General features: G+C 52.0%; 37 protein-coding genes, 1 tRNA gene and 1 riboswitch (2 of these 39 running past the window's edge). Of the genes, 13 read left to right on the top strand and 25 right to left on the bottom strand.

Features of this window, described 5'->3' with window-relative positions:
• The 3 genes in view from JWZ98_RS17405 to JWZ98_RS17415 are tightly spaced (at most 36 nt apart) and all read right to left on the bottom strand, a layout consistent with a single transcriptional unit that may run on beyond the window.
• A protein-coding gene (locus JWZ98_RS17405; protein ID WP_205451186.1) for an efflux RND transporter periplasmic adaptor subunit crosses the window boundary here: on the bottom strand, positions 1 to 1,206 show its 5' portion. 543 nt of this gene lie to the left of the window's left edge; 1,206 of the gene's 1,749 nt are visible here — the first part of the coding sequence; the start codon lies at positions 1,204 to 1,206; its stop codon lies off the left edge, out of view.
• A complete protein-coding gene (locus JWZ98_RS17410) occupies positions 1,203 to 2,054 on the bottom strand; it encodes an HDOD domain-containing protein (protein ID WP_205451187.1) in 852 nt (283 codons plus the stop codon). Before JWZ98_RS17410 ends, JWZ98_RS17405 begins: the two co-directional genes overlap by 4 nt.
• 36 nt (positions 2,055 to 2,090) lie before the next feature.
• Positions 2,091 to 2,957, bottom strand: coding sequence for an HDOD domain-containing protein (locus tag JWZ98_RS17415; RefSeq protein WP_205451188.1), 867 nt, complete (start codon positions 2,955 to 2,957; stop codon positions 2,091 to 2,093).
• Positions 2,958 to 3,326: 369 nt separating this feature from the next.
• Here JWZ98_RS17415 and JWZ98_RS17420 point away from each other — a divergent pair, with 369 nt between their 5' ends.
• From JWZ98_RS17420 to JWZ98_RS17430, 3 genes are all read left to right on the top strand, one after another.
• Positions 3,327 to 13,298 (top strand): cadherin-like domain-containing protein, encoded by a 9,972-nt coding sequence (locus JWZ98_RS17420; protein WP_205451189.1) that lies wholly within the window; start codon positions 3,327 to 3,329, stop codon positions 13,296 to 13,298.
• Positions 13,299 to 13,359: 61 nt separating this feature from the next.
• Positions 13,360 to 14,979, top strand: coding sequence for a sensor domain-containing diguanylate cyclase (locus JWZ98_RS17425; protein WP_205451190.1), 1,620 nt, complete (start codon positions 13,360 to 13,362; stop codon positions 14,977 to 14,979).
• Positions 14,980 to 15,047: 68 nt separating this feature from the next.
• Complete coding sequence (locus JWZ98_RS17430) at positions 15,048 to 16,106, top strand: IS256 family transposase (protein ID WP_346015179.1); 1,059 nt, start codon at positions 15,048 to 15,050, stop codon at positions 16,104 to 16,106.
• A 243-nt stretch (positions 16,107 to 16,349) separates the two neighbouring features.
• Here JWZ98_RS17430 and JWZ98_RS23445 read toward each other — a convergent pair whose 3' ends face one another.
• From JWZ98_RS23445 to JWZ98_RS17450, 5 genes are all read right to left on the bottom strand, one after another.
• On the bottom strand, positions 16,350 to 16,472 hold the full coding sequence (locus JWZ98_RS23445; protein ID WP_275899131.1) for a hypothetical protein: 123 nt from the start codon (positions 16,470 to 16,472) through the stop codon (positions 16,350 to 16,352).
• 401 nt (positions 16,473 to 16,873) lie between these two features.
• Positions 16,874 to 19,660, bottom strand: coding sequence for an iron-containing redox enzyme family protein (locus JWZ98_RS17435; RefSeq protein WP_240348061.1), 2,787 nt, complete (start codon positions 19,658 to 19,660; stop codon positions 16,874 to 16,876).
• Between the two features lie 436 nt (positions 19,661 to 20,096).
• Entirely contained in the window at positions 20,097 to 21,056 is a 960-nt protein-coding gene (locus JWZ98_RS17440; RefSeq protein WP_205451192.1) for a hypothetical protein, read from the bottom strand.
• Between the two features lie 533 nt (positions 21,057 to 21,589).
• The gene (locus JWZ98_RS17445; protein WP_205451193.1) at positions 21,590 to 23,191 is read right to left on the bottom strand and encodes a 2Fe-2S iron-sulfur cluster-binding protein; all 1,602 of its coding nucleotides are present in this window, start codon (positions 23,189 to 23,191) and stop codon (positions 21,590 to 21,592) included.
• Entirely contained in the window at positions 23,181 to 25,904 is a 2,724-nt protein-coding gene (locus JWZ98_RS17450; protein ID WP_205451194.1) for a molybdopterin cofactor-binding domain-containing protein, read from the bottom strand. Before JWZ98_RS17450 ends, JWZ98_RS17445 begins: the two co-directional genes overlap by 11 nt.
• A 233-nt stretch (positions 25,905 to 26,137) precedes the next feature.
• Between JWZ98_RS17450 and JWZ98_RS17455 the strand changes: the two genes are divergently transcribed.
• The 5 genes from JWZ98_RS17455 (at position 26,138) to JWZ98_RS17475 (ending at position 31,160) form a co-directional block, all read left to right on the top strand.
• On the top strand, positions 26,138 to 26,494 hold the full coding sequence (locus JWZ98_RS17455) for a hypothetical protein (RefSeq protein ID WP_205451195.1): 357 nt from the start codon (positions 26,138 to 26,140) through the stop codon (positions 26,492 to 26,494).
• Positions 26,495 to 26,626: 132 nt separating this feature from the next.
• Entirely contained in the window at positions 26,627 to 27,436 is an 810-nt protein-coding gene (gene traN, locus JWZ98_RS23260) for a conjugal transfer protein TraN (RefSeq protein ID WP_240348062.1), read from the top strand.
• Positions 27,437 to 27,704: 268 nt separating this feature from the next.
• Positions 27,705 to 28,343, top strand: a complete 639-nt coding sequence (locus JWZ98_RS17465) for a hypothetical protein (protein ID WP_205451196.1) — start codon at positions 27,705 to 27,707, stop codon at positions 28,341 to 28,343.
• Positions 28,344 to 28,433: 90 nt separating this feature from the next.
• The gene (locus JWZ98_RS17470; protein WP_205451197.1) at positions 28,434 to 29,519 is read left to right on the top strand and encodes a Fic family protein; all 1,086 of its coding nucleotides are present in this window, start codon (positions 28,434 to 28,436) and stop codon (positions 29,517 to 29,519) included.
• 9 nt (positions 29,520 to 29,528) lie between these two features.
• Positions 29,529 to 31,160 (top strand): tyrosine-type recombinase/integrase, encoded by a 1,632-nt coding sequence (locus JWZ98_RS17475; protein ID WP_240348067.1) that lies wholly within the window; start codon positions 29,529 to 29,531, stop codon positions 31,158 to 31,160.
• A gap of 89 nt (positions 31,161 to 31,249) precedes the next feature.
• Here JWZ98_RS17475 and JWZ98_RS17480 read toward each other — a convergent pair.
• The 4 genes from JWZ98_RS17480 to JWZ98_RS17495 form a co-directional block, all read right to left on the bottom strand.
• Positions 31,250 to 31,325, bottom strand: a tRNA-Lys gene (locus JWZ98_RS17480).
• A gap of 102 nt (positions 31,326 to 31,427) precedes the next feature.
• Positions 31,428 to 31,976, bottom strand: a complete 549-nt coding sequence (locus tag JWZ98_RS17485) for a response regulator transcription factor (protein WP_026603562.1) — start codon at positions 31,974 to 31,976, stop codon at positions 31,428 to 31,430.
• On the bottom strand, positions 31,954 to 33,327 hold the full coding sequence (locus JWZ98_RS17490; protein WP_205451198.1) for an ATP-binding protein: 1,374 nt from the start codon (positions 33,325 to 33,327) through the stop codon (positions 31,954 to 31,956). The genes JWZ98_RS17485 and JWZ98_RS17490 overlap by 23 nt, the downstream gene beginning before the upstream one ends.
• Positions 33,328 to 33,593: 266 nt before the next feature.
• On the bottom strand, positions 33,594 to 33,869 hold the full coding sequence (locus tag JWZ98_RS17495; protein WP_020483075.1) for a hypothetical protein: 276 nt from the start codon (positions 33,867 to 33,869) through the stop codon (positions 33,594 to 33,596).
• Positions 33,870 to 34,247: 378 nt separating this feature from the next.
• A riboswitch (cyclic di-GMP riboswitch) is annotated at positions 34,248 to 34,332 on the top strand.
• A 100-nt stretch (positions 34,333 to 34,432) separates the two neighbouring features.
• On the opposite strand from JWZ98_RS17495, the gene JWZ98_RS23265 reads away from it, so the two are divergent.
• Positions 34,433 to 35,545 (top strand): hypothetical protein, encoded by a 1,113-nt coding sequence (locus JWZ98_RS23265; protein ID WP_240348069.1) that lies wholly within the window; start codon positions 34,433 to 34,435, stop codon positions 35,543 to 35,545.
• Between the two features lie 99 nt (positions 35,546 to 35,644).
• Positions 35,645 to 36,415, top strand: a complete 771-nt coding sequence (locus JWZ98_RS17505) for a hypothetical protein (protein WP_205451199.1) — start codon at positions 35,645 to 35,647, stop codon at positions 36,413 to 36,415.
• A gap of 144 nt (positions 36,416 to 36,559) precedes the next feature.
• Here JWZ98_RS17505 and JWZ98_RS23270 read toward each other — a convergent pair whose 3' ends face one another.
• The 8 genes from JWZ98_RS23270 to JWZ98_RS17545 form a co-directional block, all read right to left on the bottom strand.
• Entirely contained in the window at positions 36,560 to 38,212 is a 1,653-nt protein-coding gene (locus JWZ98_RS23270; protein WP_240348071.1) for a sulfotransferase, read from the bottom strand.
• A gap of 41 nt (positions 38,213 to 38,253) precedes the next feature.
• Positions 38,254 to 39,621 carry a DNA repair protein RadA gene (gene radA, locus JWZ98_RS17515; RefSeq protein WP_205451200.1) on the bottom strand — a complete coding sequence of 456 codons (1,368 nt, stop codon included), beginning with the start codon at positions 39,619 to 39,621 and terminating at the stop codon, positions 38,254 to 38,256.
• A gap of 116 nt (positions 39,622 to 39,737) precedes the next feature.
• Positions 39,738 to 40,139 (bottom strand): type II toxin-antitoxin system VapC family toxin, encoded by a 402-nt coding sequence (locus tag JWZ98_RS17520; protein WP_205451201.1) that lies wholly within the window; start codon positions 40,137 to 40,139, stop codon positions 39,738 to 39,740.
• Complete coding sequence (locus JWZ98_RS17525) at positions 40,136 to 40,378, bottom strand: Arc family DNA-binding protein (protein ID WP_205451202.1); 243 nt, start codon at positions 40,376 to 40,378, stop codon at positions 40,136 to 40,138. Before JWZ98_RS17525 ends, JWZ98_RS17520 begins: the two co-directional genes overlap by 4 nt.
• A 66-nt stretch (positions 40,379 to 40,444) precedes the next feature.
• Entirely contained in the window at positions 40,445 to 42,037 is a 1,593-nt protein-coding gene (locus JWZ98_RS17530; RefSeq protein ID WP_205451203.1) for a phospholipase D-like domain-containing protein, read from the bottom strand.
• 128 nt (positions 42,038 to 42,165) lie between these two features.
• The gene (locus tag JWZ98_RS17535) at positions 42,166 to 43,662 is read right to left on the bottom strand and encodes an endonuclease/exonuclease/phosphatase family protein (RefSeq protein ID WP_205451204.1); all 1,497 of its coding nucleotides are present in this window, start codon (positions 43,660 to 43,662) and stop codon (positions 42,166 to 42,168) included.
• Positions 43,663 to 43,710: 48 nt separating this feature from the next.
• Positions 43,711 to 45,300, bottom strand: a complete 1,590-nt coding sequence (locus tag JWZ98_RS17540; protein ID WP_205451205.1) for a 1,4-alpha-glucan branching protein domain-containing protein — start codon at positions 45,298 to 45,300, stop codon at positions 43,711 to 43,713.
• 7 nt (positions 45,301 to 45,307) lie between these two features.
• Entirely contained in the window at positions 45,308 to 45,994 is a 687-nt protein-coding gene (locus JWZ98_RS17545; RefSeq protein ID WP_205451206.1) for a DUF4912 domain-containing protein, read from the bottom strand.
• A 184-nt stretch (positions 45,995 to 46,178) separates the two neighbouring features.
• Here JWZ98_RS17545 and glgX point away from each other — a divergent pair, with 184 nt between their 5' ends.
• Positions 46,179 to 48,377 carry a glycogen debranching protein GlgX gene (gene glgX, locus JWZ98_RS17550; RefSeq protein WP_205451207.1) on the top strand — a complete coding sequence of 733 codons (2,199 nt, stop codon included), beginning with the start codon at positions 46,179 to 46,181 and terminating at the stop codon, positions 48,375 to 48,377.
• Between the two features lie 60 nt (positions 48,378 to 48,437).
• Here glgX and JWZ98_RS17555 read toward each other — a convergent pair whose 3' ends face one another.
• From JWZ98_RS17555 to JWZ98_RS17565, 3 genes are read right to left on the bottom strand one after another with little or no spacing between them, the layout of a single operon-like run.
• On the bottom strand, positions 48,438 to 48,950 hold the full coding sequence (locus JWZ98_RS17555; protein WP_205451208.1) for a hypothetical protein: 513 nt from the start codon (positions 48,948 to 48,950) through the stop codon (positions 48,438 to 48,440).
• Positions 48,947 to 49,582 (bottom strand): hypothetical protein, encoded by a 636-nt coding sequence (locus tag JWZ98_RS17560; protein WP_033158411.1) that lies wholly within the window; start codon positions 49,580 to 49,582, stop codon positions 48,947 to 48,949. Before JWZ98_RS17560 ends, JWZ98_RS17555 begins: the two co-directional genes overlap by 4 nt.
• Positions 49,579 to 51,387, bottom strand: a complete 1,809-nt coding sequence (locus JWZ98_RS17565; protein ID WP_205451209.1) for a vWA domain-containing protein — start codon at positions 51,385 to 51,387, stop codon at positions 49,579 to 49,581. The genes JWZ98_RS17560 and JWZ98_RS17565 overlap by 4 nt, the downstream gene beginning before the upstream one ends.
• A 136-nt stretch (positions 51,388 to 51,523) precedes the next feature.
• On the opposite strand from JWZ98_RS17565, the gene JWZ98_RS17570 reads away from it, so the two are divergent.
• Positions 51,524 to 52,696: a phosphoglycerate kinase gene (locus JWZ98_RS17570; protein WP_205451210.1), complete on the top strand. Its 1,173-nt coding sequence runs from the start codon at positions 51,524 to 51,526 to the stop codon at positions 52,694 to 52,696.
• A 310-nt stretch (positions 52,697 to 53,006) separates the two neighbouring features.
• A complete protein-coding gene (locus JWZ98_RS17575; protein WP_205451211.1) occupies positions 53,007 to 53,771 on the top strand; it encodes a hypothetical protein in 765 nt (254 codons plus the stop codon).
• A gap of 194 nt (positions 53,772 to 53,965) precedes the next feature.
• On the opposite strand, the gene JWZ98_RS17580 is transcribed toward JWZ98_RS17575, so the two are convergent.
• On the bottom strand, positions 53,966 to 57,067 hold the full coding sequence (locus tag JWZ98_RS17580) for an efflux RND transporter permease subunit (protein ID WP_205451212.1): 3,102 nt from the start codon (positions 57,065 to 57,067) through the stop codon (positions 53,966 to 53,968).
• On the bottom strand, positions 57,064 to 57,671 hold the 3' portion of the coding sequence (locus JWZ98_RS17585; RefSeq protein WP_033158406.1) for an efflux RND transporter periplasmic adaptor subunit. Its footprint extends 505 nt past the window's final position; the window shows 608 of its 1,113 coding nt (coding positions 506–1,113); its start codon lies off the right edge, out of view; its stop codon occupies positions 57,064 to 57,066. The genes JWZ98_RS17580 and JWZ98_RS17585 overlap by 4 nt, the downstream gene beginning before the upstream one ends.

The following is a 57,671-nucleotide window of genomic DNA, read 5'->3' on the forward strand; positions in this document are numbered from 1 at the left end:
TTTTTGCAGCTGTCCGTCCAGCTTGCTCAATTCCAGCTGTAATTCCGCATCGTCCAGGCTAGCCATTAGTTCGCCTCGCCGCACCGTATCACCGGCCCGTACCGCCGCCGATTGCAAAAATCCGGATATGGGCGCAGCGACTACCCGCTGAATTTTGCCTTCCAACACCGCGTTGGCGGTCACCCGAAAATCAGCGCGCCACACGGAGGTGACCAACAAGAACAACACCAAGCCCAGGGCGGTCAATTTCACTTTGAAGTGTTTGACGCCCATCAGTTCGGCCAGCCGCTGTTTAAGCTTGATGCCGATTTTTACCGACAACGCTTGTTCGTCGAGTTTTTTTAAAGTCAGATACGGGGAGATCAGTGCCAGGGCTTGTTGGCAAAGTAGTACGGTTTCCTTGGCAAAGGATTGTTCTTCGCTGCGTAACAGGGTAACCGCGCCGATAAACTCACCGCCATGCAACATCGGCACGGTCAGCAATGAACCATAGCCATACTTGCGGACGATTTCCTGATGGGCGCGCTGGATGCTGACCGATTTGACGTCAGGAACTACCACCACGCTATCCTGTTCGATGGCTTCGTCCATCGCATCGGCGATTTTTTGCAAAAGATTGGCTTGCTGGTCAAATTGCGCGTTGTTGGAAATCGCCACTACCGTGCTGTAATTGTCTTTAAATTCGCCGATGGCAACCCGATCGCAACTCAGCATGCGCGTCAATTCCGTGCCCAGGCTAATCAAAACCTCGCGGTAACTATTTTGCTCGAAACAAGCAGCCAGCAAACCGACTACCGAACTGTAAAAATCGTCGTTTTGCTGCAAACGGCCTTGCGCCAAACGCCACCACTCCACGCTCTGCTCCAGCGTGGCAAAAACAGCCGCGCGCCGATCAGCAACAGCATGCTCCAGTTTGAGCGCAATCACGCCTAATAGTACCGAACCGTCAAATACCGGCAGACCGAAGAAGTCATATTGCCGTTGATCCGGTTTTGCCACATTAGGCATGTAACTGGGTTGATTTTTATCCAGTGTGAGTTTGCAAATAGCCGATAACTCGGCGGTATCGGCGAGGTTCTCCGGCCATTTCGCCAACAGCCGCAGCGTTTTGCCATCCGCATCAGTTACCATCAATGCCGCAGCCTCAGTTTGCGGCACAATGCGGCAGACTATCTCCAACCACTGTTGGGCAAATCTAACGCTCATAGCGGAAAACCTCCGGAAAAAGCATTACTCTGAACCACACTCTGCGGGCACAACATCAGAAATATGTCATCGAGATGGTTGGCTATTTCCTGACTGACCAAGTCTTTCAAATTACTGGGGATGGCGGCAAATTGTTGCTGGCTATCCTTTAAGCCACTCAGCGCTTGGTTAAATTGTTCCGGCTCCGCAAACACTTGCTGCGCCAGATAAACCAGATAGGTTTCGTTGCGATAATGCGGATCGGTAAGTTCAGGATGCAGTTGGTGACCAATGATGTGCGAATATACCTCGGGTAAATGCCATAAACGCATCAACTCCGAGCCCAACTGACAATAATCAAAGCCAAACAACAGCCGTTCCTGCTCGTCAATCGGCAAGCCCTGCTCCCGGCTGGCCAGCAATGCGTCCAGCGCCTGTTCCGGGGCTTTGACAAACATCGCCGCGTGACCGATTTCCAATAACAGACCCAGCGCAAAAAAACGATGTCCGGCGGGTAGGCCGGCCAGTTTAGCCAGCGTACGGCAGGCGATTCCGCATTCGATGCCATGCAACCAGAACTCCTTTAAGTCCATCACCGCGTCGGGAATATTGCAAAACGTGCGCATGCACAGGCTACTCAACAGCAAATCATGCAACTGAATGGTACCAATCAAGCTGATTGCATCGTAGAGATCGTAGGCTTTGCGGTTAAAACCAAAGAAGCGGCTGTTGGCCATGCGGATGATGCGGACGGTCAGCATGGCATCGGTTTGCAGCACCGCGACATAATCGCGGATTCTGGCATCCGGCTTTTCTAATAACAGCCTGATTTTCAGATACACCTCAGGCATCGAAATTTTTTCGGCCAAATCGCAAAGGAATTTTTGTTCAGCTCTCATAGCGGCTTAATTGAACATGAGCTTTTCCATCTCAGTCGCGGCTTTTAAAGCTTGTTCGACAGTCTCTGCCAACTGTTCGGCATTGAGTTGCAAAATTTCCCAAATGTCCGCGGATACGCTTTCCTCGATTGCGCGCATATGCCCTGATATGTATTTTTCGGCGCAGGCCCGCACCAGATGCAGTAGTGCGGTTTCCCTGCGCTGATCCGGGGCAAGGTCAGGGGTGGGCTGATAATGCACAATGTCTTGAAAATGCGCCGGCAAACACCATTGCGCCATCAGTTTGGCACCGATCTCGCCGTAATGCATACCCAGCAGTTTTTGTTCAGCGATGTGCAGTAATTCCTGGTTATTCCGGGACAGTTCCATCGCGCGTTTCGCCAACTCAGGGTGCTTTGCGTAAAGCACCAGATGCCCTATTTCATACAACAAACCAATCACAAACAGGCGTTCGCTCTTGGGGAATTTTAGCTGGCTTGCCAACAACCGGGTCAACACCGCCGAGAACAAGCTGAACCGCCAAAAGGTTTTCAGCGGCATGATCTCATTGGGCAATTTTAACGAGGCAATCGCCGAGGTAGCGAGCACCAAGTCATGTAACTGCCCGATGCCCAACATATTGACGGCGCGACTCAAGCTGTCGATCTTTCCCGGAAAACCAAAGAAAGCGCTGTTGGCAACTCTTAACACGGCGACGGTTAAGTTGGGATCGCTGGCCACAACTTCGACAAAGTGCTCGATATCCGAATGGGGATCGTCGATCAAATTTCTAACTTTCTGATATACCTCGGGCAAAGAAACCAAACCTTTGATTTCTTGCAAGGTGTGTTCGATCAAATCTGCTTGCGAATCGATCTCGGCAGGATCAAGCAAGGGCGTCCCTCCAAATTAGACAGTGTTTAAATCAAGCGGAAGTATAGAACGGAAACCTGAGCTGTAGTAGGGAAACTACCGGTATTCCGTTCGGGCTGAGGTCGTCGAAACCCAAGCGGGTATGCTCTTCGAGGGGTGGTGGTATTTAAGAGCGGGGTTAATAAAAGCCACAAGCGCTCCATTTTTTCCATATACCCTCCGACACTTAACCACTGCACATTTTGAGCAGGCTAATCTGTGTTCTATTACGGATTATTTGCTGCAATCACAGAATAATTAAAGCGAAGTCGCTAAACTCTAGCAACATCTAAGGCATCCGATGCCAACGGCGTTCCATGCTCATCGGTCAAACTGCAACTTTCAACGCCCATGAATTCAACGTCACATCTCAAGCACTACCACTCGAAACCGATTCTGGAAGAGTTGGAATCTCGACAGCTGTTCTCCGGCGGCATCGAGGGGCTTTTGACCGAACAGCTCATGGATCCCAACGCAACCTACACCAATGCCACGCCGCCCGCCGACACCCAACAGCCCCCCGCGCAAACCAGCGCCAGCGAGACCAGCCGCAATGAAATCGTGTTTGTCGATACCCGCGTCCAGGGCTACGAATCGCTATTAAACGACATCAAAAGCAGCGACGTTTCCAACCGTAATCTGGAAATCATTACGCTGGACAGTAGCACCGACGGCATTCAACAAATCACGCAGATTCTGGCCGAGCGCGACAATCTGGACGCGGTGCATATCATCTCGCACGGCAGCGACGGCAGCCTGGATTTAGGCAACAGTCAACTCAATTTCGATACCTTGATTCAAAACCAGACCGACATCAGCGCCTGGGGAGATGCCTTCAATACCGACGGCGATATTCTGATTTACGGCTGTAATGTTGCAGAAACCCAGTTCGGGCAGAGTTTTGTCGAGTATCTGTCCGGGATCACCAATATCGACGTCGCGGCGTCGGAAGATACCACCGGCAGTGCAGATTTGGGAGGGGACTGGCTACTTGAATACCAAACCGGCGACGTCGAAACCGACGTTGTAGTCAGCGCGGCGGGTCAAAGCGAATGGACTGGCTTGATGGCGGTGACTGCCAATGGCACAGTGACATCCACCAGCAGCACCAGCACCAACCAACTGACGTGGTCGCATACGGTCAGTGCCGGCTTCGACCGGGTACTATTTGTCGAGATTGCCATTGATGACGGCAGCGCTGGGGTCAACAGCGTTAAATACGGTACCGCCGATCTCACCCGCGTAGGGCGCACAGCAGCCAATCACGCTGTCGAAATTTGGGCGTTGGTCAACCCCACAGAGGGAACCGATAACGTCGTTATATCATTTACCGGAAATACAGAAGCTGCTGCGGGTGCATCGACCTTTAACGGTGTTAACCAATCGACGCCCTACGGTACTTACGCTGGCAACACCGGCACCACCGGTTTGTTGGGAGGATCAGGCACGGTGAATGTCGCCAGTGCGACTGGCGATTTGGTTATCGACGTGCAGTATTGGAAAGCTATTTCAGCTGATACTACGGGTACCGGGCAAACTTCGCAATGGAGCAGCTCTCCCCTATTGTCTACGGCAAAGGCAGGCTCTTCCGTGGCGGAAGGCGCGAGCTCAGTAACGATGAGCGGTTCAGCGTTACTTGCTGCCGATTGGTCGATAGGTGCGGTATCTATCAAAGCAAGTATAAACACCGCGCCTGTGAATACAGTACCCGCAGCACAAACGACGAATGAGGACACGGCCAAAGTGTTCTCATCGGCCAATGGCAATGCGATTACGATAACCGACGCTGATGCCGGCGGCGCAAACAACGAAATCACTCTGACGGCCACCAACGGCACGCTGACCTTGGGCGGCACCACCGGCTTGACCTTTATAGCCGGTGACGGCACCGCCGACAACACGATGAGGTTTCGTGGCACTGCCAGCGCCATCAACACGGCGCTGAATGGCTTGAGTTTCACGCCCACTGCCGAATACAGCGGCGGCGCGACGCTGACATTAGCCACCAAAGACTCGGTACTCCTGAGTTTGGATATCGATACCGGCCTCTTGGGCCGTTACGCTTTCGATAACACTAGCGCACTGGAGACCGATAGCAGTCCGGCGGCCGGTTCCACGGCCTCGGTCGTCAATGGCACGTCCGTCAATGACACTACCCGCGGCAATGTGCTGAGCTTGGCTGGCGACGGTTATGTGCAAACTACGGGGCTTTATGGCCAGCCATCCAGTGTCACCCTGGCGGCCTGGGTAAACTTGGCGTCCGCCGACACGGGGGGTGCAGAAGTCATTTCGCTGGGCGACAACGTGATATTACGCCTGGATGCCGGCGGCAAAATCAAAGGTAGTTATGTCGATAGCGGCACGTTCAGATTTACCGAAACGGCTACGACATTGGCCGGTACCGGCTGGCACCACGTTGCATACACCATCGACAGCGTCGCCCATACCCAAGCGGTTTATATAGACGGCGTTGCCGTGGCCTCTACCGCTTACACCACATCCATCGCTTACAATCAGGGAACCAATAGTTTTATCGGCAAGCACGGAAACGGTGGTACTACCTACGATTTCAATGGCAAGATCGACGAAGCACGGATTTATAACCGCGCTTTAACTGGGGCGGAAATTGCCGCACTCGCCGGAGACCTGACCTTAACAGACACCGATACGGTGGTTATCACAGTAACGGCAGTCAACGATGCGCCGCTCATTTCCGCCATCGAAGCCACGACCCTGGCTTACACCGAAAACGGCGTTGCGACAGCGATTTCCTCAGGCCTGGTACTTACTGACGTCGATAACGCTAATCTGAGCAGCGCCACGGCGCAGATCAGCGGCAACTACGCCAGCGGGCAGGACGTACTGGCGTTTACCGATCAAAACGGCATCACCGGCGTTTGGAATGCGAGCACCGGCACGCTGACCTTAACCGGCACGGCCACCGTCGCCCAGTATCAAACCGCGCTGCGTTCTGTTACTTATCAAAACACCAGCGATGCTCCGTCCACCGCCAGCCGCACCGTGAGTTTTAGTGTGACCGACGGCACGACTGCAAGTAACGTCGGGACTCGGAGCATCACAGTCGCGGCAGTCAATGACGCCCCGGTCAATACGCTACCCGCCAACAGTTACACCGCCGTCAATACCAGCAAAACCTTCTCCAGCGGCAATGGCAATGCTCTGCAAATTACCGATGCCGATGCAGCCTCCAGCAGTGTGCGAGTGACACTAAGCATCAGCCACGGTACATTGACGCTGGCCAGTACTACGGGGCTAACCTTGGCCAGCGGTGCCAATGGCAGCGGCAGCATGACCTATTCCGGCACGGTGGCGGCGCTTAACACCGCATTGAATAATGGCCTGACCTTTACGCCCGATAGCAATTACCGTGGCTTGGCGCAACTGACCATGACCACCAGCGATCAAGGCAATACCGGTTCGGGTGGCACTTTAATCGATACCGATATTCTGGATGTGCACGTCGGCGCCATCGTTGTCACCAACACCTCGGACATCATCAGCGCCTCGGCTAATACCAGTTCGATCAGCGCATTGATCGCCAGCGATGGCGGCGATGGCATCTCGCTGCGGGAGGCGATTGCCGCCGCCAACAATACCGCCGGCACGGATTACATTTACTTCGGCATCAGCAGTTCGTCGGTGCATACCATCAATCTGACGGCACCCTTGACGATTACGAGTCAAGTCGTGCTGGATGCGACCAGCGACGACAGCTTCAGCGCCAACAAACCCGCAATTGTTTTGAACGGCGCCGGTAGTATTCAAGATGGCATACAACTCCACGGCGGCAGCGATGGCAGCACCATCCGCGGCCTGGTGATTCAAAACTTTACCGGCAGCGGCATCACTATCGCCGGCAGTAACGGCAACACCATTGCCGGTAACTGGATAGGCCTTAACGCTACAGGCACCGGCGCCGCCGCCAACGCTGTGGGTGTCAGCATCTGGAATTCCGCCAATAACATCATCGGCGGCAGCTCGGCGGCGGATCGCAACGTGATCTCCGGCAATACCATTCTTGGTATCGGCTTGAATACCGACAACGGCTCGACCACAGGCAACGTAATCAAGGGTAACTACATCGGCACCGATGCCTCCGGTGCGAATGCAGTCGGCAATGCCAATCAGGGTGTTTGGGTTAGTGCCGCCGGTAACAGCATAGGCGGAACGGTCGCCGGCGAAGGCAACGTCATCAGCGGTACCACCAACTGGGTGGGGATTCAGTTGGAAGCACCTGCCAGCAACACCCTTGTCGCTGGCAACCTGATCGGTCTCAACGCCACCGGCACCGCCGCGCTGGCCAATGCCGGCGGCGGTATTTATGTGCAGTCGGCTAACAACACCATCGGCGGCACAACAGTCGCAGCACGTAACGTCATTTCCGGCAACAACGCCTCTGGAATTACGCTGACCGGTAGCTCGGCAACCGGCAACGTCATTGCCGGTAACTATATTGGTACCGATATTTCCGGCATGATCGACTTGGGCAATGCCAATTCCGGTATTACTATCGAATCGTCCGGAAACACCATTGGCGGCACGGCAAGCGGCGCCGGCAACCTGATCTCGGGTAACAGTTACTCCGGCGTTTTTATCAATGGCGAAAGCGCCGACAACAATATTGTCCAAGGCAACATCATCGGTACCGATGTGTCCGGCAATGCCAGTTTGGCAAACAGTTGGGACGGGATTTCCGTGATCGGCGGCGCTGACAACACCATAATCGGCGGCACCACGGCAGCTGCCCGCAACATCATTGCCGGCAACACTGAAGCAGGCATCTATATCAGCGATAGCGGCACCACCGGTACTACCGTCCAAGGCAACTACATTGGGGTTGGCGCGGATGGCGTTACGGCGTTGGGCAACGGTATGCAAGGGGTTGCTATTGAAAATTCCGCCACCAGCAGTTTGATCGGCGGCACGGCGGCCGGCGCCGGCAACATCATTGCCAACAACGATGTAGGCATAACGGTTGTGGGCACTAGCTCCAGCAACGTGTTTCTAGAGAACAGTATTTACGGCAACACCCGGCTTGGCATCGATCTGGCCGACGATGGCGCCACCGCCAACGACGCCGGCGATGTCGATAGCGGCCCGAATAGCCTATTGAACACGATGGTGTTAACCCGGGCGGTCGTGAATGGCACGAATCTGACCTTTAGCGGCACCTACAACGGCGCGGCTAACAGCTATTACCGCATCGAAGTTTTTTCGGATACCACGGCCAGCGGCGAGGGACGAACCTTTCTGAATGCGTTGAACATAGCGGTCGGCAGTTCAGGCAGCACCAGCATGTCATTTAACTTTTCCGATGCCCGCTTGGCGACTGGCCAGTACATCACCGTCACGGCGACCCGCACCGATTCCAGTTACTCGACCTTTTACGAAACCTCGGAATTTTCCAATACGATTGTCACGGCAACGCCGGACAGCGCGCCGGTCGGTCAAGACCACGCCATCACGGTTACCGAGGATACGGCTTACACCTTTAGCACCGCCGATTTTCCATTCACCGACGCCGATAGCAACAATCTCAGCCAGGTCTGGATCGAATCCCTGCCCGGCGCAGGCACCCTGTATTTAAACGGCGTTGCCGTACAGGAACTGGACGCGATTAGTGCTGCCAACATTCAATCCGGAAAATTAACCTACACACCGGCTGCCAATGGCACGGACGCAACCAGCTTTTTATTCAGTATCGTCGATAGCGGCAGTATCTATGGCGGCGGCCAAACCCTGGATAGTACGGCCAATACACTGACCATCAATATCAGCGCCGTTAATGATGCGCCGGTCCTGTCGGCCACAGAAGGCGCGACGCTGGCTTACACCGAAAATGGCAGCGCCAGGGCGATAACCGCGACGCTGGCATTGAGTGATGCCGACAACACCAACCTAAGCGGGGCAACAGTACAAATCACCGGCAACTACGCCAGCGGGCAGGACGTACTGGCATTCACCAACCAAAACGGTATCACCGGCAGTTGGGATAGTAGCACCGGCACACTGACCTTATCCGGCACTGCCACCGTTTCTCAATATCAAACCGCGCTGCGTTCTGTTACCTATCAAAACACCAGCGATGCGCCGTCCACCGCCAGCCGCACCGTGAGCTTCAGCGTGACCGACGGCACCACGGCAAGTAACACCGGAACGCGCAGTATCTCGGTCGCGGCGGTCAATGACGCGCCGGTGTTGAGTTTTGCCACCGGTAGCGTCAGTTATCCGGAAAATGCCGGCGCCGTGATATTGGCACCCACTGCGACCGTGACCGATGTTGACTCGACAGATTTTAACGGCGGCCAGTTGGTAGTTTCGTTTAGCGCCAACGGCCAAGCAGTAGATCGTCTGGCGATCCGTAACCAAGGTACGGCCAGTGGACAAATCGGCGTGTCGGGTAGCAATGTCAGCTACGGTGGGGTCGTAATGGGTACTTTCACCGGCGGTACCGACGGCACGACACCTTTGGTCATCAGCTTTAACAGCAACGCCAGCGTGGCCGCAGCACAGGCCTTGGGGCGTAACATTACTTATCAGAATGTCTCGGACGCCCCGTCAAATTTGGTGCGTACCTTGCAAGGGTATCTGACTGATGGCGATGGCGGCACCAGCAATGTGGTGTCCGGCACACTCAGTATTATTGCCAGCAACGACGCGCCGGTTGTGACCAGTGCCAGTCTGACCTTGAGCGAGGGCCAAACCGTCACCCTTTCGGCGGCGAACTTCGGCGTAACCGATCCGGATAACAACAGTTTCACCTACACGGTCAGCAATGTGTCCGGCGGTATTTTCCAGCTTACGACCAACCCCGGCTTCAACATCAACAGTTTTACCAGCACGCAACTGTCTAACAATCAAGTGCAATTTGTTGACGATGGCAATGAAGTCGCGCCTAGTTTTAGCGTTACCGTAAGTGATGGCTCGGCGAATTCGAATACTCTGGCAGCAACAATCAACTATACCGCCGCCAACGAAGCGCCAACGGACATTGCCGCGACCCGCTATCTCTCTGAGCAGAGCTATTTGACAAAATCGATGTATGACTTAACCCTCGATACCGGACATAGTGGCTACGGCATTGTCCTGGACGGGGTCAGCTACGCCCGTGGCTTGGGAACTCATCCCGCCGCTAGCGGCAATGGCTACGGTTATGTCGACTATGCGGTCAATGGCGCCACCTCATTCAAGGCCACAATCGGCATCAACGATTACCAAACCGGCTCGTATGGCAAGGTGCAGTTTTATGTATATGTCGATGGTGTACAGACTTATAGCAGCCCTATTCTAAACTCCACCAGCACACCTATCGACCTGAACATCGACGTGACCGGAGCCAGTACGTTAAGGCTTGCTATCGACAACGCCAATAACGGCAACGCTTTTGATCATGGTGTTTGGGCCAATGCGCGCCTGGAAGGCGGCACTGTTGCCTTGGCAAGTATCGCCGAGAATACCGCCATTGGCACGGTCGTAGGCTCGGTTGTGGGGATTGATAACGATCTGCGGGAAAATTGGAGTTATGCGCTGATCAATGATGCAGGCGGACGCTTTGCGATAAACGCCAACACCGGCCAAATCACCGTCGCTAACGACAGTCTACTTAATTATGAAGCCGCGACCAGCCACGACATCATCATTCGTGCGACCGACACAGGCGGGCTCAGCGTCGATAAAACATTTACCATCTCGCTGGCTGATGTTAACGAGGTGCCGGTCATCAGCAGTGCGTCGCTGACCTTGAATGAAGGCGATACCGTTACTTTGTCATCGGCCAACTTTGGCGTCAGCGATCCCGACAATACCAGCTTCACCTACACGGTCAGTAGCGTCAGCGGCGGTTACTTCCAATTGAGCAGCGCGGCGGGTAACTCGATCACGCAATTCACCAGTGCCGATTTGAGTGGCGGTCTGGTGCAGTTCGTCGATGATGGCAACGAAGTGGCACCGAGTTTTAGTGTGACCGTTAATGACGGTGCGTTGAATTCCAACACGTTGGCCGCAACGATCCATTATACGGCCGTAAACGACAACACCCCGGCGATCAGCTCCGGCAGCAGCGCCAGCGTCAATGAGAACAGTCCGATCAACACCGTGGTCTACACCGCCACCGGCAGCGATGCCGACGGCAACCCGCTGACCTGGAGTCTGAGCGGCGCCGATGCCGCCTTATTGAACATCGACGCCAATAGCGGCGCAGTCACCCTCAACGCCTTCGCCGATTACGAAAGCAAGTCCAGCTACAGTTTCGATGTCGTCGCCAGCGACGGCACCTTGAGCAGTAGTCAGGCCGTGACCTTGGCGGTCGTCAATCTCAACGACAATCCGCTCTCGGCGGTCAGTGACAACAATGCCACCGCCAACAGTGTCGCCGAGAACACCGCCAACGGCACGGTGGTGGGCATCACGGCGTTAGCGAGCGATGCCGACACGGGGGCGACGATCAGCTACAGCCTGACGGACAACGCCGGCGGCCGTTTTGCCATCGACAGCAGCACCGGCGTGGTCACGGTTGCCGATGGCGGTCTGCTCGATTACGAGTCTGCCACCAACCACAGCATCACCCTGCTGGCGACCAGTTCCGACGGCTCGACTAACAGCCAAAGCTTTACAATCAATATAACCAACCTCAACGACAATGCCCCTGTGCTTAGTGCAACCAATTTGACCCAGAGCGAAGGTCAGACGGTGACTCTGAGCGCCGCAGATTTTGTCGTCAGCGATGCGGACAGTAGTGATTTCACTTTTACCATCAGCGCGCTGACCGGGGGTTACTTTCAACTAACAACGGCCCCCGGCATTGCTATCACCAGCTTCACCGGCGCGCAACTCGCCGCCAATCAAGTGCAATTTGTCGACGACGCTAACGAGGCTCCGCCAAACTTCAACGCTACAGCCAGCGATGGCACGCTTCATTCCAATACGCTGGCCGCGACCATCAACTACAGCTCGCTCAACGATGTGCCAGTCCTGACCAGTGCCAGCCTAACGTTGGATGAAGGCGAGACCGTCACCCTTTCGGCCGCCAACTTCGGCGTCACGGACCCCGACAACGCCAGCGTCACCTATGCGCTCAGCAGCGTGAGTGGCGGGTATTTCCAACTCACCACCAATCCCGGTGTCAGCGTCACCAGTTTCAACAGCACCCAGCTGGCCGCCGGCCAGGTGCAGTTTGTCGATGACGGCAATGAAGTGGCGCCGCGTTTTGATGTCACGGTCAGCGACGGTAGCCTCAGTTCCAATACCTTATCCGCGACGATCTACTACACCGGTATCAATGATGCACCGATCATCAATAATCCGGGCTTGACGGTAAGCGAGGGGGAAACGGTCACGCTCAGCACGGCCCATTTTGGGATAACCGATCCGGATAGTGACAGTTTTACTTACACGGTCGGCGATGTAACGGGGGGGTATTTCCAATTGGCATCCCGTGCAGGATTACCGATCACCGGCTTTACCAGCGCCCAGCTGACCGCCAACCAAGTGCAATTCATCGACGACGGCAACAATGAATCGGCGCCGAGTTTTAGCCTCTCCGTCAACGACGGATTAGCGGGCTCCACTACAGTGGCCGCCACCATTAACTATGTTACATCTACCGATAGTACGGATACTTTTAGTGACATCATCACTTATAACCAAAAAAATGGTTTGAATGATAAAAATCAGGGAGACGACGCTCAAACGAATATCTCACCAAGTCAACACGCTCCGGCCCAGCAATTTGCCACTGTTGTCGATTTAAAAGCCTATACAGATCAATCAGTCCAGGAATTAAGCCAAGATAAGCAGGCAACAGACAATCGATTTATCTTAGAATCCAACGCATGGATTGATAATGGAAATAGCCCACGCTTATCCGGACTGATGGACACTAATAAAAACGAAGAACCACGCAGGAACGAAACTAGCCGAAAATACCACTTTGAATCCAGAATTCCATCGGTCGATGAATACAGAATTGATAGCCAGACGACTTTAAGCGAGCAAGAAGAAGTGGAGTTTTGGAACAGATTGGAAAACATTCACAAGCAAATGAGCGACCCTACGGTCGTAGAGGACGCCAATCCGGTAAACATTAAAATCATCCTGGGGACCAGCGCCGGTCTGACTGCCGGATTTGTCAGCTGGATCTTGCGAGCTGGGTCGTTAATGGCCAGCTTTATGTCCACGGTGCCCTTACTGAAACGCTTTGATCCATTGCCCATAATGAGGTCAGTCAAAAAATCAAGGCTGGCAAAAGACCATGAAGCCAAACAGCTTGACTCAGTATCCTCCGGCTCTGAAGACACCCCGTGATGATCAGAAACTGTTTGCTTGAGTTTCGGTTTAATATTCCGGCATCGCATCATTTAAGATCATGGACGCCCTAAAAAAAGCGGTTGGAGTTTTATTGCCGGCAATGCGCATCAGCGTGGCTTTAGTAATGCTGAGTATCTGCTTACTGTTTGCAGCGGAAATGTTGGGTTTCATGCCGGATAGATCCAAGTTTATGCTGGAGTCGCGCAAACAAATCAGCGAAGCGCTAGCCATTCAATTTTCCACCATCGCCTCCGATCAAGACCCACACCGCATTGAGCGAATGCTCAATGCCTTAATCAAGAGAAACCCGGACATTCTCTCCGCCGGCATCCGCTTGCAAAACAATCAATTAATTTTTCAAGTCAACGATCACGTTAAAGAATGGGCCGATTACGATAGCCAAAAATCCACGTCCACGCATTTGGTGGTGCCTATTTTTCGCGACTCGGAAAAATGGGGGGATATTGAATTTAAATTCGCGCCAATAGCTGGAGAATCGGCCTCAGATTTTCTTGAACACCCCAGTTTTAAAATGGCGATATTCTTTTTGGTTGTCGGCTTTTTTATTTACTTGGCGTTCATGCTCAGAACCTTGAAAGTACTCGACCCCAGCGCCGTGATTCCCGCCCGGGTCAACGCGGCTTTCGATACGCTGGCCGAGGGTGTCATCATCATTGATGAGCATGAGCAAATTGTCTTGGCCAATAATGCCTTTCTGAAAAAGATCACCAGCCCTATGGCCGCTTTACTAGGAAAAAAGGCCTCGCAACTAAAATGGAAAAGCGCGGACGATTCAACCACCGACGTCTACCTGCCCTGGCAAACTGTTTTAAAAACCGGCAAAAGTTCGATTGGCGCGCATCTGAAACTGACTAGTCCTGACAATGACACATTTAAATTTGTGATCAACGCATCGCCCATTCTTGCTGGCAACGACGCCCCTCAAGGCGTGTTGATCACGCTGGATGACATCACCGAAATAGAAGAACGCAATACCAAGTTGCAAACCATGGTCAGCAAGTTGGAGGAAAGTCAGGCGCAAGTTAAAGAACAAAACAAGGAATTGCACTTTCTGGCCACCAGGGACTCTCTGACCGGCTGTTTGAATCGGCGGGCATTTAACGAACTGTTTGAAAAAGCGTTTGCCGATGCCGTGCAAAACAATTTGGAGCTATGCTGCATTATGGTCGACATCGACCATTTCAAACGGGTTAACGATAATTACGGTCATGCCACCGGTGACGTCATCATCAAATTGCTCGCCGAAATCTTAACCACCAACACCCGCAAAATTGATTTGGTTGGCCGCTACGGTGGCGAAGAATTTTGCCTCGTGCTACCGGGTTTAAGCGTAGACGAAGCCATTACGGTGGCGGAGCGTATTCGCTTGCGCATCAAATCCGAATCGGTCTCCCGTTACGAAACCGGCCCCTGGGTCACCGCCAGTTTGGGTGTCGCCAGCATCCTAGACCAACCGGAAGACCCGAGCGAACTGAATAAATTTGCCGATGAAGCGTTATATGTTGCCAAGGAATCGGGCCGAAACCGCGTCGTGCGCTGGCAACTGCAAAACGAATTTGCGGAAAAAACTAAACCCGACCCACAGCCCGCCGAAAAAAATCTACCTGTACCTCAACCAGAGGCCGCTAAGGCCGCCGATGATTGTTATCATCAATGACGAGGGTGTAAGAATTTTTGTGTAAACGGCCATTAGGCAGGAAACTGCCGTTCCCTAGAGGAGAAAAAATGACCGTATCAAAATCCATCCCTACCGAGTTGCTCGATTCCTTGTTGTCGGGTTATCAGAAACCCGAAGACCTGATTGGCGAAAATGGCCTGCTGAAGCAATTGACCAAGGCTTTGGTTGAGCGTGCTTTAGAGGCAGAAATGACTGAACATCTGGGCCACGCCAAGCATGAAGCCGTCACTAATCCCAGCGGCAATGCACGTAATGGCAAGAGCCGAAAAAATCTCAAAGGTGACTTCGGCGAATTGCCGATTGAGATTCCGCGAGACCGGCACGGCAGTTTCGAGCCGCAAATCGTCGCTAAACATCAGACGCGCTGGACAGGTTTCGACGACAAGATCATTTCACTGTATGCCCGAGGTATGACGGTGCGGGAAATCCAGAGTCATCTGGAAGAGTTGTATGGCGCCGACGTGTCGCCTTCGTTGATTTCCTCGGTCACCGATGCGGTAGCCGATGAAGTCAAAGCCTGGCAATCACGTCCGCTGGAACCGATTTATCCGATTGTCTATCTCGACTGTATCCATGTCAAAGTCCGCGACACCGGCGCCGTGCGGGTCAAAGCCGTCTATCTGGCGATTGGTATTAATCTGAACGGCGAGAAGGAAGTCCTAGGGCTGTGGATCGCACAAACCGAAGGTGCCAAGTTCTGGTTACAGGTGGTCACGGAACTGAAAAATCGCGGCTTACAGGACATTTTCATCGCCTGTGTCGATGGTTTGAAAGGCTTTCCCGAAGCCATCGAAGCCGTTTATCCGCAAGCCGCCGTTCAGTTATGCATCGTCCACCTGGTGCGTAACAGTCTGAACTATGTCGGTTGGAAAATGCGCAAACGGATTGCTGATGACCTCAAGCGGATTTATCAATCGGCCACCTTTGGCATGCGATTACGCGCTGCCGGTGTAAGTCTTGAAGACCGTCAAGACTTGTTGGGGCATCATGCAGGGCATATTACGACCCAGTACAGTAAGGTGGAAATCACTCACCTTATTACGTGTGTTGGGTTGCTTTGCGACGATAATCATCAGCCCGAGCTGACATTGATTCGGGCGGCTTAATCGTCAAAAAATCGGAAATGAAAAAATGACAGGCACAAAAAAACCAGCTCTGATTTCTCAGTAACTGGTTGATTTGCTTATCATATCGAGTGGTGGGTCGTGTGCGATTCGAACGCACGACCATCGCATTAAAAGAGCTGCATTTAACAAATAACCAATTGATAATTAAAGATATTTAACAAATAACTCTCACGTTGCAATGCATATTTGTACCTATTGTTGATTATTGGTTTTACCCAAGTTTTACCCAGCAATGCCCGCTAAAAGAGCAAAATTCAAACTGAGTACAGCCACAAAGGAATCAAAATCACTTGATTCTTTCGATACATAAAACTCTACTTTAGTTGAAATAAATGCTCGTTTCATCAATATTTACCATTAATTCTGTTTAGATAGAATTAAAGTTACGACCTATAACATATCTTCTAAAAATCTATAATAGGAGAGTTTTATGAAGGGGGTCGTCCCAATCTCATTTTCAAGTGATCCCTTCCTCGATAATCCTGTTAGCCTGGGATATGCTATTCGATCGGCACGTGCCTGCCGCCCAATGACTTTGAAATGAAAATGGCAGCACAACAACCTATCTCGGTGTCCGAAAAAAGTTGACCACTACACCAAGATCCTTCGGCAAAAAAAGGTCATTGAACAACCTATGGTAGAAACATTTTTAATGTCCTTTTCCCGAGGACCCTGGAAAATTTTGCACGCCGGTTAACACGAGTACCTCCTGCAGAGTCAGTAACTCAAACTGGTCTACGTTAAAATCAGTGAACCGAACCCTGCCCAATGAAAGGGCGCTTGTCAAGCAGCGACAAGACACCGTCATCTTTGAGGCCCTTACTGTCCAGTGCCAATAACGTTCCAGTTAGGCCTGGCGGTAAGGCCCCCGCTATGATCCATTGCCGAACAGTCTCAACGTCCTCGGTGGCAAATACTCCCTCCATGGGACCACCGTTTTCCATGATACGAGTCAAAAAGATACTCCGTTCGGGCTCCCCGGGAACCACCCAACCGCCACGAACAAGGCTCCGCATCATTTCGGCAGAGTCGTCAAGAACATCAACTAAAGCGATCGGGCGACCTTGATCATCAGGCAAGATAAGCTTGTCATGGGCGCGTTTAGCCACGCGCGCATAGTTCGCAATTAGCTGTGCCATTTTCTCAGGCCATGGTTGATCAACTGGGTTTTCTGGAATCGGCTCTAAGCACTGCTGTGGCTTCGCCGAAAGTGACTCAAGCCAGTCTAGGATTATATTCTTCTCTTCATCAGTGAAGACCCGGTGCATCGGCCCCTCAAATGACATCAGATCGAAGAGCTTGCTACTCCGCGGATTTTCGATGTTCACAGTCTTCGTGGCAATCAGCTTATCAAGCAATTCCTCCGGCTTCGCGAATAAATCGTTCAGCAAAACCCCACCTAGCATTCTTCGGCCGTGAACTTGGGCTGCGATCGGGGCTTTTCTTTGGATCAGCCTAATCATTCGATCGCGATAATATGTACTCCACTTCGGGAAGCAGTCGGGAGCCTCGGGGCTCCCGATATTGATCGACTTCTTGTCAATAATAAGCCGTCGCTCAGCTAGACCCTCGCCGTTGAAGCCGGCAGTTGCCCATGTAACGTACCCGTTCCAGATGCGCCGCCAGTTCTCTTGCACGGCCTGATCCCCCCCCTCCTCAAGCTTGTCTGCCAAGAAAAGCTTAACCGCTTCTTTGGCGATAGCGCCATGACCTGCACTAATGTTGTCAATTGCGACATGTAACGAATAGAATAATGGGTTGATTCCGCGATTTCGCAACATGCGTACTTTGGGTTGAAGCGTTGGGGTCGCCTCCCACTCTAGAAACAGAGTCATCCCAATTAACTCTGGAAAGAACATTTGGGGGAACAGTCCAATAACGGCCTGGAAAACAGGAGTTCGCCATGCACCCGGCGCTAAATCAAGATCCAGGAAGGCACGTGAGGTTACTGGCGGAAGATATATTCCCTGGCTGCGTAGCAAGTCTTGGTAGACATTCGAGTGATTATGACTTGTTTGACCGTCGCCAACCTCATCGGCCCAAATACTGAATAACCGCGACCGGACTTCATCTGATGGCCCAGCCTGCAGTATACCTTGAAGCCAAATGCCATCCATGAGATTGAAAGGTGCTAGCTGAAGGAGCTGATCTCGTACAACCGCATCAGAAGCACGTCCAATTCTGTAACGCTTACCATTGCTCCAAGTTATGACATCTCGGTCGTAAGTGTATGGCTGGTCCATGCCAGGCAGAAGAGCCTCGTAGATGGCACGCATTCGATCATCGAACGTCTCCGGTGTATATTCGAACGGCCTATACAATTCATCCGCATCGTAATCAGCGTTAGCGAGGTAAGCCTTAGCTAGCTTCAAAGCTGTCGGACGAAATTCGGGATAATCTTCAATGTTTGCAACTCGGTAGAACGCCTCCTTTTCCTCTTCAAAGGTCGGAAGGGGGAGCTTTGTCTGGTTTCCAGCGGGTTGCGCCATGAGACGGAACTCAAGCGACGACAGAACGTCATGTGCGCTAGTACCCACGGATACCCTTGACTGACACCGACTGGGCCAGCGAAACAAGACACGACTTTCGATTAGATCGTCAGCATTAACTCTGTAAATAAAATGTCCTATCGCTTCGGACTGGCCTGGCTGCAACTGAAAGTCCCAAGAGACATGCCTTGGACCAACGACCGGTCCAGCTTCATCTACGAGCGTGACCAGGTGCGAGCCAAATCGGTCCCACAAGTTGACGGTTAGATGCTGTGTGCCTTCTGGTACATCAAGTAGGATACATAGTTCCTTTGTTACTACTTCGGCATGCTTGTTCAGGATCAGCCGCGGCGTATCTTTGGGCGAAAAAGGCTGGCGGAGGACAGTCCTCGCGGATTCGGCGTATTTATAGACGGTATCGCCCGAGGCGTAGCCCACGCGCAACGGACTGCCGATGAAGCGAAATCTATTTATAAACTTGCCAACATGGTTCGCATTGCGCCAATTGTCACCGCCGTTGGATGTCTCGCTAGTGTAACCGCCTTGGAACTGGTGATCCCCCCATCCGCCAACCCAACCATGATTTGCATCGATGAATCCAATGCCTTCGAGATTCGCGTTGCGCTGAGCATCGTTCACCGAAAGGCGGATCCAAGTTTGACCGTCATCGATCGACTTTAGGATTGCGCCCTCATCGAAATTCTCAAGAGAGATAAAACCTGTGCCATCCTGAAGGAATTGGATCTTCCAGCCCCATTCGCCAAAGGGAAATTCGGAGCTTTGACTCGCTAGTTGATTTACCCATGTGTTTCCACCATCTTGTGTATAAAGTACTACAGGCTTGACCTTTGGGCGAGTTTTTCCACCAGCGCCCCCTACAACCCAACCGTGAAGTTCATCGCGGAAATAAACATCGACCAGTAGCGATGCGTAATCTTTCATTTCGATGTGTGTCCAAGTCGCACCGCCATCGATCGACTTGATCAGCGCCGGAGGGCGATCTGGATAGTTAGTACCAGATGCGTAAAGGATAGTGTCGCTCACGGCCCAAATTCCGCAAATCGCATTTGGTGTCGGAGGCAAGTTCGTGATTGGCGCCCAAGTAGTTCCTCCGTCTGTTGTTCGATAGAGTCGATATGGCCCCGAGAGCGCCCCAATCCAGCCATAATTTGGGGAAGTAAATGTGACGCAACGGAGGTAGGTCTTTGAGGAGAAGACATGCTTGATCGTCCAAGTGCTACCACCATCCGAGGTATATAGCGCTTGACCGTTGCTATTAACAGCCCATCCATGATCCTCATCCAGAAACCAAATATCGTCGGTGCGGCTAGACGCAATGGGAGCATTGGTGGGGTTCCAAGTAAACGGCATACATCCTCCTTCTGTTGATTTAGCTAGTTAGTTTCGACCAAATGTTTACACTCGTTCATCGGTCTGCGCGCCTTTTCGCCTTGGTCCAGTGCGATGATGGGTTAGATAATTAGTGAGGGGTACCTCTGCGACCCTTTTCAGCAAAGTACTTATAGAAGCCAAGGCATTCTTCCAACACTCCTTTGTTACTTAACCGGGATTCGCTTCCGTTTATTAGTTTTGCCTTCCAGTCCGGAAACTTAAGTCCGCTGTTAGCCAAATCATAAAACTCATTTTCTGCTTCAAGGAAAACAAGAAATGCTGCCTCGGTGCATAGGAACGACGTAATACTTGAGTTGCCAGTGGCATTTTTATATTCGCCAAACTTTTCTGAAAGCACTGAATAATAATTAAACCCGAATGTATTGGCAGGTATCGGACGCGGAGCTAGTGATTTTCTGTGTGGGTCGTTTGACTCTGTAAGCCTAAACATAATGTTTCCGATTTTGTATTGACCTGGATCTTCTTGTAGATAGATCACTTCCTTTGCGTTTCCTAGAGTCATTATTCCAGAGCACTGAGCACACGACTCAAGTGAGGTGTAGATAGTTACTCCTTGAAGTAACTGGCCATAGCTACTTGATGTATCTTTAGGCGGGGGGCCTACGTTCCAAGAATCGTAAATTTGATTAAGTGAAAATACTCGGTTTAACAAACGTGCCTCAGCATGTTGTGTAGAGCTGTTGAATATTTCGTTGTGATTAAAATCAAAATCGATGACTGAACCGTCTCTATCAACGGCAAAAGCAGCGATGTTATGGCCTAGATAATCGCCTTTGAGGAACTTGCCTCGTGGCACGGGCTTTTCAGATGTGGATAGTAATAAGTTGCTTCCATAGTCTTTGCTATGGGATGGTTTTTGGGAATCATCGACACTCCGTTTGTTTGAATTCCAGTTGAATGCGACCATGCTCATTAACAGAAGGGAATAAATATTATGACGCTCTTTTTCCTCCTGAGAAACTAATCGTGGTGAGTCAGCCACTAATTCAGAGACGGGGCGTTTTAGATATTCGTCGAGCTTGGTCACTTGAAGTTCTCCTTTTTCTCGAATTGCAATGTATGCTGAAGAAGGTTGGGTAATAATTACCCAGTTTACTCGGAAATTGATATCTAGTTGATTTATCCAGTTATTTTTTAAGGCATAAGTATATGATTTATTAGAAATATCTTCTAGAAGTAGCGTTTTCCCTTTGCCTAGATTTACATTTACCAGAGGCAGTTCGTAATAATTCTGCGTCAGAATTTATTTAAATAAATAACGTATACTGAAACAGATAGGCTTCATTGTTCATTAGGCCTTTCTGAGCAGTCCCTACTTATTACATAACCCACTCTTTTCTATCACGAAAAATGAGTTGCAACAATTAATTTCTTGTCTACAAGGATATTTAGTTTTCATTTGTTGCGATCGGCTTATCCTAAATGAGTATTTGATTTTCCAGATGCTTTGTTAGTCTTTAGAAAGCTACAAAAGCATATTTCTACAATCAACAAAAGAAACTGCTCCACAATTTGGATGAACCTAATTAGCCCATCGTAACGAACATGAGCATAAAAGTCTCAAACCAAAAGGTTATCTCGCATTGCTAGCAACTCCTCGCGACTCTCCCATGATGCCTTGAGATAAGCTGGAGGCAGCAAATGACGGTGTAAATCTTCTTGCTCCTCGATCTTGTCCAAGATCGACAGCATGTAATCATATTGTTCGCATTCGTTGATTCCAATATAAAATTTCATCGTAGAACGGTCAAATGGGGGCAATATTTCAAACTTTTCCGGAAGAAACCAGCAAAGCTGAAGTAAAGGCCCTGCCATATGTCGTCTTGCAAGAACATGATAATTACCTGCATGTCGGTAGCTCATTTCTAGAAGGCACATTGCCAGCCAGTAGTGAAGGTTGGAGAGCTTCGCAATCCCAAGGCCATCACCCTCTGGCAGGCTATTGGAAAAACCTTGCCACATAGTTTTATGTGTTATTTGCCAAGACGGGTATGTCTCGTCATTTAAATCAGACCAAATATCCCGCTCTCCCTCGAATGCGAAATAAGTCCCTCGGTATAGACTGAGAAAGAATTCGTAATGGTCTACTTCACCCTCCTTCTGAATGTACTCCAACTGATTGTCCCAATGTCTCCAATGATCCCATCCGGTATTTTCACCAAATTCTCTGAGTTCGGCCCGTATGTTTTTATAGATACTACCAACATTACTGATTGGTCTAATGCTGCCAGATACCAGATTGAGCTCTTTAAACAACTGGGGGTCTGCTATTGCCAAGTCAGAGGGCGCCTCTGCTAGTATGTATTTAGCAAGACTTTTACGGCTTAATGGCTCAAAGCATAATTCGAAGGGATAGATTCTTGGTTCATACGGCAGTGGTTGGTGTTCCAAATTTGGTATTGCGCCGAGCTCTACCAATAAGCGGTTGACAGAATCAAGATGACTCATTTCTTCAATTGCTACTGCGAGAATACACCTTGGTTGGCCTGGAGTTTGGTGCCCATGTCCAGCAAGCGCTTTGTAGCGCGGTCGCTTTACTGAGAAGGCGGCATAAAGATACTGAAGCATAAGTACGTTCTCAACTTCCGCCGCCTCACTCAGCCATCTGATCAGTTTCCACTTGCTATATTTTCGAACAGCCTCAGAAGACGGTGTTTCTTCAAGCACAACCCGTTTCACCGTATCCAAGTAGCGCAAATAACCAGTACATCGGCATAAATGCGCCTCCAAAACTCTTTCGACTGCTTTCTCAGGCGATGAGTTAAGCCCAAGACCACTCTTCCGGTTCTCCAATAAGCAATAAGCTTCCATCAAAAAGCCAGGAGTACAGTACCCGCACTGAAAAACTCCGTCATCCACAAACGCTTTTTGCAATGGGTGCAATGTATCACCATTAGCCAAGCCTTCGACAGTCACTATTTTCCATTCGTTGCAGTTTTTCAATGGAGTCGAGCAAGCGGGAATTGCATGAAATACACCGTTTTCATCTATCATCGCAACCGTACACGCTTTACACATGCCCGCGCCGCACCCTAGTTTGGTACCAGTCATTCCCTCAGTTTCATGTAAAAAGTCAATCAGTCGCCAATGAGATGGCAAAAAACGCGACTCCGTTTTACGGCCATTCAAAGTGATGGAGAAACTTATGCTTTTAGCGATCATTTGCAATCTCCATGCGTTCTCGGACATCGGAAGTCGTTATTGGCCAACGTGTAAATCGATGATCATGAGCTTCAACTGGATCATTAAAAACTGCGTTTATGATTGCGTTAGCGATAGCAGGAGCTATCGGCGAAATTGATACCTCAGCTATGCCTTTGTAAAGACGATGGGGAGGATCGATCTTTGGCTTTATGCCAAGGTTATTCGAAACTGGGTTAAGTACATACTCATCATCTTCGATGTCAACAAAGACTGTTTCGATACCTTGTTCTGGCATATGTCGAACACGTGGCAAGGGATAGTGATCGAAGTTGATATTAAGTTGGCCTCCTAGCGGTCCACTGGGGTAGCTTTCCAACAGGGTGTGGCCAATACCTTGAGCGATGCCACCTTCGATCTGCTGACGAATGCGGTGATCGTTCAACCGATGCCCGGCATCCAATACCACTGTAACCTTTTTCAATTCAACGTGTCCTTGAACATCGACAACGACATCAACCATGCAGGCTGCACTGGCATACAGAGAGCGAGTAGGACTATCCTGCGTGCTGAGAACATTTTTTGAAGTAGGGTCAATAACATTCGTTGCTAAAATAGGTTTGATGTCGTTCAAATTTTGCGAGTTGGGTCCGAAGGCAAGTCTATCAAGCCATCGAGGCTCAGGTGCTTGGTTTGAATTTATATAAAACTCGCCATAAGCCCAGGTATTTCTGAATGTTGCAGATCCATAGATGCTTGCGCGATCCGATTCGGCAATAGACTTGGCGACAGAGTCGAAAGAAATCGGCGCTTGCCCCTCGTAAGTGATTGTCCCATCGTCGAGAAACTGTATTTTTTTGGGGTCGATCTCACCTGCATTTTTCCAATAATTCGCAAGTTCAGGTGCCCAAACATGGCGAATCCAGATTTCCACCAAATTATCAATAACATGTATGGAACCAAAGGTTCCCTTCGCGGCCGCATTAGTATCTATATTTCTAAGTATCTCATCGCCTTTAGCCCTTAGGGCTTTACCAAGGAATACGCCTTTGCCAGAATTAACTTTAATGATGACTCCAGAAAAAATACTCTGGAGATATTTTTCGATTCCATTGATGGTTCCCTGTCCCATTCTAACCGGGAAACAGTCTACCTCGATAACTAAGTCCTTGGTCAGATGAATCGCTGCTGCCGGGCTGTCAGTGGACGTGCCATAAGCCTCCATGACGAAGGCAAGGCCTGTGCCGAAACTTCGATCCTTGTTGCAAGGATCAGATAGAAAACTCAGGCGGCGTAATTGTCGCTCTTGCCAATGCTTGGTGACGCGAGCACTAGCTAGCACTGCTTTGTTTTTGAGAGGATGACTTAATATTTTTCCATCGATATCAGTATCTCCAGATACTAATACTATTTCTTCTCGATATTTCAGAGGGTCTCTTCGTAACTGAGCTGCAATCCTGTCTATCTGCTGCTCTATATTGAATAAAGCCTGGGGGATACCGAAACCACGCATGCTTCCCGATATAACGCCAGAGTTCTTTAGTGGTACGCCACGGTATGCTCGTTGCTTGTAACGATAGGCTCCAGAGGAGGAATGGGTGGAAAGCCCCAAGACTGAAGCAGACAAATTGATGACTGAGCCTCCATCCAAAATCAAACGCGCATCCACTGCATCCAACGTACCATCATTGCTAACAACGATGCTCGTCTCCATGCGACTTGGATGCCGCTTTATACCCGAGACAAACTGCTCAATGCGGTCATATTCAAGTCTAACGGGTATACCGTTACCTGCAACAGCAGCAAGCGCCGCATAAACTGGAAACGGGCTTGACGAACGACCACCAAAACCGCCTCCCAAGCTACAAGGAAGCAACTCGAATTCATAACCATAAATCGTGTTACGGGTTGTCAACGAGATATAATCTTGATAATGGGACTGCGTGGGAACTATAAGTTCGACTACTTTCTGGCCATCCCCCCGATGCACTACACGACCCAAAGACGAATCTGGTTCTAAGTAAGCAACATCAATAGCTGGAGTAGTAGTAACAAGATTTATAAGTTGATCATGATGCTGCTCCAGACACTTAGCCATTTCTGGGTCGTAGCGTCCCTTTTTCAGAATATTTCCTTTATTGTCTTTAAAAGTGATTGTAGACCACTTATCCGTTGGCGTATCCTCCGGAGGCCAATTGTCCTGATCGAACATGCGAGCGGCATATTCCATTAAGGAGATAGATTCAAAGCCGTCAGCTCTATTTGTCGATTGTTTACTTAGGCGTAATATTGTTGAGAGAGCTTCTTTCTCACGCTGGGCATCTAAAAAACTAGCTACGTCATCAAACACTAAAAGACACACCGGTTGACCAACATAGCGAGCAGTTTCACCGATGGTCACTAAGTAGTCATCATCAGGGTCTTTGAAATCGATCTTCTCCCCAGAGCCGAGAATATCCTCAAAAGACTCCCTATCATTAGCTACATTCGATAATTTCACGAAGCACTTGATTGCACCAACTTTCCGAGTCGCATCGATGTCAATACCTTCAACTACGCGCCCCAGTCTTTGAGCTCTTACAAACATAGCCCGCCACGTCTTCTCTCCCCAATTCGCGCCCTTGTAGTCCTTAATGTTCTTGATATCATGCGCGCGCAGATCCCTTGCAAATATTTTTGCCCCAGTGACTATTTGTCTATCCATCTTTTTTCCCTCCTGAAGACGAATTTTCATATGGTAAGTTAGCGCATATAAAATAATTTCGTCAATTGCAAATTCCTTGGATCTAATCCAATCGCATCTCATCGTAACCGATCAAAATTTATCCAGTTAACCTCAAGATTCTTGTTAGTCTAATATTGCCGTAAAAGATTTGTGAGTCGATAGGATTTTGCAACCACAAATATCATTCTCAGAATAGTCATCAATGGATTGCAATGACAGGAAAATAAGTATTAGGATTTTCGATGAGTAACGAACAACACACTGAAAACACGGGATCTCTTCCAGATGATCCCGTCCTATCCTGGATGGAAAGCCAGTCTGAGCAATTACATGCACATGCCCGCATGTTGGTCGATGATTATTGGCGACAACTCAACCAGAAACACAAACAGGTCATCATCACCGATCTTGATAAGGCGTTGCCAAATCGCATCGCCGATCCTGAACGTATTCAACAATTGTTCCAAACATTCGGACTGATCAATGATGAACACGCTATCGCTATCCATGACGAACTATTCGCAGCCGAAGAGATTAACTGGTTACCCAGCCAAATTCGACACATCAACCGTCAGTTAACGCAACAAGCTCTGTCCTGAATTTCATCCTCGGAATCGGACCATTCGTTCAGAACGCATCTCACGCCGAGTCCGGAGGGGCGCATCGTTTTGCGGTTTTTGGTTGGGGTGGTGGTTTGGGATGATCCGACACGTCAATTGTTTTGTTCAGACATGGATCAGACCTTGAATCAAGCCAGGCTTGAACAATGGGCGGAAACCTTCAAAGAAGATATGAACAGCCAAACCGGGCACGTGATCTGGGATATTGTAATGCCCAGTGCGCTCAGTATGGCTGTTTCACCGGGCATCTATTTGCTGCATGCCGTTGGCTTTTTCTTCACGGCATCGTCGGAAACCCAAGATCATCAAATATCAAAAGCACTGATCAGTACACACGGCGTCGATGGCATACCCAGTGAAATTCGGGTGGCATTTTTCGATAATGCTGAAGCGCTATCAACCGTACGCAAGGAAAGTTACTGCTGCTACAACTCGCCGCTAGCACGCATCCTCAATGAACAGATCAAACCGCAGCTGGACATGGATTTCGGTACGCCGGAAACTCCGAGTTGTACCGGGATTAAAGTCGCCGATCTGGACCGCGTGGACTGGACCAAAGTCAATTTGGACGAATGGTTGGCTATTCTGGCACAGACAGGACATTTGCCGAGTGCCGCTAATGCCGCATCCATGCTGAATCTCGATCAACTCACCGGCACAGGCAGCCGACTCAATCCTCAGAAATACGGTGCTGCCTCCAGCGGCCGACAAGACAGACTACCTAACTTTTCGCCTTGCTTGATCAATAAATCCTTGGCTTTATTCAGTTCCTTGTCGTCGAGAACAGCATTATGGTCAAATATATCAAACGAATTTCCAGATTCGACTTGTTCCGATGTGGAAATCAATGTCCGAATCGCATTGACAATGACCTCTTCCTCGCGGGGCTCGATTTTAAAAACTTTAAGGTCGGATAACTGACGACGATTTATTTTGTTATTGAAATCGGACATGCGCACCGGAACTTAACACTTTAAACAAGGCTTGCAGTTGCGATAGCTGTTTCAGATCGATGCTCACGCCGACTCCATGACATGGCTATGTAATTCAATAGCAATTTGCTTGAGCCTAACCCGAGCCAGCTCTTGATTGGGGGTGGCGCTCACATCCGGTAGGCGGATCAGTTTGTGATAAGCTACATCTGTTTGGCCAACTCAAACGCATCACCAAGCAATGGCTAGATACCTGCTTGGTTTGCAAAGGCGGCACGTATCCTGCCCAGTTGATGTATCAAGAACTGGCGGACATGGCTTGCGAACGCATTACCGCAGCCATCACTCGTTCTTTGGTCGGTACGCGTCCTATCAAAGCCGTGCTCGATCCTTATAACCCCACCGGTTCAACCAATCACGTCAGTTTTAACACCTCCAAAACCGATCGCTGGGAAACCGCTGTCGACCGCTGCCACATCAATTGGGTGGTTCTCGATAGTGATTGGGAGGCGGAGTTTTGCCGCGTCGCTGAAAATCATCCCAAGGTCAAAGCCTATGTCAAAAACCACGGCCTGGGTTTGGAAGTGCCGTATCGCTATGGCTCGGAAACCCGCAAATACCTCCCAGATTTTATTGTCCGTGTAGACGACGGGCGGGGCGACGACGATCTATTAAACCTGATAGTCGAAATCAAAGGCTATCGCCGCGAAGATGCCAAAGACAAAAAAGCCACCATGGATACGTACTGGATACCCGGCGTGAATAACCTAAAAACCTATGGTCGCTGGGCATTTGCCGAGTTTACCGAGGTTTACCAAATCGAAACCGACTTCGAAGCCAAGGTCGAAGCCGAATTTGCCAAGCTGTTGGACGCAGTTAGCCAGGTCCAAAAGTGATATGTATAGATTTTGCCACTTTGCTATACATGTTCCGGTCGATATGCATAGAAAACAGTGGTTTTCTATCAACGATCCTTCCACAGGTGCATGATGACGTCCATTAAATCCCTGCAAACCTTAGCACCGGAACGCTTCGAAGCCACCGAAATTTTGAAGAAACTTGCGCTTGCCAGCCGAAAGCTTGCGGAACTTAAAGGCGTGGCCGCCTCGATTCCCAACCAAGGTATTTTGATCAATACCTTGGGCATGCAAGAAGCTAAAGACAGTTCCGCCATTGAAAACATCGTCACCACCCATGACGAACTCTTCAAAGACGACGCCTTCCCCGACAGTTTCGCCAATCCCGCCGCCAAAGAGGTTTTACGCTACCGGCAAGCGTTACGGATCGGTTTTGAACAAGTGACTGCCACCGGGCTATTAACCAACAACCACATCCTGCAAATCCAGGCAGAGCTGGAACAAAACAATGCCGGATTCCGCAAATTGCCGGGCACCGCGCTAAAAGATGGTTTTGGTCAAACCGTGTACACCCCACCGCAATCGCCGGAGGCCATCACAGAACTGATGCGGAATTTGGAGCAATTCATCAATATCAACGAATCCTTTGCTGCTGATCCGCTGATTAAAATGGCCTTGTTGCATCATCAGTTTGAAAGCATCCATCCCTTTTACGACGGCAATGGCAGAACTGGGCGCATCATCAATGTGCTGTATTTGGTGAAAGAAGGCTTGCTGGATATTCCCGTACTGTATCTCAGCCGGCAGATCGTCAGAACCAAAGCCGATTATTACCGCTTGCTGCAATCGGTTCGCGAACACGACACCTGGGAAGAATGGGTGCTGTACATGCTTTCCGCAGTCGAAGTCACCGCCGGCGAAACGATCCAGACCATACATGCCATCAAATCGGCACTGATGCATGCCAAACATAATATCCGTGAACAGTATCGTTTTTACAGCCAGGACTTGATCAATAACCTGTTCACTCATCCCTACACCAAAATCGAATTCATCGAGCGCGATTTAAACGTCTCCCGGCTAACGGCCACCAAATATCTGGACGCTCTGGCCCAAGGCGGATTTTTGCTGAAACAAAAAGTCGGTCGATCCAACTATTACATCAACATCGCGCTCAACCAGATTCTCAGCGGCTCGACCTTACAAGGAGAATAAGTAAACCTTATGGCCAAAGACACCAGCAAACTCAGCGTCGAAACCCTGACCCACGACGACGCCACCCGCAAAAACATCCCCACCGCCGAATACCAATCGGTGATGGCCAAAGACGAGCAAAGTCCGATTCGTTTGGCGTATGAACGGCGCAACCGCGACCTCGATCCGCAACTGGTTTGGCGCGGCAAAGACGAACAGGATTGGTCGGATTTGGTAGTGCATGCGCCGCCGTTGTATATCCAGGAAAAAGTCCATCCCAAGGTATTGATCGACGACTTGCTGCGCCGCACCGAAAGCCAGCAACCGGCGGAACCTGATCAAATCGACCTGTTTTCCGACTTCAACGGCCTGCCCAACGACAACGCCAAAACCGAATTTTATCGCCACGATGCCCACTGGACCAACCGCATGATCCTGGGCGACAGCCTGCAAGTAATGGCCAGTTTGGCCGAGCGCGAAGGCTTGCGCGGCAAGGTGCAATGCATTTATTTCGATCCGCCCTACGGCATCAAATTCAATTCCAACTTCCAGTGGTCTACCACTAGTCGCGATGTCAAAGATGGCAACACCGACCACATCACCCGCGAGCCGGAACAGGTTAAAGCTTTTCGCGACACCTGGCGCGACGGTATCGACGGGATCGGAAGAGTTCGCCACCGCTTTACAGCGAGCTCGCAATCAGAAGCAGAAGCGGAATATCACCGGGCAATAGCCCAGGCGAAGGTTGTTGCATCAACGCCCGAGCGAAAGCTATTCCGTGAAGCGGCAACTAAATATTTATCGGAGGAAACAAAATCGAGCATTGATCGAGATGCACAATGTTTGGCGAATCTGGATCCTTGGATTGGTCATTTGCGCGTAGATCAGATCCATCAAGGGTCGATACAACCCTACATTGAACATCGTAAAAATCAAGGCATTAAGAGCAATACCATTGCACGAGAACTTGCAGTTGTCAGACGCATTTTGACACTGGCATCTAGGGTATGGCGTGATTTGGACAATCAGCCTTGGCTGCCAACAGCGCCTTTATTTCGAATGCCCGACTGGAAAGATGCTGCAAAGCCATATCCGCTTTCGATGGATGAGCAGCAACGTTTTTTTGGAGAATTGCCAGAGCATCTGGTGGAAATGGCTTTATTTGCAATTCATACCGGTGCCAGAGAGCATGTCGTGACCGAATTACGTTGGGAGTGGGAGGTTCGGATACCAGAAATCAAGTCATCGATTTTCCTGGTTCCTGGTGCATTCACCAAAAATGAGACGACCTGCATGCTTGTACTCAATAGTGTCGCCAGAAATGTCATTGAGACCAGACGAGGGAAATTGGATACCCACGTATTTGGATTTAGAAACAAGCCAGTTGGGCGGATGCATAATACGGCTTGGAAAAAGGCATGGCTCAGGTCGGGACTTCCTGTCGGTGACGATGTTTTATCGGGTCCGCATAACCTTAGACATACATTTGCAAGACGCTTGCGTTTGGCGGGTGTGCCATTGGAAACGCGTAAAGCACTGATGCATCACATTGATGGTGATATCACCATTCACTATTCGCCGGCGGAAGTGGGTGAGTTGGTAAGTGCAGTAGAAAAGCTAATTTCTGTGGAAGGGGTGACCATGTTGCGTTTAGCATCATGATTTACCCACTGGGTAATTTGGAAGATTGCAGGCATAAAAAAACCAGTCGCCCGTTCAAAGCTAACTGGTTGATTTTTATATCGAATTGATGGTGGGTCGTGTGCGATTCGAACGCACGACCATCGCATTAAAAGTGCGGTGCTCTACCGGCTGAGCTAACGACCCCCTGAATGAGCCGCCCATTATACTCAGAAATATTAGCTTTGCAACGATTAATTGTAATAAATACAAAAATAATATCTTCCTTTCCTAAATGGTGCTGGTCACCTACTCTTTTACCGGCCGTTTTTCCAGCTTTCTTTGCAAGGTTCTTCTGTGCATATTCAATGCTCTGGCGGCGGCAGAGATGTTACCGTCGTGCTGCATCAGCACCTTTTGCAAGTGTTCCCACTCCAAGCGCTTCACCGATAGCGGATTGTCGCTGATCGCTACCGAGGCATCGCCTTCGTTTTTATATAAGGCACTAACAATCTCATCGGCATTCGCCGGCTTGGTCAGATAATGAATCGCGCCCAATTTGATAGCCTCCACCGCAGTGGCGATACTGGCGAAACCGGTCAGCATGACGATTTGGGTATTGTCATCTAAAGAAATCAATTTCTTGACCATTTCCAAACCGGAGTCAAAACCGATCCGCAAGTCGATTACCGCGTATTCAGGCTCGGTTTGTTCCGCCAGTTTCATCGCCGTATCAACATCATTGGCGACAGTCACTTGAAAATTGCGCTTTTCCAACGCCGGCTTCAACACCGAACAAAAGGTGACGTCATCATCGACAAGCAATAAATTGGGCTTATCCATAGGTAATTGGTTCATGCATACTCTCCTTAGCTAAAAGCGGCAAACTGATTTCAACGCAAGCACCGCCCGACTCTAAATTACTGAACTGTATTTTACCGCCGAGTCGCTTGATAGTGGTATAAGTCAAAAACAAGCCAACTCCCATACCTTGCTTATTGCTCTTGACCGGTTGGTGCCCGGCAAACTCGATAAATTCAGCCGGCAAGCCTGGACCGAAATCCCGGATTTTCAAGTTTAGCGTTGATTCATCCCATTCCACATGAAACTCGATGCCCGCATCGACCGGCGATGCCTCGGCAGCGTTATTTAGGATATTAATGATGGAGTGAGTCACCGTACGTTCCGCAATCACGCGCGCTTCCATATCCACATTCGGCGAAATAAATAGCTTGAGCCTGGTAGCGGCTTTATGCGTGCGCCACTGGCCTAATACTTCATCGATATATTCGCTCACCAGCATCACCTTGCCGGATTCCGCCCGCATCTCGCCGGCGGAGGCCGACATCACCGACAAAGCTTGTTTGCAGCGATCAATCTGCTGTTGAACAATCATCAGTTTCTGATGCAGATCCGGATAGCGATGCGCCGACAGCTCTTCCGCCATCTCATGCGTCAAAATGGCGATCGTCCCCAGCGGCGTACCCATATCATGCGCGGCGCTGGCCGCCAAGGTGCCTAGGGACACCACGCGCTCGTCGCGTAGCGCACTCTCGCGGGCATCCGCTAAATTACGCTCCCGCTCTTTCAAGGTCTTGGACAGTTCGACCACAAAAAAGGCGACTAAGCCGGCGCTAAACACAAAACCAAACCACATGCCGAATACATGCAGATTGAAATAACGCCTGTCGTTCATCAAATGCATTTGCAGGCTCATTTCCGGCGTCATCTCCGTCATCGCCGGATGGGCCATGTGCGGCTCGACAGCCGGCAAGGGTACGTTGTAGGCAATCAGCACCGTATACACGCAGGAGGTAATGATCACCATATTCCAGGCATAAGCCTGCGGCAGCATGATCGCAGTTACAATCAAAGGCAGCAGAAACACCCAAATGATCGGGTTTGATGCCCCACCGGTCAAATAAAGTAAATAGGCCAACGCCAGTACATCCATGCATATTTGCGAAAAAATCTCGTGCTCGGTAACTTCTTCCGGGGTTCTCAGCCGCAGCCAGGTGTACAGATTGAGTATGGAAATCGCAAAAATCGCCAGCCACAGCTGGTTTTGCGGCAAATTAATACCTAGACCGTTCACCGCAATAAACACCGCCACCGTAACGGCAAACAGCATCAAATTTCTAAGAATGTATAACCAACGCAGGTTTTCGCGAATGGATATTTCGGCTTTGGGCAGAATGTGTGAAAGCATAGAAACAACACTAAATTGAAGAAAGCATCGCCGCTAGATATTACCGGCGCTTGCTTACCAAGGTGGAAAGCCGATCAAACCTGGATGGCGGCCACCTAAGTATTCAATCGATTTTTGATAGCAAGCTTCACTCCAACCGCTAAGCGCAAGAGCAAATACGGAATTAAGCTAGCCGCTTACAAGATCGAAAGATAATCTACGAGCTAATCCTTTCGGAGCAAGCGTCACGATCTGACGAATCATGTCCCAAAAAATAGTGCGGCATATCACGCACCAGCCAAACGCCAGCCGCCGTTTTTATCCACCCACCTCATGCTCAGCCAGTACCAAAACGTCATAGGCAGCATCATCGCAAACCATTCCCAATCGTCGATCAAAAATAATTTGGCAACCCAACCGTTGCCATCGAAATAGAGCGGCCAAGGCACACAGTAAAGAGTAAAAACAATACTACTCCAGATCAACAGTAACGCGCCTTTGCGGGTTTCTATACTCGACAGGGCCAGGAACACCCACAGCGGGGTTTTATCGGTTTTTTGCATACATCTCTCCACAGAAAAATCTCGTGCCAACCCAATTAGCGGCGCAACAACCTAACAATAAACGACTAGAAAATAAAGAAATTCCTGATCAAATCCACCAAAACAAACTTCACCACCAAGCGGGGATTATCTCCCAACAATTGAACTGTGTTATTTAAAATAAGCGCATGCGCTATTTCGCTGAATTTCGCCGGCAGCTCATTCATGCCATCCCAGGCAAAATAAGCAGCAATACAATGATATTTATATATTTTATTAAGTTGGCCCACTATTCGCTGTAACTAGTGTACTTGCTTCGTGGTTTGCTTTCCGAAAAAGCGGTTAGTAGGTCTCTACCCCTGCCATGTCTGCCGCCGGCGGAATGAGCAAATCTCTGAAAGCAAGCTTTGCCACACCCGTCGTGAGGCGGGGCCGGAAAATCACGGTTCTTAAAAAACGATTTAAAGAAGGCCGGATTGCCCCCATGCGCGCCATGGGCGAGGGCAAAGTTTGGCTCGCTGCTGTTGGTCAAGTTTTGTCAGTTTCGCTGTTACCTTTAATTCCAATAACAAAAGAGGACGATCATGATCTTTCATAAAACGGCTATAGCAGCTATTTTGACAACTGGCCTAGCGGCTGTTTCCAGCCAAGCGTTCGCGCACTCTTACTACAACCTGACCGGAGCGGGCTCAGTAACCTCCGGTAACTCCGCTATCGGCTTCGGCATCGCCAACAGCATCAACGGTACAGACGGTGTATCTGCAAACTCCAACGGCACCAATAGAGTCGCCAACGGTACCAACGTTTATACAGTCGGCGACTTAAACGCGAACACCTTAATTCCGGGCACAGGTACCGCGGCTGAGACAGCCACAGAAGTAGCAGGCAACCTGCCCTATATGTGGTATTCAGGTCAGCATACAACCGCTGCCGGCTTCACCAAACGCGAGTTGCATACCGGCTCCAGCGCTACAGACAACGATGGCGCACTGACAGCAAACCTTATTAGCTCAAACCCTAGCTTCGGCACTAACACTATCGGTAGCTTGTGGAAAGCTTACTCGGACAAAAACGGCGGCACTAACGCCGCCACCTGGGGCACCATCATGGCCGACCTACCGGCTGATGGCGACCATCCTTACTTGGCGGTAGCAGGCAATTCAGCTTCAACCGGCTTGGGACTGGACTACGGCTTGATTCATATTAGCTGCGGCGCAAACACAGCAAGCGCTAACTGCGCCAGCGCGGGCAATATCAAAACCACCATTACCGTGAAAAACGACGCCGATTACAGCCAATTTAACGGCTTATTGGACGTGGCCCTGTATCGCAATGTGGACAGCAGTTCCACATCTGACCGTAACGCGGCTGCCACAATCGGCGAAACGGGCCTGCAAGGCTCAAGCTTGGGCGAAGCTATCTGGACAGCCAGCATGAGCAGCACTTCCGACACCTTGTTCTACTCGTTTGTGTTCGATCAAGCAGAGTGGAATGCCACAGGCACACCAGGACTACACACCAATGGCTTTTATACCTTGGTGGTCGGCGCGCACGGTGGCAGCGCGCTCGATGGCGTAACCTACGACGTACTGGTTACCACTTCGGCAGTGCCTGTTCCAGGCGCAGTCTGGCTGTTCGGCAGCGCCATGGCCGGCTTGATCGGTTTCGGCCGCCGCAAACAAGCACTAGCGGCTTAATTACCCAGCGGGATTGCCGCCAAATAGCGGCAATCCCATCACCAAGCGCTGTTTAACGACAGGCTTACACTCATATATTTGATTCGATAGATATCCAAAATGACTGCAAACTTAACCTTTAAAAAACTAGCACTAGCCGGCGCCATGGGCACGTTAATGTCGATCAGCGGCATGGCTAGCGCTCACGTAACCTACAATCTGGCCTCCGGCGATACCTTGCCACCGGACGGTTCCGCTATAGGCCCATGGTCGGCCGGCGATCCAGGCTACATTGGCAATTTGCCCGCCACCTGGGTCGCGATGATCCATAACGACGGAGGCATAGCTACCTCGCAAACCGCCAGCGGCCACGGCATAGGCATGGGCGCCAAAGCTTATAAAGACGGCGCGACAAACTGGGGGCATACCGCCGATTACGGTTTGTTTGAATTGCATGCCGATGCGGAAGTGACCATCACCGTATCGTCGGACGGCTCCAATCTGCGCCCGGCTTTTGGCTTGTGGAGCGGCTGGGATACCGCGGGTAGCAGCAGTCGCCATCAGAGCTACCTGGACAACGGTGCGCTGAATCCCATGGCTGCCAGCCCACTTGGCACAACGCTGGCTTTGGTTGACGCAAACGCCTGGGCCTTCGCAGCCACTCAAGGCACCACCGCCACAGCGACGCTGACCCGTTTCCTGACTGCCGGTACTTACACGCTGATTTTGGGTGGTTACGACGGCACGGTAGGCGGCGCCAATCTGGCCTATACCGCTACCATCTCCGCCGCGGCATCACCGGTACCCTTACCGGGTGCGGTTTGGCTGTTCGGTAGCGCGATGGCCGGCTTAGTCGGTTTCGGCAAACGCAAATCACCGGATAGCATCTAATTCGATTCGACTTACCTGACTGCGACAGAACTAGGTTAGATCGGTTTCGGTCAAGGATGACCGGGAGCACGGAAGCTCCATTTTTACATCCGTTTGATCGTAGTCTACTTGATCAAAAAGCTTGAACAACCCTGCCCATTCGCTTCATTCGTAACCGAACGCATCGATATACGGCGCTAAAATCGGTAATACGGGTTCGTAAAACTTTTCATAGTGCTGCCAACGCGCCACCGAGCGCGAATAAATCGGCTGAGCGACAGCGGCAAAACTCGGCGTGGCAATGTAACGGCCCTTAGCCTTCTCATGAAACGCGCTAACTTCGGCCACCCATTCCAAATCCAATAACGCAAACACCCGGCGAAAACTGTTTTCAAAATCGTTCACGGTGTCCTCGTAACGCAATTCCATATAACGCGGCTGCATCATCGGCTTTATGTAAAACCAAAGGTCCATCACGGCCGCATATTGCTTGGCCACGCCTTCCCAGCTCAGCAAATTGATTGTCACGCTAGACGGCTTAAACGCCTGTTGAAAACAACTCAAACACACATCGCGCGGATCGCGCAGCGCAAAGATAATCCTGGCCTCCGGAAATAGGCAGCTAATCAAACCTATATCGATACTATTCAGTGCCACTTTATCGATAAAGCATTTATTCAAGGCGTCCGCGCCGTATTCCTCACCAACCCGCCGCCAATAGTAAGCGCGCAACTTTCGGACATCATCCAGACCAAGCTGGCGGAGGGCGGCCGGAATGTCTTCTCGCACACCGCTCAACCTTTGCAGCTCTTGAATCAAACCATGAATCAGATCATTTTCATCGGAGGTAAACACCTCGGGATGCGCCGCCAACACTTGCTCGGTCAACGTCGTGCCCGAACGCAAAAAGCCCAGCAGAAACGTCGGGGCCGGCAAGTTATCGGCAAAGTCGCTTAGCGCCCATCGATGCAATAACGCCTGATCAAAGCCCTGCTTGTTGCGTTGAAGCGCGCGAAACACCTGTCCGGCGTCAAGCGAGCTGAGTTCAGGTAATTGCTTATACAAAGCCTTTGCTTGTTGGCAAGCCGCAAACGATGCATCGTATTCTTCCAATTTATCCAGCACCCCAACCAACTCCTGCCAGGCGCGTGCGGTCTGCTGCATATTGCGATTGGCGGCTATCACAGCCTGAAAGCGCTGCTTGGCTGCCGGCAAACGGTTTAAATGCGCTTCCAGCACCGCCAGCATATTATTGCAGGCCGGATCATCCGGACGTAACTCGCAAACCTTGCTGGCAAAAGGCAAAGCCTCTTCGAATCGATTAACCCGCGTCAAATACAGGGCGCGATTATTCAGCGCGGCAGGGTTCTCAGGTTCCAGTTTGACCGCCAACTCGGTCAGTTTCAGCGCCGTATCCAGATCGCCCCAGTGATGCAATTGCTCGGCCAGCTCCAAAATAAAACGGATATTGCGGGTTTGCTGAGCGTCGATTTCCAGTTGAAGAGCGGCCTGCTGCAGATAGGCTAAGCCTTCCCGGCGCTGCTGCTGCCAACACAAAGCCTGTCCCAATCCGGCCAGTGCTTCCGCATGATTGGGTTGGATCGCTAACACTTGCCGAAACCCATGCAACGTACCCGCCATATCGCGCCGGGCAACGGCTTGCCAGGCTTGCTTTAAGGCGTCGTCCACACTGGGTTTAACCGGCCTCGCCGCCGCTTCGGCTTGCTTTAAACAACAGGCTTTGTATTTCTTGCCGCTGCCGCATGGGCACGGATCGTTACGGCCAAATTTAGCGTTGACGGCTGCTGTATTTTTCATATCGTTCCCTGACGAAGTTTGGCATTGATTATGGGCAGCAATTATAAATCCGCCAGCACGGCCAGCGCTTCTTGAATGTTACTGACTGCATGGATTTGCAAGTTCTTCACCGGGTCCTTGGGTTTGTTGCTCTTAGGAATAATCGCCTTTTTGAAACCGTGCTTGGCGGCCTCGTTGAGCCGAGCGTGACCGTTGGCGACTGGGCGAATTTCACCGTTTAAACCCACCTCGCCGAAGAACACCGTGTCGTAAGGAATAATCCGGTCGCGCAGGCTGGAGACCACACCGACCATGATTGCCAGGTCGGTACTAGTTTCGGACACCTTGATGCCGCCGACTACGTTGGCGTAAATCTCGTCATTGCCGGTAAAAATCCCGCCGTGGCGCGACAACACCGCCAGCAACATGGCTAGCCGGTTTTGATCCAAACCCACCGCCAGCCGGCGCGGATTACCGTACTGGCTTTCGGTGACCAAGGCCTGAATTTCCACCAGCAAGGGCCGGGTGCCTTCCCACAGCACCGTCACCACGCTGCCCGGCGAGGGCTTTTCCGCGCGGGATAAAAACATCGCCGAGGGATTTTTCACTTCCTTCAAGCCGCTGCTTTCCATTGCAAAGAAACCCAGCTCACCGACACTGCCGAAGCGATTCTTGTCAGCGCGCAACACTCTGAAACGCGAATCGTCGGTGGACGACAACACTACTTGAGCATCGACGATGTGGCTTAAGGTCATCGGCCCAGCCAATGATTGGTCCTTGGTCACGTGGCCGACCATGAAAAACGACACGCCGCTACGCTTGGCATACTGGGTCAGATAGCTCGCGGACTCGCGCACCTGCGACACCGAACCCGGCGCCGAATCGGAATCGGCGGTATACATCACCTGAATCGAATCGATGATGACTACCTTGGGCTGTTCCTCATCCAAGACTTGGCAAATCTGCTGCACCGAAGTTTCCGCTAGCATCTTGATGCCGGTAGTATTGAGCTGTAAACGGTACGCACGCTCGGCAATCTGTTGCAGCGACTCCTCACCGGACACATACAGCACCGGCAATTGCTGGGCGATATGGGCGATGGCTTGCAGCAGAATGGTACTCTTGCCGGCACCCGGCGCGCCGCCGATCAACACCACGCTGCCGGTGACGATGCCGCCGCCCAGCACCCGGTCGAACTCGGCCAGGCCGGTGGAAATCCGCTCCGCTTGCGCGAGATTGACGTCAGACAACAAGCGCACTTCGCTGCGGCTACCGGCATAACCGGAATTATCGCGCGCGGTTTTACCGCTACCCAACTTCACTTCCTTGATGCTGTTCCAGGCTCCACATTGATTGCATTGCCCGGACCAGCCGGGAAAATCGGCGCCGCATTCGGTGCAAACGTAGGCGGATTTGGTTTTTTTAGCCATAGCGAGTTCGATTCGTGGTTGATGACATTGGTGTTAGGCTCAGTTAGACCACCTGCAATATACCTAAAGCCCCATCGCGCCAACCCAGCCGACAGGCGATTTTGCCGAAACCTGCTTCACCCCAGAAAATCGTCAATCGTCCGGGCAATGGTCGGAAAGGCTTGCAGCACTTTTCGGTCGGCGGTAATCAACGGGACGTTCAACAGTTTGGCCAGCGCGACGAATTCGCAGTCGTAAGCCGAGCAATCGCTGCCGGCCACCAATTGTAAAACCTGGACGGAGGAGATTTCGTATTCGTTTTGTAGCAGCAAAGTCTCCGCTTGGCGCGCGATCCGCAAGGCGTCGTCCAAGGTCAACAGGTTTTTGCGTAGATACAAAGTCAAAACATTGCGAAATTCACTTTTCCACAGATAGGGTGCAATCCATTGCGGCTCCTGTCTTAACAGTTGTTCGGCTTGTGCGGATTTTTCGCTATTGAGGTAAAGATAAGCAATCGTGTTGGTGTCGGCAACAATCATGGCCGGCCGGCGGATTTGGCTTGGTCGATGTCCTGGTCGGTTAACAGGCAATGCGCGGTTTTCTCGCGCAGTTGCCGAGCCTGAGCTAGATGCTGATCGACACTGATTCGGTGCGGATCGATGATCCTTTCCACGCAGTAAATGACTTCGCTGTTAATGCTACGGTGGTGTAGCTTCGCTGCGGCTTTTAGCTGTTCGTATAAATCATCGGGGATGTTTTTTAGGGTCAAGGTTGCCATGACGCTCACCTGAAAAATTAAGCGGAATCCATTATGGAACCAAATCAATACCTGTCAAGCGTCTGATCAGTAAAACACCCTAAACAAACGCTGAATCTGCCCAAACTCGTACAAATACGGCTGCGCCACGTCGCGGTTGGCGGCGACGACGATCAAGTCGTGGGAGAATACCGAGGTGTTGTACCAGTTGAAACTACCATCAATGACGATGTAATCGTCTATCACGCAATATTTGCTGTGAATAGGCGAGTAAGGCACCGGCAGATCGTCCTGACCATAAACCAGACCCACCCGAATCCCGGCATCGCGCAAACGTTGCACGGCCGGCAACAGCGGTCGGGCCAGTTCGTCGGTCATGCTGCGCTCGACGCCGATTTTGCCTTGACGAGCCAAGTGGCCGTTAAACAGCAATTGCACATCGACACCACGGTCGCGGGCCTGGATCAAGGCGTTGACGACGCTGTCGTGATGATCGCCTAGCAAGTCGCCGATCAAAAACAAACACAGCTTCAAGGAACGGCGCGCTCTATGAATTTCCGCCAATATAGCGTGATGCGGCCGGTAAACCCTGCCATTAGCCATGGTGTGGCGGCCAAAGGTATATAACAAGTTGAATGGACTGAGCGGATCGACGCCATACTTTTGAATCACGCCGCCGCGCTGGCTCTGGAAGATGTTATCCAGCAAGCGGCACACGCCCTTGGAATGAAAACTCATCCCCGATTCCCAGTTGGCCCACCAACGATCAAAAGTGATGTTGAACGAGCCGATGATGCAATCCTCGTCGTTGAAGATCACGAACTTGGTGTGCATGTCCGGCTCGACTTCGATCAAGTGGTGTTTGGGCGTGCAAAACACCCCCACGAGTTCGATGCCGGAGCGTTTCAGGCGCGCATAATTCTGGCTATTGGTCAGCGTCATCTTCCGCCAATCGACGATGCATTGCACCCACACGCCCTGCTGGCTGGCGTGAATCAAGTGGTTGATAAAATCGCCGTCGTCTATGCAATCCACACTCACTTTAATCGTGCATAAGCGGTCGGGCTGGCTGTGTTTGGCCGCGATGACTTTATCGATATGATCGTGAATAAAACGCTTGGGGTGGTAAGGATGAAATTGCTGACCCTTGGTGAATTTAGGCGTCAGTTGCAGGGAATCGAAATGATGGTTGTACCAATCCACATCACTTTGCAGTTGGCCCGGATCCAACTCGTAACTGCGAAAATGGTTAGGCGTGGCCCAATGCTCGTTAATATGGCGCTGCTGCGGGTGGTTATCCCTTAACTGGTCGCCGTCCATGAAAATATAATCATGGCGCGAGGCAATGGAATGCTCGCCCAAATGCACGATAAACGAAAACTTGATGCAGCTGATCTTGCCAAATTGCCCGGAGTACGGCATCACGTAAAAATCCCGCGTCGAGCGTTTGTGCTTGTCCCATTCCACATCGTAAGCATCGGTGTCGACGATATAGGTCTCGCAAATCGAATCCCGATAGACCTTCAGCACCACCTTCAAATTCGCGGCTATGCCGTGCGACATATGAAAGTCTATCTTGCCCCAGCGCACGTCGAAGGTTTCCCGGAAATCGTTACCGCGTTGGAAACAACCGCCCAATTTGCCAAATACCGGTTTGGCGTAATGTTCTGCTACTTGCATATGGTGCTGCCTAATTAAACAAGCTTTATCTTAATTGTAAAATCGCCTGCGGGGACCTCAAAACATTAAAAACCTCCTTCTCCCTCAGGGAGAGGGGATTTTTAGAGGTTTCCCCTTTGCAATTCAGTTTATAACGGCTCAAAGGTTAACAGATAGCCGCAATGATCCGATACCGGCCCGTAATCCTGCTCGGTAAACACGGTTCGCGCCGAGCTGGCCCGCAAGCCGCTATTCCTGTCCATGAAAATGTAATCGATCCGATAATCGTCGGCCAGATAATCCCGCCAATGCGCATCGTTAACCCGAAAAATCTGTTCAAACAACGCCGGGGCGTTGGCGGCGAGATATTGATCTTCGTATTGATGGCCGTCGACCACCAATTGATAACCCGTCGAACCGGCGGCGATATTGAAATCACCGCATAGCAAGGTGGCATCCACCTCGGCGCTGCGCTTGTCGTTCGCCCAAGCCGATAGCCGTTGAAATTGTTGCTGGAAGCCGTCTTCCCACCAACTTAAATGCGCGGAAAACACATCCAGGGTGCCGATATAAGGCACCTTGATACGGGCAGACACCACTTTACGGGAATGAATGCTATAGGCATCGTGGCTATCCGATACGTAGCGGGCTTCTTGCTCTATAAAGGGATAGCGGCTAAGAATGGCCACGCCCTCGCGGAATTTATCGAACCCCAGGTGCGACCAATCCGTGTACAGATGAAACGGTTGCGGCAAGCGCTGGTTGATGATATTCGCGGAATTGGACGGCCAGTCGCCGCGCCCGTCATTCCAATACTCGGCCACTTCCTGCAGGCAAACCAAATCCGCGCCCAACTCGTCGATAGCGTTAGCAATTTGCCAAAATTTCCGGTCTTGGTCTTCCTCTTGGTAACAATGCAGATTCAAAATCAACAGCCGTAGCGGCGTGCGGCTTAGAGCGTAATTTTGCCCGGCGTTGTTATCCCACAGCCGTTGCTGCTTGCTTTCACAGCAGATGCTGTATTGCAAACGAAAAGCGTCCCCTACCCTGATCCGCCCGTTCCATACTTGCGCAAGATGCAAGCCGGCGTAGATGGCTTTATGGGCGGACTTTCTTTGCGCCTGGCGGCGGCAGCTGGTGGTATGACTGTGTTGCCAATCGTCGATAGTCCAATGGATCGTGACATGGTCTATTTCCAGCGCAACGTCCACCGCCAGTTTGACCGGCACGGAATGTTGCCCGTCCTGAAGTTGTTCGGCGTGGCTTAATTGCAGCATGGCCGCGGCGTTGGTCAATCTAGCACCACTACCCGCGCCGCTGAAATAATCGCCACCTTCGTTGTTGTCCCAATATTCGCTGCCGGCCGCTTGCAGACGCAAGGCAAAACGAATGTCGCCGGGTATGTCGGCATGCGGCTGCGGCGGAAATGCGATGTCGGCCTGCCAATACTCCTGCCCGTCTTCCGCCTTGCGGTTGAATAAGGCCGGCAAAACATGCCAGACCCCATCTTCGCCGGCCCAGAGCACGTCAACTTGCTTGTGATAATCCAGGTCGGCCACCCGCATCAAAAACTGCAAGGATTGCTGACAGGCGGCGGCTTTGCCGGTGACGTTATTGGCTACATACAACAATTGGATGTTATCCATAGCTCCCCCTGGAGGTTGGGTTAAGCAGTGCCCAAAACGGGCCTTTGTCTAGGCGGCATAATGGCGAAAATCGATGTCAGGAAAAATATCGTCCATGATTTCCAGCGCGGTCAGATAGCGTTCATCGATACGGTTTTTACGAATCGCATCGTGCAGATAATTAAAACGGGCCAAATGATCGGTGATGCGTTTACGCGCATAATCGATAGTAGTGCCGGCCTTCATAATAAACGGCCAATCCGAAGACTGCGCCAGCAACAATGATCGGGCGGCCTGATTTAAAGCCCGTTGCTGTAAATCACTCACAGTAAAACTGCGTAAATCATTGGCCAGCTTTTCCATTTCGGCGGCGGCCTTGTGCAACAGGGGATAAATCCAGTCATTGCTTTCGTTCAGCCAGTAACTGGAATACCCATGTTCGCCCCAACTGGAAGCAGCCGGCTTGGCCTGCACGTGTTGCAACGGCAATTGCAAATAATCGCCGCAACTGACGGTCTGCACACCGTTTTCGCTGCTCGCTGCCAAGCGTAACACTTGTTCAAGCCATAAAGGCCCTTCGAACCACCAGTGGCCGAATAGTTCAGCATCGTAAGGCGCGACGATAAGCGGCGCTTGCGGCATTTCCGCAGTCAGCGCGTCAATTTGCTGCTGACGGCGCACGATAAAATCCTCGGCATGTTGGCGCGCCTTCAGCTTGGCCCGCTCCGGTTGGTACACCTGCTTGGTTTGCTTGGCTCCGGTAATCCGGTAGTACTTGATGCCGGTGTTGATCCGGGTTTCGCCGTCCAGAATGTAGGGCGCGATATATTCCAAGGGCAAGTCAAAGCCGATGTCGCGATAATACTCGCGATAATCGCCATCCCCCGGATAGCCTTCCTCGGCGCTCCACACCTGCCGCGAGGATGCCGGATCGCGGCCGAACGCCGCCACGCCATTGCCGCAATCCAACGGCGCATACACACCATGGCGCGGCGGCTGGTCGGCATCCATGACTGCATGGCTATCGACGAAAAAATAAGTTATGCCTTCGGCTTTCAGCACCTGTTCCAGGCCCGGATAGTAACCGCATTCCGGCAACCAAAATCCGCTGGGCGCAAAGCCGAATTGGCTCTTAAAACTGGCGATACCCACGCCGATTTGATTACGCACCGACACCGGACTGACATTTAACAAGGGTAAAAAACCGTGGGTGGCGGCCGTGGTAATCAACTCCAAGCAGCCCGCGCTGTGATGCCGTTGAAACGCCGTCAGCAAATCGCATTCATAGCGGTGCTGGTAGCGATGCAAGGCATCCTGAAACCACTGCATATACATCTGCGCCAGCGGCTCAAACTGCGGTAGCCTGCGGGTGCGTTCCAACTCCCGCTCCGCCAGCTCCAGCCGGCCTTGCAGATAATGCAGATAGCGATTTTGCAGCAAGGGATCGCGCAGCATCGTCATCAGTGTCGGCGACAGGGATAAGGTCAGCCGGTACGGCACTTGATCGACATGCAAACGTTCCAGCATCGCCAACAAGGGCAAATAGCATTCGGTAATGGCTTCGAACAACCAGTTTTCTTCAAAAAAACTGTCGTGTTCGGGATGATGCACATAGGGCAAATGGGCATGCAAAACGATGCTGAGATAGCCTTTGTTCATCGCGGAATTAGTTTTGTTGGCCGGACGCGGTTACGGCAAGCGCCGAAGACGCCTGGGAAGGCAGCATTATAAACTGCGCCATCGCCGGCGACAGCCTTTCCGTCATCGGCGGCACTTGCGGCGCGACTGCGGCAGCCTGCGAATACGCCAAGGGATTGAACTCCTGCTGAGCATTGAGCCGACCAATCGCCACCTGGTAAATCCCGGCGATGCAGGTGTCGCCGCTGGGCAGCGTAATCTGCTGTTGGCTGCGTTCGGCGGCAACCGGCACATCGAACCAGGTTTTGGCCGATTCGGCCGGCAACGGGACCGCTTCGGGCGGCGCAGGATGACTGTATACGCGCAAGGTCAAAGGCTGGACATCTGCCGGTGGCTCGGTAAGCGGCACAGACGCCTGAGCCGCTTCATCCAGCTGCCAATAGACATGGATATGTTCCGGATCGACCGGCAACGCCACCAGCTTGGCGCTTTCAACTTTGGCGGCAGCGCGTTGCAGGGGTGGGGCAAATTCGCGATTAATCTGCTGACTAATGCTTAACAACTCTTGCGGCGAGAAGCCGGTACTCGTCAACCGCGCCGCGCCGGCTCTAAACCGGCGCGGGGCAAAACCCCGGCTAATCTCCAGACTGATAGCCCGCATTTCCTCCGCAGAAAGCGGCATGCGGACTTGAAACGGTGAGGAGGAAAAGGCCATCGGCAATGTTAACGGGTCGGGTGACTAGGTTTTATCCTGTGGGTAGCGGACACTCCGCGACGTATCGCCGCAGCGACCAGGCTTTGTAGACTCTAACCGTTGTCGATTATTTACGCAAGGCGTAGGCCCGCAGCCCTTATATGCAGTAAAATCAGGACTAATTCACAGTTTCTCGGTAAAGGGCATGCACAAACCATACAGTTTAAAGTCAGGGAGTCCCTATCCTCACGGCGCCCGGGTCAGCGAGGGCGGCGTCAACTTCTCCATCTCCAGCCGCCATGCGACGGACGTGGAACTGCTGTTATTTGCCGAATCCGACAGCATAAAACCTTTACAAGTCATACCCTTACAAAAAGATAAAAACCATACGTTTTTCTCCTGGCACGTGTTTGTCGAAGAACTGCCGGTCGGCACCTGGTATGCGTGGCGCATCGACGGCCCCGCCAACACGCGCGAATCGGGCTTGCGGTTTGATCGCGAAAAATTATTGCTTGACCCTTGGGCGCGCGCAATCAGCGACAAATTATGGAACCGCGCCGCCGCCTGCAAGCCCGGTGATAATAGCCAACATGCCATGCGCGCGGTGGTGGTAGATGACCGTTACGACTGGGAAGGCGACACACCGCTGGCCATTCGCAGCGAAAAAGCCATTATTTACGAATTGCATGTCGGCGGCTTTACCCGTCACACCTCCGCCAAGGTTAAACACCCCGGCACCTTTATCGGCCTGATCGAAAAAATCCCTTACCTGAAAAAGCTGGGCATCACCCATGTCGAACTGCTGCCTATCATGGCCTTCGACGAGCAAGACGTGCCGCCGCATACCGCCGATCTGGGCTTGAAAAACTATTGGGGCTACAGCACGCACAGCTTCTTTAGCCCGCATCCCGGATACTGCGTCACGCCGGAACAAGGCACGCATATCCGCGAGTTCCGCGATCTGGTGAAAGCGTTGCACAAGGCCGGCATCGGCGTGATCATGGACGTGGTGTTCAATCACACCTCCGAAGCCGGCGCCGACGGTCCGGTGATCAATTTCAAAGGCATTACCGGCAACAGCTTTTATTTGACCGACAAGCACGACAAACGCATCTTTCACGACTATACCGGCTGTGGCAACACCGTGAACGCCAACCACCCGCTGGTCACCAACTTCATCATCAGCTGCCTGGAATACTGGGTGCGGGAAATGCATGTGGACGGCTTTAGATTCGACCTCGCCAGCGCATTGGCGCGCGGCGAAGACGGCAGCGTATTGCAAGACCCGCCGTTGGTCTGGGGCATAGAACTATCCGAACAACTGGCCAAAACCAAGCTGATCGCGGAGGCCTGGGATGCCTCGGGGCTATATCAAGTCGGCAACTTTCCCGGCTACCGCTGGGGCGAATGGAACGGCCGCTACCGCGACGTGATTCGCCGTTTTCTGCGCGGCGACACCGGCATCATCGCCGAAGTGGCCACGCGGATTTGCGGCAGTAGCGATCTCTATCAACATCAGCACCGCCTGCCGATCAGCGGCATTAACTTTGTCACCTGCCACGACGGTTTTACGTTAAAAGACCTGTTCAGCTACAACGAAAAACACAATACCGCCAACGGCGAAAACAATCGAGACGGTTGCAGCAATAATCTCAGCAGCAACTGCGGCGTGGAAGGCCCCACCCCCGACCCGGCCATAAGCAGACTGCGGCGGCAACAGGTGAAAAACGCCTTTACGGTTTTGCTGCTTAGCCATGGCGTACCGATGTTGCTGGCTGGCGACGAATTTCTGCACACCCAGCAAGGCAACAACAACTGCTATTGTCAGGATAACGAATTAAGCTGGCTGAATTGGGATAAAGCCAAGGACAATGCCGACGTGCTGCATTTTGTGCAGCAGATGATCCGCTTGCGCAAACGCCATCCGGCCTTGATGCGCCGAAACTTCCTCACCGGCCGAAAAATGGAAGACAAAGATATGGCCGACATCAGCTGGCATGGCCTGGAAGTAGATCAACCGCCGCGTTGGGACGACCCGAACACGCGGATTCTGGCCTTTACGCTGGCGGCATTAGGCAAAGATGAACCCGACCTGCACGCAATAATGAACATGTCCGACAGCAAACACAACCTGCAGCTACCGGAGGTTGAGGGCAAGAGCTGGTGTCTGGCCGTGGATACCGCGCAAACATCGCCCAAAGACATTATCGAGCCGGCCGAACAAAAAGCACTGAGCAGACCTTGGTATACCGTGGAGCCGCACTCCATTGTGGTGTTTGAAAACACCCATCAAACCGGTATCGATGGCGGCGATAGCGTGGCGAAACGGTCCGCCAGTTTTTTCAGCAAATTGACCGGCATCAAGTTGCTCGACCAGCCGGCGACGGAAATACCGACAAGTTAATGAAACAGCCTGTTGTCAGGGTATGCTATGGTGCGCCCTGACAACAAGCTGCCAAAATCATCAATCAAACACATCACCCCAATCCGGTGGTGGTGGAGCCTCTTCGGGCGGGGGTTCATCAGAGCTCTGCGATTTTGGCTGCTCGGAATCGGTGTCGGCAAATTGTTCGTCAGTCTCCGCAGCCGGCTCGTCGGCAACCGCTTTTTCAGCCACTTTGGGTAAGCCGTCCAGATAACTATCCAGCAAAAGGCACAGGTTTTCGTAAAAACCGGCCACGCTCTGCTGCTGCATTTGCTGCTCGATAAACCCATACAAAAACTGCTTTTCCGCCGCAATCAGGGTGTCGCTGACAGCTTGCGCGGCTTGTTCGTCTAAGTGATGCTTACCGGCCAAGGCCAAGGCCAACCTGTCGCCGCGCCGCTCCTGCCGGTCCTTAATGTCTTCCAGCAACTCTTCGATGCCGGCCAGCCGCCGACGTTTATGCCGCCGATTAACGACTAACACCGCGATCAAGCCGGTCAACAACACCAGCGATAACTCTCCTAAGCCGATAAGCAGCAGAGATTGCATCATTTCCCCAGCTCCGTAATGCTTTCACGCACACCGCGTTCGGCATCATGAAAAATTTGCAGCATCTTTTTACTGCTGTTTTCCAACTCTAAGGCGGTCTGATTGCCGCTAAACACTCGGGTATATTCGGCGGACATTTCGTCTATGGTTTTCATCGCGTTATCCAGTTGCCGCACCAGTTGTTGGTTAATCCGCTCCAAGCCGGCCAATTGGTTCGCTTGCGGAGAATCCTGCGCCGCAGCAACCGGCGCAAGCGTGCCCCGATTCGCCAGCAAATTCTGATATGGCTCGGTTAGCCGACCGATACGTTGCTCGATCTCACTCAACAACACCAATTCGCGTTTTAAAAACAAGCGAATAACCCCTTCAAACACAGCGCGTTCTGATGCATTGACTTCTTGCAACAATGGCTCAATCTCCGCTGTAGCCAACCCGCAGTTTTCTTCCAGAAATTGCTCCAACCAGCGAGTCTTCACGATGGACTGCTCTTCAAGCTCGGTAATGAAATGTTCAATTTCGGCCATCTCCTTCCCTCGCCGGTTTCTCGAGATAAAAAACAGCACGATAACCAACAGCGTCAAAACCCCCAACGCCTCCGCCGCTAATATCACTACCACGGAATCGAATGGATTCATGACAATCTCTCCAGTAACTGCTGATGTTTATCTGCTTGGCTTTTTTTAAGGTATCGATAGGTAAAAAATCCACCCACACCCAATATCAGATTGATAGCCAACATGATGCCGCCAACCAACAACCAATTGGTTTCCGGGGCGTCCGGCGGCGGATGTGGCTCATGCTCAGCCTGCTCATGTTGCTCGGCATCGGTTTCGTGATCGGTTTTTTCAGGATCGGCTGATTCGTGATGCGCATCGGCCTCTGCCGCCGGTGCGCCAGCCTCGACTTTCTCGGCAGGAACAAACCAACTGTCATCGATACTCAGCGGTTTGATCGCCGGCGCCAGCGGCTTGCCGGCATGATCTTTAGCCATCACATTAAAATTGACATGCGTGGTGGTCTGCGGCGGCAAACCGGCCAAATCCAGCAGCCAAACCCCGTCTTTATTTGTCAATGCGCGGGTTTCCGGCTCATGCCCGGTTTGGTTAATCACCGCATTGACCACCAAGCCGGCGGGATCGATCAGCTTGGTATCCGGCAACAGTTTTAGGGTAACTTGGCGTTGTGCTACATCGACGTGCTTCTCGACCGTAATCGGCGTGGCAACCACTTCGATCTCATGAATAATTTCCCGCTTGAAGGTCTTGCCGTCCGCAACGATTTTCAGCAAATGCTTGCCCAAACTTAAATGCTCAGTCTTGTGCTGGTAAAAACCGGGTTCTGCAAGCACGGCCTGCATTTTTGCCGGTGCTTGCTGATCCTGGATCACGTCCAGCGTCAGCATGCCCAGGAAATCGGCGCGGGTTATCAGCTTATCCTTGTCGGTGAAATGCGCTTTAATTGGCAAGGTTTCGTTCTCGCCCAGAAAATTCGGAATGTCGCTGAGTTGCAATTTCAGGTCGGTGACGATCATGACTTGGTTATCGGGATCGACTTCCGCCACCAGACGCCATTCGCCGATCAAGGGTTGCTTGACGGTGATCAGGTCGTAAGCCTGGCTTTCCAGCCAGGACACGTTGGCGACCATGCTTTGTTTACTGATACTTTTGCCGTCCGGCGCAACCAACTGCGTCGGCGCGGCATGCGGTTTTTTGAACACCAACACCGAAAACTCGTGGATGCCGCTATCGACCTGAAATTTATTATCGGTCAACGGCAAAGTCTCTTTCGGCGCGGCTTTTTGGGCCATTTTCAGAAACACCCGTTGCAATTGCTCCGCCGATTGCGCGGTTTCCGCCCAGCCGCCGGTCTCGAATGCCAGTTTTTCCAACAATTCCTTATCGGCTTGCTCGGACAATGCCACGGTTTGTACGTTGATGTTTTGCTGCTGGAGCTTGGGGATCCACTCGCTGAGGATGCGCTCGCGGGAATCCGCGCTTTGCATGATGTCCTTGGAAATGTCCACAAAACCGTCGGTCAATAAAATCAGATGTTTCTTGCCGCCGCCCTTAAAGCCCTGGCTCAGAACCGTCTGAATCGCGTCCTCGATGTGGGTATACAAACCGCGAGAATGAATATTGCCGATGGCTTTGCCGGCTTGCTGTTTCCAGCTTACATTGACAGCATCGGTAGCGGACAGCGGCGCAGTTTTTTCGGCGAATAACCAGAATGCCGCCTTGGCGCCGTCCGGCAACAAGTTGACTAACAAACGGCTGGCCTCAATGCGCAGATTGTCCGGATCGTTCTGTTTCATGCTGCCGGATACGTCTATCAACACCTGAATCTCGTCGGCGCCGGCAGCGGCAGGCACGGGTTGGCAGCGCGCAGAATCAACAGTAACCACCAACACACAGAACACCGTAAAAATAAACGCCTTGAACATAAGTCCGCCGGTAAAAGTTTAGGCAACGGATAGCAAATATAGTCCAAGCGCCTGACTATTCTGTTATTTTTTAATTCAGGCTGCGGCCGGCGTTACACTTTATAATGTTTTCACTATTTCAACCAAAGGAGAACTTATGTCTATCAAACGAATGGTCGACCTGGATTTGGCCGGCAAGCGCGTGTTAATCCGCCAAGATTTGAATGTGCCGGTTAAAGACGGCAAAGTCACCAGCGACTTACGCATCCAAGCCAGCGTCCCTACCGTGGAAGCCGCATTGGCCGGCGGCGCGGCGGTAATTTTGATGTCGCACTTGGGCCGCCCTACCGAGGGCGAATACGACGAAGCCTCCAGCCTTAAACCCGTCGCCGAGCGTTTTTCACAGTTACTAGGTCAACCGGTACGTTTGGTGAAAGATTGGCTCGACGGCGTGGAAGTCAAACGCGGCGAAGCCGTATTGTGCGAGAACGTGCGTTTCAATAAAGGCGAGAAGAAAAACAACGCTGAACTAGGCCAAAAAATGGCCGCGCTGTGCGACATATTCGTAATGGATGCCTTTGGCACCGCGCACCGCGCCGAAGCCTCGACTCATGCCGTAGCCGAACACGCCGCCATCGCTTGCGCCGGCCCACTATTGGCTGCGGAGTTGGACGCACTCGGCAAAGCCCTGGAAACTCCTGCCCGTCCCTTGGTAGCTATCGTCGGTGGTTCCAAAGTTTCCACCAAATTAACCGTGCTGGAGTCCTTGTCGTCTAAAGTCGATCAACTGATCGTCGGCGGCGGCATCGCCAACACCTTTATCGCCGCAGCTGGTTACTCTGTGGGTAAATCCCTGTACGAAGCGGATTTAATTCCAGAAGCCAAACGCTTGATCGCATCGGCAAAAGAACGCGGCGCGGATATTCCGGTACCGGTCGATGTGGTCTGCGCTAAAGAGTTTTCCGAAAGCGCTGCGGCTACCGTGAAAAACGTAGCCGACGTGGAAGCCGACGACTTGATCCTGGACATTGGACCGGAAACCAGCAAGCAATACGCGGAAATCCTGAAAACCGCCGGCACCATCGTCTGGAACGGCCCGGTCGGCGTATTCGAAATCGACCAATTCGGCGAAGGCACCAAATCTCTGTCGTTAGCAATTGCCGAAAGCCCTGCCTTCTCAATCGCAGGCGGCGGCGACACATTAGCGGCGATAGACAAATACGGCATCGCCGATAAAGTGTCTTACACCTCTACCGGTGGCGGCGCGTTCCTGGAGTTCCTGGAAGGCAAGGAATTGCCTGCGGTAGCTATTCTGCAAACTCGCGGCTAAGCGCTGGCTTGATAGGGCTATTCGGCCCTGCCAAATATCATTATTTATGAAACTGTATACCGGTCGATCAGCATGGGGGAGTTGTTGATCGGCTGGTTGCGACACGTTGCTGCCATCGCCTAACATGATTAAATGGCAGCAATTGGATCATTGCCAGACATAACAGGCTGCCACCGATGACATACGGAAGCAACAATTCTCTTTCAATCAATAAATTAGCATGCCAATGCCCGTTTTCAGATGGATATACTGTTAACAGCTTTAATATCTTGTTAGGCGTACCACCACTCTCACGACAACTAGGTAAGCTATGAAATACAGAGGCCTTGAAACAAGTTACTCCTTGCTCGTCTCCTATGAGATTCTTGCGCTTCAGTACAAGCGGAAAAACGAACCTCGCGCGGCATTCTCAGAAGAATACAAATCTGGATATCTAGTAGAGGTTCCTTCAAAGCACTACAACAACTACGCCTTTACTTTTGCGCTGTTGAATATCAACGCGGCAATCGTCGAAGGCATTATGCGGAGCATTCTTTCTGAGATAGTTTCTGCAGAGGTGGAACATCAAATAAAGGAGGGGACAAAAGCTGGTCGAACAGAGCGTAGCTCTCCCGAGAACCTACTCAAAAAGTTCTTTATCGAAATTGACGCACAAGGCGGCTGGGAGCGGCTGAAGGAACAATATGTAAGCTACCTTGGGCTTGCCATTGACAAAGTAATTCAACCTCAAACTAAGGACGCGATCAGTTCACTCTTTCTTCTACGAAACATTTTGGCCCACGGAACAGCACTAATACACCCCTCCGAACAGCTTCCAGATGATATGAAGGACGAACCTGTATTTAAGTGGCAAAGCCGGCTGCAAAGTGCTCGGGTGTACCTAGAAAAGCAATTTGGCCACGAGGACATTTTCGACAATCTCGCTGAGTACGCTGTGCCGGAGCATTTCCTAACTAAAACGAAGGATTTCCTTAGCGAAATTCTTCCGGCCATTAACCACAAGCCCCAGAGAGCTGAAAAAACAATTACCGCAGTTAATGGTTTCTCTTTTGGGTATTTGAATATCTCAGCCTAGTAGGGTACGCACCGCGTACCTGTTAGCTTTAACCACCATGATGACCTTCTAAAGGTACGCGATGCGTACCCTACAATTATTTCAGTAACCGATTAACAGCCGGCGGGCTCGTTGGGATAGACCCTGAAGCCCTACCCCAACAACCAATTCATCTTCCTGACCACCGCCTTATTGGCCCTGCCTTGCTTCAATCCTCACGATTCGACAGCGACAGCTTTGGGCCCCGTAAAGCGTTTCCAAACTGCCAAACCCAGATTTTTGAAATCGTCCAGATAGGTGTAAGCCACCGGAATCACCAATAAACTCAGCAAGGTGGACGTCACCAAACCGCCGATTACGGCGACGGCCATCGGGCTGCGGAAGGAGGAATCGGCGTTGCCCATGCCTATCGCAATCGGCAACATACCGGCACCCATCGCAATCGTGGTCATCACAATCGGCCTGGCCCGTTTGTGGCACGCATCCAATAACGCATCCACGCGGCTCAAGCCCTGCTCGCGCCGAGCAATGATGGCGTAATCAACCAACAGGATGGAGTTTTTGGTGGCTATCCCCATCAACATCACCAAGCCGATCAACGACGGCATCGAAAACGCCTTGCCGGTCAACAGCAGTGCGACGAAACCACCGCCAAACGACAGCGGCAATGCCGCCAAAATGGTGATGGGTTGCAGGAAGTCTTTAAACAGCAACACCAGCACGATGAAGATGCATAACACGCCGGTCAGCATGGCCAAGCCAAAGCTGGCGAACAGCTCCCCCATCATTTCCGCATCGCCGATGTTGATGCGTTTGACGCCGGCCGGCAGGTTTTTAATGCTATCCAGATTTTCCACCGCAGCGGCAACGTCACCCAGCGGCTGGCCGGACAATTCGATTTCGAAATTGATATTCCGCGAGCGGTCATAACGGTCAATCACCGCTGGACCGCTGGACAGTTCCAGTTTCGCCACCTGGCCGACCATCACCGCGCCGATGCCGGGCTTGGCGGACGGCACGGCCAAGCGTTCCAATACGCTCAAATCTTGCCGGCCCTCCTCGGCCAGTTTGACGACCATCGGCACCTGGCGTTGCGCCAGATTGAGCTTGGATAAAGACCAATCGTAATCGCCCAAAGTGGCGATGCGCAGGGTTTCCGCGAGTGCGGTGGTGGTCACGCCCAGATCGGCGGCGCGGGCAAAATCCGGCCTTACCGCTATTTCCGGCCGCACCAGCGCGGCGCTGGAGGCGATGCTACCCAGGCCGGGAATGGTTCTGAGGTCGCGTTCCAGATTGCGGGCGGCGGCGCTCAAAGCCTGTGGATCGTCGCCGCTCAATACCAACACGTATTTTTCGCCGGAAGCGCCCAATCCCACCTTGGTGCGCACGCCGGGGAGTTTTTGCAGGGCCAGGCGGATATTTTGTTCAATGGCCTGTTTACGCACCGGCCGGTCCTGGCGATTGGCCAAGGTAATCGTCAGCGTGGCCTTGCGTACCTCGCCGGCGCCCTGGTTGCCGGCCATCGGGTCGCTGCCCGCCGAGCCGCTGCCGATGGTGGTATAAATCGTTTTTACGTAGTCGATACCGGCAATCAATTGTCTAGCCGCTTCGGCGGAAGCGCGGGTTTGCGCCAAACTCGAACCGGGCGGCAGTTCCACGAACACCTGGGTCTGTGGGTTGTCGTCCGCCGGGATGAAGCCGGTTGGCAATAACGGAATCAAAAACAGCGAGCCTATAAAGAACGCTGCCGCGCCGCCCATCGTAGCCAGACGATGATGCAGACACCAGCCCGCCAATTTCATATAAGTGCGCATCACCGCACCTTCCTTGGGCTCAGAATGGTCGAGGTCTTTCAGCATATACGCCGCCATCATCGGCGTCAGCATCCTGGCGACCACCAAGGACGCCATTATCGCCAATGCCGCCGTCCAGCCGAATTGCTTGAAAAATCGCCCGGCCACCCCGCTCATGAAGGCGGTCGGCAGAAATACCGCGACCAGGGCAAACGTGGTCGCCACCACGGCCAAGCCGATTTCATCGGCAGCCTGCATCGCGGCTTGGTAAGGCGTTTTGCCCATCCGCAGGTGGCGGACGATGTTTTCCACTTCGACGATGGCGTCGTCAACCAGGATGCCGATTACCAACGACAAGGCCAACAAGGTGATCACATTCAGCGAAAAGCCCAAATAATCCATGCCCAGGAAGGCCGGAATCACCGACAGCGGTAATGCGACAGCCGAAATAAAAGTGGCCCGCCAATCGCGCAAAAACAGCCAGACCACCAAAACCGCCAGCAACGCACCTTCGTAAAGCATGGTCATCGAGCCTTGAAATTCCTCCTCGACCGGCGTGACAAAGTTAAACGCTTCGGTAAATTCGATATCCGGATTGGCGACACGCAATTCGGCCAAGGCTTTTTGTACGCCGGCGCCGACTTCGACTTCGCTGGCGCCCCGGCTGCGAGTCACTTCAAAGCCCACTACCGGTTTGCCGTTCAGCAGCGCCAACGCGCGCGGTTCCGCTACGGAGTCGTCCACCTTGGCGACTTGATCGAGCCGAATATGGCGGCCATCGGCCAGTGAAAGCTGCAAGGGCCGTATTTCCTCGACCGAGGCCACGTTGGCCAAGGTGCGCACCGGTTGCTCGCCGCTACCCAAATCGATCCGACCGCCGGCGCTCTCACGCTGGATTTGCCGCAATTGCCGGGAAATGTCCGACGCCGTGGCGCCCAAGGCTTGCAGCTTGACCGGGTCCAACGCTATCGTCACCTCCCGGCTAACGCCGCCCACCCGATTGACCGCACCGACGCCGCGTACCGCCAACAGGCGTTTGGCTACCGTGTCTTCCACAAACCAGGACAGCGCTTCTTCATCGCGCTGCGCGGAGCTGACGGTTAAGGCCAAAATCGGCGAACCGGCCAAATCCAGTTTGGTGACAACCGGATCGCGCAGGTCACCCGGCAAATCGGCACGGACTTTGGACACCGCGGAACGCACATCGTCCAAGGCTTCTTGCACCGGTTTTTCCAGACGAAATTCGGCGGTAATCGTGGCGCTGCCATCCTGCACTTTGGAGGTGATGTGTTTCAAACCCTGCAAGGTGGCGATGGCGTTTTCGATTTTCCGTGCCACCTCAGTTTCCAGTTGCGACGGCGAAGCGCCGGGCAGCGAGGTCGAGACCGTGATGGTGGGCAAATCCAGATCGGGGAAGTTCTGGATTTTCATTGATTTAAAGCTGAGCAAACCGGCGAAGCTGAGCAGCACGAACAACATCATGGCCGGAATGGGGTTGCGGATACACCAGGCTGAAACGTTCATTGTGTCACCACCCGCACGCTGTCACCGTCGGCCAAAAACGAGGCACCGCCAGCCACCAACCGATCTTCGGCGGCCACGCCGGCTAAAATTTCCACCTGGTCGCCGTTTCTGCGGCCCAATTGCACTTTGACCTGCTTGACGCGCGCCCGGTCTTCGGTTTGCTCGGTCAACAAAAATACATAACTAAAGCCATCCCGCAGCGACAGCGCCTCTTGCGGCACCGTTAGCGCCGCGGAACTGCCCAATTCAAATTCGCCGCGGGCGAACATACCGGCACGCAAACCGGTCTGCGCGGCACGAGGTAAGTCAACATAAACCAGGCCATTGCGGTTTTGCACATCCAGGGTAGGCGCCAGGAAACGCACTTCACCGTCGATACTGCCAACATTCGGGACCTCTACCCTCACCTTATTGCCTGGTTTCAGTTGCGTCATTTCCGCGGCGGTAAGCTCGCCGCGCCACTCCAAGCGGTTTTGCCGAATCAAACGAAACAATTCCTGGCCTTTGGTGGCGACGGCGCCCAAAGTGGCGCTACGCGCGGAAATCACGCCGTCGTCGCTGGCCAATACTTTGGTGTATTTCAGCCGTAACAATTGCGCATCCA

Source organism: Methylomonas sp. EFPC1 (assembly GCF_016925515.1).
Taxonomy (GTDB): domain Bacteria; phylum Pseudomonadota; class Gammaproteobacteria; order Methylococcales; family Methylomonadaceae; genus Methylomonas; species Methylomonas defluvii.

What these genes read in the sequence shown, in the direction of transcription:
- JWZ98_RS17525 (WP_205451202.1), bottom strand. Translation starts at nt 40,378, where the DNA reads ATGGCAACCTTGACCCTAAAAAACATCCCCGATGATTTATACGAACAG.
- JWZ98_RS23270 (WP_240348071.1), bottom strand. Translation starts at nt 38,212, where the DNA reads ATGAAAAATACAGCAGCCGTCAACGCTAAATTTGGCCGTAACGATCCG.
- JWZ98_RS17495 (WP_020483075.1), bottom strand. Translation starts at nt 33,869, where the DNA reads ATGCAAAAAACCGATAAAACCCCGCTGTGGGTGTTCCTGGCCCTGTCG.
- JWZ98_RS17475 (WP_240348067.1), top strand. Translation starts at nt 29,529, where the DNA reads ATGGCCAAAGACACCAGCAAACTCAGCGTCGAAACCCTGACCCACGAC.
- JWZ98_RS17450 (WP_205451194.1), bottom strand. Translation starts at nt 25,904, where the DNA reads ATGAAAATTCGTCTTCAGGAGGGAAAAAAGATGGATAGACAAATAGTC.
- JWZ98_RS17425 (WP_205451190.1), top strand. Translation starts at nt 13,360, where the DNA reads ATGGACGCCCTAAAAAAAGCGGTTGGAGTTTTATTGCCGGCAATGCGC.
- JWZ98_RS23265 (WP_240348069.1), top strand. Translation starts at nt 34,433, where the DNA reads ATGATCTTTCATAAAACGGCTATAGCAGCTATTTTGACAACTGGCCTA.
- JWZ98_RS17485 (WP_026603562.1), bottom strand. Translation starts at nt 31,976, where the DNA reads ATGAACCAATTACCTATGGATAAGCCCAATTTATTGCTTGTCGATGAT.
- JWZ98_RS17470 (WP_205451197.1), top strand. Translation starts at nt 28,434, where the DNA reads ATGATGACGTCCATTAAATCCCTGCAAACCTTAGCACCGGAACGCTTC.
- radA (WP_205451200.1), bottom strand. Translation starts at nt 39,621, where the DNA reads ATGGCTAAAAAAACCAAATCCGCCTACGTTTGCACCGAATGCGGCGCC.
- JWZ98_RS17575 (WP_205451211.1), top strand. Translation starts at nt 53,007, where the DNA reads ATGAAATACAGAGGCCTTGAAACAAGTTACTCCTTGCTCGTCTCCTAT.
- JWZ98_RS17540 (WP_205451205.1), bottom strand. Translation starts at nt 45,300, where the DNA reads ATGAACAAAGGCTATCTCAGCATCGTTTTGCATGCCCATTTGCCCTAT.
- JWZ98_RS17490 (WP_205451198.1), bottom strand. Translation starts at nt 33,327, where the DNA reads ATGCTTTCACACATTCTGCCCAAAGCCGAAATATCCATTCGCGAAAAC.
- JWZ98_RS17555 (WP_205451208.1), bottom strand. Translation starts at nt 48,950, where the DNA reads ATGATGCAATCTCTGCTGCTTATCGGCTTAGGAGAGTTATCGCTGGTG.
- JWZ98_RS17505 (WP_205451199.1), top strand. Translation starts at nt 35,645, where the DNA reads ATGACTGCAAACTTAACCTTTAAAAAACTAGCACTAGCCGGCGCCATG.
- JWZ98_RS17520 (WP_205451201.1), bottom strand. Translation starts at nt 40,139, where the DNA reads ATGATTGTTGCCGACACCAACACGATTGCTTATCTTTACCTCAATAGC.
- traN (WP_240348062.1), top strand. Translation starts at nt 26,627, where the DNA reads ATGGATCAGACCTTGAATCAAGCCAGGCTTGAACAATGGGCGGAAACC.
- JWZ98_RS17580 (WP_205451212.1), bottom strand. Translation starts at nt 57,067, where the DNA reads ATGAACGTTTCAGCCTGGTGTATCCGCAACCCCATTCCGGCCATGATG.
- JWZ98_RS17430 (WP_346015179.1), top strand. Translation starts at nt 15,048, where the DNA reads ATGACCGTATCAAAATCCATCCCTACCGAGTTGCTCGATTCCTTGTTG.
- JWZ98_RS17560 (WP_033158411.1), bottom strand. Translation starts at nt 49,582, where the DNA reads ATGAATCCATTCGATTCCGTGGTAGTGATATTAGCGGCGGAGGCGTTG.
- JWZ98_RS23445 (WP_275899131.1), bottom strand. Translation starts at nt 16,472, where the DNA reads ATGAAACGAGCATTTATTTCAACTAAAGTAGAGTTTTATGTATCGAAA.
- JWZ98_RS17455 (WP_205451195.1), top strand. Translation starts at nt 26,138, where the DNA reads ATGAGTAACGAACAACACACTGAAAACACGGGATCTCTTCCAGATGAT.
- glgX (WP_205451207.1), top strand. Translation starts at nt 46,179, where the DNA reads ATGCACAAACCATACAGTTTAAAGTCAGGGAGTCCCTATCCTCACGGC.
- JWZ98_RS17535 (WP_205451204.1), bottom strand. Translation starts at nt 43,662, where the DNA reads ATGGATAACATCCAATTGTTGTATGTAGCCAATAACGTCACCGGCAAA.
- JWZ98_RS17420 (WP_205451189.1), top strand. Translation starts at nt 3,327, where the DNA reads ATGAATTCAACGTCACATCTCAAGCACTACCACTCGAAACCGATTCTG.
- JWZ98_RS17530 (WP_205451203.1), bottom strand. Translation starts at nt 42,037, where the DNA reads ATGCAAGTAGCAGAACATTACGCCAAACCGGTATTTGGCAAATTGGGC.
- JWZ98_RS17445 (WP_205451193.1), bottom strand. Translation starts at nt 23,191, where the DNA reads ATGATCGCTAAAAGCATAAGTTTCTCCATCACTTTGAATGGCCGTAAA.
- JWZ98_RS17570 (WP_205451210.1), top strand. Translation starts at nt 51,524, where the DNA reads ATGTCTATCAAACGAATGGTCGACCTGGATTTGGCCGGCAAGCGCGTG.
- JWZ98_RS17565 (WP_205451209.1), bottom strand. Translation starts at nt 51,387, where the DNA reads ATGTTCAAGGCGTTTATTTTTACGGTGTTCTGTGTGTTGGTGGTTACT.
- JWZ98_RS17545 (WP_205451206.1), bottom strand. Translation starts at nt 45,994, where the DNA reads ATGGCCTTTTCCTCCTCACCGTTTCAAGTCCGCATGCCGCTTTCTGCG.